Raw genomic sequence first — 55351 nt, 5'->3', positions numbered from 1 at the left:
GCACCAGCAGCACCGTCAGCGCGAAGGAGGCCGGTACCCCGGCGAAGCCCAGCGCCACCAGGGTGCTGGCCAGGTGGTCGCCCTTGAGGCTGTCATGCTCGAAGCACTCCACCGGCGCCAAGCGCAGCGCCACCAGCAGCCAGTAGAGGGCGGCGAGGGCCAGCAGCGCGCTGAACACCACCACCGGGAAGCTCAGGGCAATCTGGCGTAGGGTTTCCATGGGGCACCTCCCGGCATTACTTAGCCAACGAATGAGTCTCTTGCCCTCAGCGTAGACCATCGGGGCACCGGGATGGACCGCACCGCCCTGACGTGGGTCATGGACCGGTCAATCCGCCTCCACCTGCGACCCTCCCCACGTCAAGAGGCGCCCCGATGGGGCGCCCCTGTTGCTGGGTGCTGGTCATGCGGCCAGCGCCAGGCGCCGGCCCCGGGCCTCAGGTCTGGTCGGCGCCGGCCGCCCGGCGCTGCTCCGCGCCACCCCCAAGCACCTTGCGGCGCAGCCAGTCTGAGACGGCCGCGATCATGGCGTAGAAGCTCGGCACGAAGAAGCTGCCCAGCACCGCCACCGTGGCCATGCCCACCGCCACCGTGGTGCCGATGTGGTGGCTGCTGGTATCGCTGGCCCCGGTGGCCAGCGCCAGCGGCAGGGTGCCGAAGATGAACGCCAGCGAGGTCATCACGATGGGCCGGAAGCGCAGCTGGGCCGCGGTGATGGCCGCCTCGCGGATCGACTTGCCCTGCTCCTTGCGCTGCAGCTCGGCGAACTCGACGATCAGGATGGCGTTCTTGGCCGCCAGCCCCACCACCACCAACATGCCGATCTCCACATAGACGCTGGTATCGAGCCCGCGCAGCACGATGCCACCGATGCCGCCGAGGAAGGCGAACGGGGTCGCGGTGAGCACCGCCAGGGGCAGCGACCAGCTCTCGTACTGGGCCGCCAGGATCAGGAACACCATCAGCAGGCCGAAGACGATGGCCAGGGTCGCGGTGCTGCCCATCTGGGTCTCCTGGTAAGCGGTGCCGGTCCAGCCCATGCCCCAGTCGTCACCCAAGGTCTCCTGGACGACCTCCTCCATGGCGGCCACCGCCTGGCCGGAGCTGTAGCCCGGCGCCGGGCCACCCTGGAACTGGGCACCCAGGTAGACGCCGAAACGCGACACCACCGCCGGCTTGGCCTGGCGCTCGAGGGTCACGAACTCCGAGAGCGGGATCCGCTCGCCGTTGCCACCGCGCACGTAGACATTGTTAATGTCGTCCGGAGTCCGGCGGAACTCGTCCTCGTTCTGCAGGTAGACCTGGAAGTTGCGGTTCTGGTAGCTGAAGTAGTTGACGAAGCCGTTGCCGAAAGTGTTCGACAGGGTGGCGTTGAGGTCCTGCAGCGCCACGCCGTAGCTGAGCGCCTTCTGCTGGTCGATCTCGGCCCGGTAGCCCGGCACGTTGACGTTGAAGGTGGTGAACACCCGCTTCAGGGCCGGGTTCTGGTTGGCGGCCTGCATCACCTTCATCGAGGCCTGAAAGAGCTCCTGGGGGGTCGCGCCCTCGAAGGACTGCAGGTAGCCGGTGAAGCCGCCGGTGGTGGAGAGCCCCATGATCGGCGGCATGTTGAAGGCCATCGCAGAGCCGCCGGGCACCTGGGCGCCCAGCTGCATCACCTGCCCCACCAGCCCCTGGGCGGTGAGCTCGCGCTCCGCCCAGGGCTCCATGTTGATGAACATCACGCCGCGTGCGGTGTTCACCGCGCTGGAGAGGATGTCGTACCCGGCGACCGCCGCCACATAGCTGACCCCCGGGATCTCCTCGATGCGCTTGCTCAGCTTGCCCATGTAGTCCTGGGTGCGCGCCAGGGAGGCGGAGTCCGGCAGCTGCACGCTGGCCAGCACGATGCCCTGGTCGGTCTCGGGCACCAGGGTCGAGGGGGTGTTCTGGTAGAGCCACCAGGAGCCGCCGATCACCAGCGCGGTGAGCAACAGCGCCAGGCCCCAGAAGCGCACCAGTGCCTTGACCACCCACATGTAGACGGCCGTGATGGCGGCGAAGAGACGATCGAAGAGGCGCAGCGGGGTATAGACCGCCCGCATCAGCTTCGACTCGCCCATCGGCGCCTTGTGCTTGATGAAGATCGCCGACAGGGCCGGGGTGAAGGTCAGCGCCATCAGCGCCGAGAAGGCCACCGAGATCGCCACGGTCAGCGCGAACTGCTGGTAGATCTGGCCGGTGAAGCCGCCCAGGAAGGCCACCGGCACGAACACCGCGGCCATGATCAGCGAGGTGGCGATGACCGGGCCGCCCACCTCCTTCATGGCGCGGATGGTGGCCTGGGTGACGGTGATCTCCTCGTCCTCGCTGAGCACCCGCTCGACGTTCTCCACCACCAGGATGGCATCGTCCACCACGATGCCGATGGAGAGCACCAAGGCGAACAGCGTCAGCAGGTTGATGGAGAAGCCGAAGGCGAAGAAGCCGGCGAAGGTGGCCAGCACCGAGACCGGCACCACCGACATGGCGATCACCGTGAAGCGCCAGTTCTGCAGGAAGATGAAGAGGATCACGCCGACGATCAGGAAGGCCTCGATGAACACCTTGGTCACGGTGCTGACGGAGGCATCGATGAACAGGGTGGTGTCGTAGGGCACCACCTGCTCGAGCCCCGGCGGGAACCGCCCCTCCAGCTCGGCCATGGTCGCCTTGACCGCCTCGGCCGTCTCCAGGGCGTTGGCACCGGGCTGCTGGTTGATGATGATCGGCGACATGGCGGCGCTATTGAGGCGGGCATCCACGCCGTAGAAGGAGGCGCCGAGCTCGATGCGCGCCACGTCCTGCAGGCGCAGCGACGAGCCGTCCGGGTTGGTGCGCAGGAAGATCTCGCGGAAGTCGTCGACGTCGCTGAGCCGCCCGCCCGCGGTGATGGTGTAGCTGAAGGCGCGCGGTTCGCTCTGCGGGGTGGCCGCCAGGCTGCCCGCCGGCACCTCGGTGTTCTGGGCACGTATGGCCGCGGCCACCTCGGTGGGGGTCAGGTCGTACTGGGCCAGCTTGTCCGGGTCCATCCAGATGCGCATGGCGAACTCGCCGCCGCCCAGCACCTCAGCATTACCGACACCGGGCACCTGGCGCAACTCATCGAGGATGTTGAGGGTAGCGTAGTTCTGCATGAAGGTGCGGTCGTAGTCACCCTCCGGCGAGATCAGCGCCACCAGCATCAGGATCGAGCTGGAGCGCAGCTCCACCTTCACGCCCTGGGCCTGCACCGCCTCGGGCAGCTGCGACAGCGCCCCCTGCACGCGGTTGTTGACGTTGATGGTATTGATGTCGCCGTCGGTGCCGATGTTGAAGGCGATGTTCAGGCTCATGGTGCCGTTGTCGGCGCTGGTCGAAGTCATGTAGAGCATGTCCTCGACGCCGTTGATCGCCTCCGCCAGGGGCGCGGCCACCGTCTGGGCCACCGTCTCGGCATCGGCGCCCGGGAACTGGGCCTGCACCGAGACCGTGGGCGGCACCACGCTGGGGTACTGCTCGACCGGCAGCACCCGCATGCTCATCACCCCGACCAGCGTCAGGATGATCGCCAGCACCGTGGCGAAGATCGGCCGCCTGATGAAGAAGTTGGAGAAGCTCATGAGGCGTCGTCCTCGTTCGCCTCGCCATCCTGCTCACCGGCAGGCGGCGTGCCGGCCCCCTGCTGCATCGCCTCGGCGGCGTCCTGCTCGGCTTCGGCCTCGGCCTGCTCGACCGCCTCGACGATCTCACCGGCCTCGCCCTCGAAGGGCCGGGGGTCGATGGCGGTGCCCGGCTCGATGCCGGAGGGGTCGCCGACCACCACCCGCTCGCCGACCTCCAGGCCGCCGCGGATGATCTGCCAGGGACCGGCCACCTCGCCCAGTTCCACGGTGCGGGCCCGGGCCACGCTCTCCTCGTCGAGGACGAACACCTGGGGGCCCATCAGCCCCTGGCCGATGGCGATCTCGGGCACCGCCAGCACGTCATAGCGCTTGAGCCCTTCCAGGCTGACCCGCACGAACTGGCCGGGCAGCACGCGGCCCTCCGGGTTGGCGAAGGTGGCGCTGGCCTGGACGGTGCTGGTGGCCTCCTCCACCCGGGAGCCCAGGAAGTCGAGGCGCCCCTCCAGGGTCGGGCCCTCGGCACCGTCCGTGCCGGGCACGCGCAGCACGGCGGTGATCGCCTCGACGGACTGCTCGCCTACCTGGCGGCGCAGCTCGAAGGCGTCGCGCTGGGGCAGTTGGAAGCGCACCTCCAGCGGGTCCAGCGGGGTGATGGTGGCGAGCTCGGTGCCGCTGCTCACCAGATTGCCGACGTTGACCCGGCTGAGGCTGATCATCCCGGACACCGGCGCGGTGACCTCGGCATAGCCCAGGTCGATCCGCGCACTGGCGAGTGCCGCCTCAGCCTGGGCGACGCCGGCTTGGGCCACGCCCAGCTCTGCCCGCGCCTGGTCATACTGCTGGCGGCTCACCGAGTTCTGGCTGAGCAGCCGCTCGAAGCGGTCCGCATCGCGCTGGGCCCGGGCGAGCTCGGCGCGGGCACTCTGCAGGTCGGCCTCTCGCTGGTTGACCGCGGCCTGGTAGAGGTCCGGCTCGATGGTGTAGAGCTTCTGCCCCTGCTCCACCAGCTGTCCGGGCTCGAAGTGGCGCTGCTCGAGAAAGCCGGTGACGCGCGCCACCAGGGTGACCTCGTTGTCGCTGCGCAGCAGCGACGGATAGGACTTATCCAGGGGGATGTCCTGGCGGGCGATCTCCGTCACCTCCACCGGATGCGGCGGCCGCTCCTGGTTGCCGGCGGCCTGCTGGGGGGCGTCTTCCTGGCCACAGGCAGCCAGCAACAGGCCCGCGGCCAGGACGAGCAGGGTCGTCCGGCCGTGTCGTAAGAGCGTTTTCATGGTGTCGATCGTTCCCGTTGGCGTCGTCAGAGGTGAACGAATCTTACATCCATGCTTGTATGGATGTAAATATTAGGCCGCTACACATCATTCCCGGGGACGCGGCGGCTCACCGATCTCCATGGCCGCATCGGAGATATCGCCCTCTTCCGGGAGGGTGAAGGAGACGCTGCCGCCGTCCAGCCAGGCGTTGACCTCCTCCACGGCCGGCACATCCAGGGTCCCCGACTGCTGGCGCAGGCTAAGCAGGTTGATCACGTAGTCGTAGCGGGCGCTGGCATGGTCGGCGACCGCGTTGTAGAGGTTCTGTTCGGCGTTGAGCACGTCGACGATGTTGCGCGTGCCCACCTCGTAGCCGGCGCGGGTGGCATCCAGGGCGCTCTGGTTGGAGACGATGGCCTGGGCGCGGGCCTCCACGGTGGAGACGTTGTTGCTCACCTGGGTGAAGCGTGAGCGGACCTGCTGGACGGTATCGCGGCGCTGGGCCTCGAAGTCGTACTGGCTGGCCTCCAGCCGGTAGGTGTTCTGGCGGATGCTCGCCTGGGTACGGCCGCCGGTAAAGAGCGGCAGGCTGGCGCGCAGGCCGACCTGGCTGGCGGAGTTGTGCCCCTCCACGCCGTCGCGGTCGTCATCGGCATAGTTGTAGTTGGCGAAGGCGTTGACCGTCGGCAGGCGCTGGGCGCGGGCGATCTCGACGCTGCTGCGCGAGACCTCGACGCCGGCCTCGCTGGCCAGCACCAGGGGATTGTTGGCCATGGCCAGTTCCACCCAGTGGCTGCGATCGTCCGGGGTGGGCGGCTGGATGGGCACCTCCTCTCCCAGCGCATCGATGCTGGAGTAGCGCTGGCCGGTCAGGCGCTCCAGGACCTCGAAGCGCACCTGCAGGTCGCTCTCGGCGGCGATGCGCACCGCCCGGGCCTGGTCGAAGGCCGCCTTGGCCTCCTCCACCTCGGTGATGGCGATCAGCCCCACCTCGAACTGCTCGCGGGCCTGCTCCAGCTGGCGACCGATGGCCCGCTCCTGGGCGCGCCGCGCCTCCAGCACCTCGTAGGCGCGCAGGATCTCGAAGTAGGCCGAGGAGACGTCGATCAGCACCTGCTGCTCGGTGGCGGCCAGCTGGTAGGTCTGCTGGTCGATCTGGCGCTCGGCCTGCTCGACCTCGCGCGAGTTGCGGGCGTCGAAGAGCGCCTGGGTGGCTTCCAGCGTCAGGCCGGCGCTGTTGTAATTGTCGTCACTGCCTCCCGTGCCCCCTGCCGGAAAGCCACCTGTCTGGGATTCATACTGACGGTTGTGCGATACGTTGCCCGAAGCATTGACCTGGGGCAGCAGGTCACCGCGCTGCACGTCCCGCCCCGCCTCGACGCTGTCGGTCTGTGACCGGGCCGAGGCCAGCTCGGCATTGTTCTCCAGGGCGTCCCGGGTGATGGTCAAGAGGTCGGCCGCCTGCAGGGGAGCGGCGAAGGCCGACGCGATCAGTGCCGGCAGCAGGGCACGACGAAGGGTGCGGTGACGGGTCATCGGGTCATCCTCGGTTTCGGAACGGACAGCTTTACATACATTGTCGCATGTTTCGGTGCCGAATCCACTGCCGTGCCGCCGGGAAATGTGGATCCTTGCCGAAAGTCGCGGCAATTTCCGCTATGCTGCCATGCAGCATAGTCCACTGAGGGAGAACGCCCATGGACGCTCTGGAACTCGTCAGGGTGAGGGAGCTGGAGGTCGCCGTGCGCATCTGGCACCCCGAGGCACCACGCACCGTCATCGCCTGGCACGGCCTGGCCCGCCACGGCGGGGACTTCGCCGACTTCGCCCGCGTGCTGGGTCCCGGCTGGCGGGTCCTGGCCCCGGACACGCCAGGACGCGGCCTGTCGAGCTGGTCGCTCTATCCCGCCCACGACTACCTCTACGCCCACTACATGAAGGTAGCAGTGGCGGTGCTCGACCATTTCGGCCTCGAGCAGGTGCCCTGGGTGGGCACCTCCATGGGCGGGCTGATCGGCATGCTGATGGCCGCCGAGCCCGAGACGGCGTCGCGCATCGAGCGGCTGGTGCTCAACGACGTGGGTCCGGAACTCGACCCCGAGGGCCTGGCGAGCCTGGCCAGCTACTTCGGCGTGCCCCACCGCTTCTGTCGCTTCGGCGAGCTCGAGGCCGAGCTCAGGCGCCACTACACCGGCTTCGGCATCGAGAGCGACGACGCCTGGCGGCGCCTCGCCCTGGACAGTGCCCGGCGCCTGCCGGACGGCAGCTGGACCTACCACTACGATCCGCGCATCGGCGAACAATTCGTCCACGACACCCCCCGCGACACCTGGGCCGACTGGGCGGCGATCCGCTGCCTGCTGATGGTCGTGCGCGGCGCGGACTCGCCGCTGCTCAAGGCCGACAGCGTGACGCGCATGGCCGAGGCGCAGCCCGGCCTGGTCAGCCTCGAGGTGCCCGGCTGCGGGCACGCCCCGATGCTGGATCGGCAAAGCCAGGTCCGCCCCATCGCCGACTTCCTCGACCGGCCGCGCCGCCGCGTGCTGCCGGGCGCCGCCGGCGGCGCCCTGAACTGGTGGCAGCGCGGCCTGCGCTGGTTGAAGGGGGCCAGCGCAGGTTGAGCTAATGAAAAGGCACGCGGGCTGATACCATCGAACCCATGACGCAGCCGAGACGCCATCGCCCATGATCGAGCCGGGCCACATCGACCAGCAGGACGGCCGCCTGGCCATCGCCGGCGACTGGACCCTGGTGCATTACGCGCCTCTCAAGCGCCAGGTCGAGCGCCTGGCGCAGGAGCGTGAGCCGTCCCCGCGCGGGATCGATCTCGCGCGGCTCGCCGCGCTGGATACCGCCGGTGCCGTGCTGCTGATGGAGCTGGTCGGCGCCGGGGCGCTCGCCGCCATCGACGACTGGGCCCCCGACCTGCCGGCCACGCGCCGTGCCCTGCTGCGCACCCTGGGCGAGGCCATGGCGGGACACACGCCGCCCGAGCCGCGGCCGGTGCGGCCGGTGCGGAACTTCCTGGCCGAGACCGGTCAGCGAGTCGAGGGCCTCTGGCAGCAGCAGCGCCTGCTGCTCGGCTTTATCGGACTGACCCTCGCAACGCTGGCCGCCATCCTCTGGCGACCGAGCCGCTGGCGGCTCACCTCGGTGGTGGCCCAGGTCCACCAGACCGGCCTCAATGCCCTGCCGATCGTGGCCCTGCTGACCTTCCTGGTGGGCGCCGTGATCGCCTTCCTGGGCGCCACCGTGCTGCGCGACTTCGGCGCCACCATCTACACCGTCAACCTGGTCGCCTTCGCCTTCCTTCGCGAGTTCGGGGTGCTGCTCGCCGCCATCCTGCTCGCCGGGCGCACCGCCAGCGCCTTCACGGCACAGCTCGGCTCCATGAAGGCCAACGAGGAACTCGACGCCATCCGTACCCTGGGGCTCGACCCCATGGAACTGCTGGTACTGCCCCGCGTGCTGGCACTGATGCTGACCCTGCCGATCCTGGCCTTCGTGGGCATGCTCAGCGGCATTCTTGGTGGCGCCCTGGTCTGCCTGCTGGCGCTGGATATCTCGCTGGTCCAGTTCCTGGCGATCCTGCAACGCGACATCCCACTCAACCACTTCCTGGTGGGGCTCGCGAAGGCGCCGCTGTTCGCCTTCCTGGTCGCAGTGATCGGCTGCCTGGAGGGCTTCAAGGTCAGCGGCAGCGCCCAGTCGGTCGGCGAGCACACCACCTCCAGCGTGGTGCAGTCGATCTTCATGGTGATCCTGCTGGATGCCGTGGCGGCCCTCTTCCTGATGGAGATGGGCTGGTGAGCGCGGCACAGGCGTCGGTCAACGAAGCGCCCCTGATACGGGTCCGCGGGCTGGCCAACCGCTTTGGCCAGCATCGCGTCCACGAGGCTCTCGACCTCGACCTCTATCCGGGCGAGATCCTCGGCGTGGTCGGCGGCTCGGGCACCGGCAAGTCGGTCCTGCTGCGCAGCATCGTCGGCCTGCTGCGCCCCAGCGCCGGCAGCATCGAGGTGTTCGGCGAGGACCTCCAGCGCCTCTCGGCAGTCGAGCGCTCCCGGGTGGAGCGACGCTTCGGCGTGCTCTTCCAGCGCGGTGCGCTGTTTACCTCGCTGACCCTGGCGGAGAACGTTGCCCTGCCGCTGATCGAGCACATCGGACTCTCCCGCCGCGATGCCGAGGTCCTGGCCCAGGTCAAGCTGGCGCTCGCCGGGCTGCCCGTCGAAGCGGCCCGCCAGTATCCCGCCGAGCTCTCCGGTGGCATGATCAAGCGGGCGGCACTGGCGCGTGCCCTGGCGCTGGACCCTGAGGTGCTGTTCCTCGACGAGCCCACCGCCGGGCTGGACCCGATCGGCGCAGCGGCCTTCGACCGCCTGATCATGACCCTGCGCGATGCGCTGGGGTTGAGTATCTTCCTGGTTACCCACGACCTGGACACCCTCTATACCGCCTGCGACCGGGTCGCCGTGCTGTCGCAGCGACGGGTGCTGGTGGCCAACCGCCTCGACGTCGTCGCGTCCACCGACGACGACTGGATCCGCGACTACTTCCATGGGCCGCGGGGCCGCGCCGCCCATCGGGCGGCCCATGACGGAAAGGAGGCCTGACGATGGAACCGCGCGCCCACCATGTGCTGATCGGGCTGTTCACGGTGCTCACCCTGGGCGGGGCCCTGCTGTTCGCCCTGTGGCTCGGCAAATCCAGCGTCGACCGCGACTATGCGTGGTATGAGGTCGGCTTCGACCGTGCTGTCAGCGGCCTGGCCGAGGGCAATGCGGTCCAGTACAGCGGCATCGATGTAGGCAACGTCGTCGAGCTGCGCCTCGACCCCCGGGACCCACGCCAAGTGCGCGCGCTGATCCGTGTCTACAGTGACGTCCCGATCAAGCGGGACACCCGCGCCAGCCTGACGCTGGCTAACATCACCGGTACGATGAACATCCAGCTGCTCGGTGGCACCCCACAGAGCCCCCGACTGGAGGGTAGCCGCGAGGACCCGCCGCTGATTCAGGCCGAGCCCTCGCCGCTGAGCTCGCTGCTCTCCAGCAGCGAGGAGCTCTTCCTCCAGGTAGACACCTTGCTGTCCAACGCCAACCGACTGCTCTCCGAGGAGAACGCCGAGAGCCTGACCCGTATCCTGGGCAACCTCGAGGTCGTCTCCCGGACGCTGGTCGACCGGCGTGATGACATCGACCAGGCCATCACCCGTTTCGGGCAGGCCGGTGCCCAGGCCGAGGAAGGCCTGGCGAGCCTCGCCCGCCTCGGCGAGACCGCCCATGGGTTGCTCGACACCGAGGGCCGCGAGATTCTGGCCCGTGCCGACCGGTCCATGCAGTCGCTGGAGGCCACCACTGCTCGACTCGACCGTCTGACCGAGAATCATCAAGGCTCGCTGGCCCGGGGCCTGCAGGGCGTAGGCGAGCTCGACCCGGCCATGCGCGAACTTCACGCCACGCTGCGTGCCCTCAACCGGCTGGTGCGACGCCTCGAGGAGAACCCGGCCGATGCCCTGCTGGGCCGCGACCCGATCCAGGAGTTCACCCCATGAGCCTGCCCGCCATGTCACGCTTCGCCATGGCCCTGCTGATGGGCGTGCTGCTGGCGGGCTGCAGCCTGCTACCCGAGCAGGAACCGGTGCGCCTCTTCACGCTGCCCGAACCGTCGATATCGACGTCCCCCGAGGCCACCCGCGACCTCACCCTGCGGGTCGACACGCCCAGCGCCGGGTCGCCGCTGGATGGCGCAAGGCTGCTGGTCATGCCCTCCCCCGGGGAGTTCCAGGCTTACGCCGGGGCGCGCTGGCGCGACGATGCCCCGCGGCTGCTGCGCGACCACCTGATCGCGGCCTTCCGCCTCGACGGTCGCCTGGCCGCCGTGGTCGACGACGCCAGCCGGGCGCGCAGCGACGCCAGTCTGGTGAGCCACCTGGGGGCCTTCCACAGCCGCTACCGCAAGGGCACGCCCGAGGTGGTGCTGCGCCTCGAGGTCCAGCTGCTCGACGAGGCCAGCCGCGAGGTGCTGGCCAGCCGCCGCCTCGAGGCGGTGGTGGCAAGCGATGACGACAGCCTCGAGGCCGTGGTCGAGGCCTTCGCTCGCGCCGCCGACCGGCTCGCCGGCGAGCTGGTCGACTGGACGCTGGCGCGGATGGCCCGCGGCTCGCCCTGAGCGGTCAATGGACCTCAGGACGTCCGGTAGTCGCGAGGGTCGATCCGCCACGCCTTGAGGCGCGAGCGCAGGGTCGTCGGCCTGAGCTCCAGCAGCTCGGCGGCACCGCCCTGCCCCGACACCTTGCCCGCGCAGGCGCGCAGCGCCGCCTCCGCACTGACGCGCTGACGGCGAAGCAGCTCAGGCTCGGTGAGCAGAGATGTCTCAGCTTCCTCCTCCTCCGACGGGCGGGACCCTCCGCCCCCCTCTCCGTCATGCGTGACCGGCACCGCCGCCGCCTCCGTCGCCAGCAGGTCGTCGAAGACCAGCCGCTGGCCCTGAGCAACGATGACCTGGCGCTCGATCACGTTCTCCAGCTCGCGAATGTTGCCCGGCCAGGGATAGCGCTTGAGCACCTCCAGCTGGGCGGGTGGAAGACGCACACCGGGCTTGTTGAACTTCTGGCAGGCGCGCACCAGGAAGTGCCGCGCCAGCAGGGGCACGTCCTCGGTCCTTTCGCGCAGCGGCACCGAGACGATGGGAAAGACATTGAGTCGGAAGTAGAGGTCCTCGCGAAACGCCCCCGCCGCGACCATCTCGCGCAGCTCGCGGTTGGTGGCCGCGATCACCCGCACATCGACCTCGCGGGTGCGATTCTCGCCCACGCGCTCGAACTGCTGGTCCTGCAGTACCCGCAGCAGCTTGCTCTGCAGTTCCAGCGGGATCTCGCCCACCTCGTCAAGAAACAGCGTGCCGCCATCGGCCAGTTCGAAGCGCCCGGGGCGGTCGCTCACCGCGCCGGTGAAGGCGCCCTTCGCATGACCGAAGAACTCGCTCTCGAACAGGTCACGGGGAATCGCCGCACAGTTGACGCGGATCAGCGGACGATCGCCGCGCGTGCCGCCGGCATGGATGGCGCGGGCGATCAGCTCCTTGCCGGTGCCCGATTCACCGCTGATCAGCACGTTGGCATCGGTGGGCGCGACCAGCGCGATCTGCCGAACCAGGTGCGCCACGGCGGCACTCTCGCCGACGATCTCCCGGTGGTTGAGCTCCGCCTTGATCTCCTCCTGCAGGTACTGGTTCTCGAGCTCGAGCCGCCGCTTGAGCGACTCCACCTCGGCCAGCGCATCGCGCAGCTGCTGTTCGGCCCGCTTGCGTTCGCGGATATCGCGAAACAGCACCACCGCGCCCACCAGGCGCCCCATCTCGAAGATCGGCGTGCTGGTGTACTCCACCGGGATCGCCTCGCCGTTCTTGTGCCAGAACACCTCGTCGTCGACCCGGTGTACCTGGCCATCGCTGAACGAAGCATGAATCGGGCACTGCTGTACCGGAAAGTGGCTGCCGTCGGCCTGGGTGTGGTGAAAGAGCTGGTGGGCACCGTGGCCGACCATGTCCTCGCTGCTCCAGCCGAGGATGCGCTCGGCGGCGGGGTTGACGAAGGTGGTACGCCCCTCGGCGTCCAGGCCGTAGATACCCTCGCCCGCCGCGCCGAGGATCAGCTGGTTCTGGCGCTCGATACGCTCGAAGACCTGCTCGACCCGCTCCCACCCCACCTGGCCGCGGCGGTGCTGGCGGTGAAGCTCGGCCCGGGCGCGCCGCTGCTCCGCCTTCTGGCGGTCGACCAGGGTCAGCAGCAGTCCCGCGTCGAGGACCCGGGCCTGTACCTCCACATGGCGCGGCTGGCGCTTGAGGTCGAGGATCACCAGGTCATCCGACCAGGCCGTCGAGCGGGTCAGCGCCTCGTCGGTGAAGCAGACCCACAGCGGCAAGGAGGCCCCCAGGAAGTGGCTGAAGGGGCGCTCGACCAGCTCGCCGGCCACGCCTCCCAGCAGGCGGCAGGCGGCCTCGTTGGCCGAGACCAGCCGGTCGGCCAGGGGGTCGATCACCACCAGCGCCTGGGGCGCCCGGGCAACGACCTGTTGGGACAGCGGCAGTGCGGCGACGGCGGTATTGGGCATGCGGCGCTCCTCGGCAGGCGATGCCCCTTCACATACAAGTGCCGGGCCAATGACGAAGAATCGTCATTCTTTCAACGAGATCTCGTGATTGGCGAGATCTCGTCACGAGCGGCCCGGACAAGCGCAGCCTCTGCCGAACACTGCAAGCCACTGGCTTGAAATATTTTTTTTCATCACGCCGCGTGATGGCACGCGCTTCGCAGTCTTCTGGGGGAACACATGAGCCGCGCCAGGCGTGCACCAGCCTGGCGCATGCGTCTCCTTCCACTGCACGAGCGACGTGACATGACCATGAACAACGATCACAACAGTCTGGGTAACCCCTTCGACCACCGCCAATCGCTGATCCATGGACGGCACTGCGACTGCCAGGCGTGCACCGATGAGGCACGGGCAACCTCCCCTTCGCACCATCACGCCGATTCGCCGCAAGCGGCATCCGCCGAGCCGCGGCCCACGCCGCAGGACCAGGAGGCGATGCTGGACCGCGTGGTGGAGAGCGCACTGGTGCGCGGCATGTTCGGCCACAGCGACATGCACCGCCGCCAGTTCATGAAACTGGTGGGTGGCGGCACCGCCGCCGCGGCCCTGGCCAGCCTCTTCCCCCTGGATGCCGTCAAGGCCGCCGTCAAGGAAAGCATGGGGCCGCTGGAGAAGACGCAGCTCAATGTCGGCTTCGTGCCCATCACCTGCGCCACGCCGATCATCATGGCCCACCCCATGGGCTTCTATGAGCGCTATGGCCTGGACGTCTCGGTGATCAAGACCGCCGGCTGGGCGGTGGCCCGCGACAAGTCGCTCAACCGCGAGTATGACGCCGCCCACATGCTGACCCCGATGCCGCTGGCCATGAGCCTGGGCGCCGGCTCCAGCCCCGAGCCCTTCATCATGCCGGCGGTGGAGAACATCAACGGCCAGGCGATCGTGCTGCACAACGATCACAAGGACAAGCGCGACCCCCAGCAGTGGAAGGGCTTCATCTTCGGCGTGCCCTTCGAGTACTCGATGCACAACTTCCTGCTGCGCTACTACGTCGCCGAGCACGGCCTCGACCCCGATCAGGACATCCAGATCCGTGTCATCCCGCCCCCCGAGATGGTCGCCAACCTGCGCGCCGGCAACATCGACGGCTTCCTCTCGCCGGATCCCTTCAACCAGCGGGCCGTCTACGAGCGCATCGGCTTCATCCACCTGCTGACCAAGGAGATCTGGGAGGGACACCCCTGCTGTGCCTTCGCCACCAGCGCCCAGTTCGCACGGGAGAATCCCAATACCTATGGGGCCCTGCTGCGCGCCATCATCGATGCCACCCAATATTCCTCGAACCCCGAGAACCGCTCGGAGATCGCCGAAGCCATCGCCCCGACCAACTACCTCAACCAGCCGGTTACGGTCATCGAACAGGTCCTGACCGGCACCTATGCCGACGGCCTGGGCGGAGTGCAGCGAGTGCCCGACCGCATCGACTTCGACCCCTTCCCCTGGCACTCCATGGCGGTATGGATCCTGACCCAGATGAAGCGCTGGGGCTACATAGAGGAGCACGTCGATTACCAGCAGGTCGCCCGGGAGGTCTATCTCGCCAGCGAGGCCCGCGAGGTGATGCGCGAACTCGGTTACGAGGCGCCGGAGGAGAACTCGCGCAACTACCAGATCATGGGCAAGACCTTCGACTACACCCAGCCCGAAGCCTACATCGAGAGCTTCGCTATCCGGAGGGGCTGACATGGATCGCACGACGACCGAGTGGAACTTCAGCCTCAACGTGCGCGCCAGCGTGCTGGCCGTAGTCCTCCTGGCCATCGGCCTGGGGCTCTGGGAGGGCCTCAACCAGGTGCCGACCCTGGGCGGCGGCGGGGCCGAGCTGAGCGAGTACGAGAAGCTCATGGCCGGCGCCGACGAGACCGCCAAGGTACCGCCGCCCTCGGAGATCCTGGTGCGTGCCTGGGAGGAGCTTTCCAATCCCTTCTATGACGCCGGTCCCAATGACAAGGGCATCGGCATCCAGTTGGGCTACTCCCTGTATCGCGTGCTCACCGGCTACCTGCTGGCCGCGGCGATCGCCATTCCCCTGGGGTTCCTGATCGGCATGTCGCCACTGATGTACAAGGCGCTGAATCCCTATATCCAGGTGCTGCGTCCGATCTCGCCACTGGCCTGGATGCCATTGGCGCTGTTCATCATCCAGGACTCCGAGGCCTCGGCGATCTTCGTGATCTTCATCTGCTCGATCTGGCCGATGCTGCTCAATACCGCCTTCGGGGTGGCCGGGGTCAGGGAGGACTGGGTCAATGTGGCCCGTACCCATGAGCTGTCACCGATGAAGACCGCCTTCAAGGTCATCCTGCCAGCGGCGGCACCCACCATCCTCACCGGCATGCGCATCTCCATCGGCATCGCCTGGCTGGTGATCGTCGCTGCCGAGATGCTAGTGGGCGGCACCGGCATCGGCTACTACGTCTGGAACGAGTGGAACAACCTGGACCTGACCAGCGTGATCTTCTCGATCCTGATGATCGGTGTCGTAGGAATGCTGCTGGACATGTCGCTGTCGGCCGTCGCCCGCCTGGTCACCTATGAAGAATAATCCCTTGAGGAGTCAGTCATGAATCACGCCTTCGTGGAAGTCCAGCAGGCCGCCAAGCGCTTTCCCGGCGCCAAGGGTGAGCCCGACCTGACGGTGTTCGAGAACGTCAGCTTCCAGCTGAAAAAGGGCGAATTCGTCTGCATCATCGGCCACTCCGGCTGTGGCAAGTCGACCATCATGAATTCCCTGGCCGGGCTCGATCGCTTCAGCGACGGCGCCATGGTCATGGAGGGCAAGGAGATCGACGGGCCTGGCCTGGAGCGCGGCGTGGTCTTCCAGAACTACAGCCTGCTGCCCTGGCTCTCGGCCCTGGAGAACGTGCGCTTCGGTGTACGCGCCCGCTGGAAGGACTGGGACCAAGCCAGGGTCACCGAGCACAGTCTCGAATACCTGGAGATGGTCGGGCTCAAGGACGTGGTGGATCGCAAGCCCGCCCAGCTCTCCGGGGGCATGCGCCAGCGAGTCAGCATCGCCCGGGCCTTCGCCACCAAGCCCAAGCTGTTGCTGCTCGACGAACCCTTCGGCGCCCTGGACGCCCTCACCCGCGGGGTCATCCAGGACGAGCTGATCAAGATCTGGACCCGGGATCGCCAGACGGTGTTCATGATCACCCACGACGTGGACGAGGCGATCCTGCTCGCCGATCGCATCTTCCTGATGACCAATGGCCCGGAAGCCCGCGTGGCCGAGGCAGTGGAAATCGACTTGCCACGACCACGCCACCGCGCCGAGATCGTCAAGCACCCCCATTTCTACAAGATCCGCAACTACCTGGTGGACTTTCTGGTCACCCGCTCGGCCGAAATGGACCCCGCCGATCTGGACCGCAAGGGGCTGCATTACCCCCGAGCGGTCAATCCCGCCAGCGAAGACGCCACCGCCCCTGCCACCGCGTCTACCAAGGACGCCACCGACGACAAGCTCGTCAGCTTCACCCCCAAGGAGACTCGTCATGGATAAGCTCGAAATGCGCCACACCCTGCTCGCCGCCAAGGCCCGCAAGCAGATGAACTGGGAACAGATCGGCAAGGCCGTGGGCATGTCGCCGGTGTGGGTCGCCTCCGCCTGCTACGGCATGAACAGCGCCAGCGACGATGTCGCCCACAAGATCGCCGACGTGCTCGGCGTCGACAAGGAGGTCGCCGACGCCCTGACGACCTTTCCCACCAAGGCATGGGACGAGGCGATTCCCCAGGACCCCTTCATCTATCGCCTCTACGAGGTGGTCGGCGTGTATGGCGAGACCCTCAAGGACGTGGTCCAGGAGAAGTTCGGCGACGGCATCATGAGCGCCATCGACTTCACCATGGAGGTCGACAAGATCGAGGACCCCAAGGGCGACCGCGTGCTGCTGACGCTCAGCGGCAAGTTCCTGCCCTACAAGGCCTGGTAGCCTTCGAGCCTCGCTACCACGCGTTCGACCGCGCCGCGATAGCCACCGCCAAACAGCAGCAGGTGGTTGAGCAGCGGGTAGAGCTGAAAGAGCGTCTCGCGCCTCGGCCACTCGGCCGGGGCGCGTCCGTTCCAGTAGGCCTCGAGGAAAGCCTCGCCTGGCGCGCCGAACAGCGTCAGCATGGCCAGGTCCACCTCCGGGTAGTGGCGATAGACCGCCGGGTCGATGATCGCCGGTCCCTGCGGGGTGAAGAGCACGTTGCCGGACCACAGATCGCCATGCACCAGGCTGGCCGGGGCATCCGGCAGCCAGGTCTCCAGCCCATGGGCGATCGCCTCGATACGCTGGCGCAGCCGGCCATCCATCAGGCCTCGCGCCTGACAGGCATCAACCAGGGGCAGCAGACGGCGATCACGCTGGAAGGCGCGGCCGTCGGGCAGCGGGGCATTGGGCTGAGGCGTGCGCCCGCAGGCATTGTCCCGCGGCCAGCCATGGGTCTCGCCGGTCAGCGCATGGAGCCGGCGCAGTCCCTCGCCGAGACTCGCCCCGTCACCGGGGGCGCGCCCCGACGCCAATGCCTCCATCACCAGCCAGCCCCCCGCCTCGGACAGCACCTCGGGCACGACCAACCCGCTGCCGGCCTCACGCAACGCCCGCAGGCCATCGGCCTCGCCGGCCATCCGCTCGGGATCGTCATGCTTGACCACCACCTCGCCCTGGTCGGTCGCCAGGCGATAGACCGCGGCGATATCGCCGCCCCCCAGGGGCTGCGGCTCGCCCCGCGGCGTCAGCCCGGCATCCGACAGCAGGGCGGCGAGGGTCTTGTCGATCGGCATGGGCAAGGCTCCTGTACTCGATGCCATGAGGGTCGCCAGTCCAGCCGGTAGTGTCAAAACGGTGAAGAAAAAGGGCCGCCCGGGGGCGGCCAGAAGGGGCATTCAAGCAATGAGCAGGGTGACAGACCCCGATCGGGTAACCGGAATCACTCGGGCATCAGCACGCTGTCGATCACGTGGATGACGCCATTGCTGGCCTCGATGTCGGCCTGGACGACGGTGGCATCATTGATCATCACGCTGCCGTCCATGGTGGTGATGGTGATGTCCTGGCCCTGCACGGTGGTGGCGCTGTCGGCGGCCATGGCGTCCTCGGCCATGATCTTGCCGGGAACCACGTGGTAGGTGAGGATCGCCTGCAACTGCTCCTTGTTCTCCGGCTCGAGCAGGGATTCCACGGTGCCTTCCGGCAGCGCGCCGAAGGCCTCGTCGGTCGGGGCGAAGACCGTGAAGGGGCCCTCGCCCTTGAGGGTCTCGACCAGGCCGGCCGCCTCGACTGCGGCCACCAGGGTCTCGAACTGGCCCGCACCCGCCGCGGTGTCGACGATGTCCTTCTTCATGCCATGGTTATCGGCCTGGACGCTACCGGCGAGCATCAGGCCCAGTATGCCGGCGCCGATGAACTGGGAAACGGGAGTGGTGAAGGTCTTCATGGGGCACTCTTCCTCTTGGGCTGACCCCGGACGCGGCGCGGCCGGTGGGTTGCATGGCTTCAGGTCGATGGCCGTCTTCGACCTCAACCTATCCGGAATCTAGTCTTTGTATAGGTATTGGACAAGTATTATTTTTCCCATCATCCCCGCGACAAGTGCCGGCCTCCTCTTCCCGAGAGTCGGGTGACAACGGGGCTGACGTCATCGACGCGATATGGCACAACGGAAAAAGGTTCATGCAGAGAGGAGTCGCAACCATGTACAAGTTGGCCTTCTTCGTGCCCGTGGCGGACGCCGAGGCCGTCAAGGAAGCGGTCTTCGCCACCGGCGCCGGGCGCATCGGCGACTACGAGGCGTGCTGCTTCCAGACCCGGGGCACCGGACAGTTCCGCCCGCTGGCAGGCGCCGACCCGCACATCGGCCGGATCGGCGACCTGGAGCAGGTAGAAGAGCTCAAGGTGGAACTGGTCTGCGAGGATTCGCTGATCCGCGAGGCGCTGGCCGCCCTGAAGACGGCCCATCCCTACGAGGAGCCGGCCTTCGACGTCTGGCGGCTGGAGGGCCTTTGAGCGTCGGCCGATGCCAGGCGTCACCTCGGCCCCGTCACGCCCAACCACTGGAGACGCCTTGCCGCCCGGCCTATGATGCGGGGTTCGAGACACCATTTTTCGAGGAGGAGTCCCCATGCCCATCGCCATGATCACCGGTGCCACTTCCGGCTTCGGCCGCGCCGCCGCCCGGCGCTTCGCCGCAGATGGCTGGTCGCTGATTCTCACCGGGCGGCGCAGCGAGCGCCTGGAGGCACTCGAGCAGGAGCTCGAGGGCAAGGTCGAGGTGCTGACCCTCACACTGGACGTGCGGGATGCCGAGGCGGTGGCCCGGGCGGTGGAGGCACTGCCCGCCGGGTTTCGCGAGGTCACCTGCCTGGTCAACAATGCGGGCCTGGCACTGGCGCCCAAGCCGGCGCAGGAGGTGGACCTCGCCGACTGGCATACCATGATCGACACTAACGTCACCGGGCTGGTCAACGTCACCCATGCCATGCTGCCGCGGCTGATCGCCACCGGCGCCGGGGCAAGCATCATCAACATCGGCTCGGTGGCCGGCAGCTGGCCCTACCCCGGAGGCCACGTCTACGGCGCCACCAAGGCCTTCGTCGAGCAGTTCGGCTACAACCTGCGCTGCGACCTCAAGGGCACCGGCGTCAGGGTCACCGACATCTCGCCGGGAATGGCCGAGACCGAGTTCACCCTGGTGCGCACCAAGGGCGACCAGGCCGCCTCGGATGCCCTCTACAGCGGCACCACGCCACTGCAGGCCGAGGACATCGCCGAACAGATCTTCCACGTGGCGACGCTGCCGGAGCACATCAACATCAACCGGCTGGAGGTGATGCCGACGCGCCAGACATGGTCGCCCTTCACCATCGACCGGGACTGAGCGTTCAGGCACTGCCCCCGTCAGGCACTACCAAAGTAGCGCTCGCGATCCTCGGCGGTGATGTCGCTGACATGCAGCGGGAAGGCGGCCTCCCGCCGGTCGTCGTAGAAGTGGCGCAGCGTGCGCTCGATGGTGGGGAAGGCGAGCGCGTCCCAGGGGATCTCGTGCTCCTCGAACAGCGCCACCTCGAGGCTCTCGGGCCCCGCCTCGAAGTCGCCTGCGAGATCGGCGCGGAAGATCATGTAGACCTGGTCGATGTGCGGCAGGTTGATCAGGGTATAGAGACCGTGGATCTCGACCTCGGCACAGGCCTCTTCGCGGGTCTCGCGGGCGGCCGCCTCGACAGTGGTCTCGGCGTTCTCCATGTAGCCCGCCGGCAGGGTCCAGTAGCCCTTGCGCGGAGGAATGGCGCGGCGGCACAGCAGCACCCGGCTGCCGCTCACCGGCAGGGTGCCGGCGACGATGCGCGGGTTCTGGTAGTGGATGGTGCCGCATTCGTCGCAGAAGTAGCGCGGCCGGTCGTCCCCGTCGGGAATCGCGAAGCGCACGGTATGGCCACAGTGACTGCAGAAGTTCATGGCGCTCCCTGGCAGGCTGGCGGGCGGCATGACGGCCACCCGGTCAGGGCTTGACGCCGCTCACGGCGGCCGAGTAGAAGGAATCAAACCCGATGGAAACCCCATGTTAGAGAACCTTCGCGAACGCCTGCAAGCACACCGGCCACTCCGGGTCGGCCTGCGCCTGCCCGAGGCCGCGGTGCTGCTGCCCATCGTCGACCGCCCCGAGCCGACCCTGCTGTTCACCCGCCGCGCCGACCATCTCAACACCCACAGCGGCCAGGTGGCCTTCCCCGGCGGCAAGCGTGAACCGCACGACGCCGACCTGCTGGCCACTGCGCTGCGCGAGTCCCTGGAGGAGATCGCCCTGCCGCCGGAGCGCGTGGAGCTGCTCGGCCGGCTGTCGGACGTGGTCTCGCTGCATGGCCTGCGCGTCACTCCCTGGGTAGGACTGATCCCGCCCGACCTCCCGCTCACGCCCGACCTGAACGAGCTCGATGCCATCTTCGAGGTGCCGCTCTCGCACTTCCTCGAGGACCAGCGCACCCACACCGACGTGATCCGGGTGGACGGCCGCGACTACTACGTGCCCAGCTACCGCGCCGATGGCCAGGTGATCTGGGGACTCTCCGCGATGATGCTGGTGGAACTGCTCGCCGAGGGCTTCGCCATGCCGATCAACCTCTTCGAGCGGCCGCCGGGCGAACTCCTCTTCCGCCCCGAGCGCCGGGTCTCCAGCCCATGACGACGGCCACCCACCTCTCCACCACCGTCCTGCCCCGCGAACGGCTGGCCAGGCTGGTCGACGCCCTGGTGGCCCAGGGTTGGTTCGTCGGCGAGGCCTTCATCCCCGCCGAGCTGTGCGCCGAGCTCTACCAGGAAGTGACCACCATGGCCGACCACGAGGCCCTCGAGGACGCCGGCATCGGGCGCGGCCAGGCCCACGCCCTGCGCCGGGACATCCGCGGCGATGCCATCCGCTGGCTGGACCGCGAGAGCCGGGCCCGGCGCCGCTACCTGGAGGCCATGGGCGAGCTGCAGCAGGAGCTCAACCGGGCGCTGTTCCTGGGCCTCTTCGAATACGAGGCGCACTTCGCCCACTATCCACCCGGCGCCTTCTACCGGCGACATCTCGACAGCTTCCGCGGACGTGCCAACCGGGTGGTCTCCACGGTGGGTTACCTCAATCCCGACTGGCCGGCCGATGCCGGCGGCGAGATGGTGATCTTCGACGCCATTGATCCCGAGCGCGAGCTGGCCCGGGTACGCCCCGAGGCCGGCACCTTCGCCTGCTTCCTCTCCGATAGCGTGCCCCACGAGGTGCTGCCCACCCGCCGGCCGCGGGCCAGCATCGCCGGCTGGTTCCGGCGCAACGCCTCCCTGGGCGGCCTGGTGGACCCCGCACGCTGATGACGGAGGAGGCGGCGATGGGCGAGCTACGGCAACTGCGGGCACGCGTCGCCGAGCTGGAAGCACGCAACGTGGCCCTCGAGGCCGACAAGACCCACTATCGCTGGCTCGCCGACAGCACCACCGACCTGATCTCCCGCCACGCCCGGGACGGCACCTTCCTCTACGCCTCCCAGGCGGCCCGGGACCTGCTCGGCTACGAACCCGAAGCGCTGATCGGCGTCTGTGCCTACGACCTCTTCCATCCCGCGGACCTCAGTGACCTGCTCAACAAGTCGCCGCGGGTCTACTACCACGACGGCTTCTACCAGCAGACCTACCGCTTCCGGGCCAGGGATGGCCACTATGTCTGGTTCGAGACCACCAGCCGCACCCGCCGCGACCCGGCCACCGGCGAGCTGATCGACATCCTCTGTGTCTCCCGGGACGTGAGTCGGCGCATCCACGTCGAGGCCCACCGCGAGCGCCTGGCTCGGGTCGTGGAATCGACCACCGACTATGTGCTGTTCGTCGATGGCCACGAATGCATTTTCTATTCCAACGAGGCCGCTCGCCGGCTGCTCTCGCGTCCGTCACGACGCTTTCGGGAGGACAGCGCGGCACCCCTTGATCAGGCCTACACGCCGGACGCCCTGGCGGTGCTGCGCGAGGTCGTGCTGCCCGCCGTGACGCGCTACGGCTCCTGGAGCGGCGAGCTCGAGATGCGCGGCCCGCACGGGGCCGTGCCGGTGCTCAGCGTGGTGATGGCCCACTCGGCGCCCGGTGCCGAGCCCGACCATCTCTCGCTGCTCAACCGCGACATCGGCCTACGCAAGGCCGCCGAGGCCCATCAGCGCCGCCATCAGGAGCAGATCGCCCACGCCAACCGCCTGGCCACCACCGGTGAGCTCGCCTCCAACATCGCCCACGAGCTGAACCAGCCGCTGGGCACCATCGCCAACTACGCCAGCGGCGCCCTGCTCAAGCTCGACGCCGGCCAGCCGGCCGAGGCGTTGCGCCTGCCGCTGGAGCGAATCCAGGAGCAGGTGACGCGTCTCGGGGAAAGGCTGCGCCATATCCGTGGCTTCGTCCGCAAGGGGCAGACGCGCCCCCGGCCGGTGGCGCTGCGCGAGGTGGTCGACGCCGCCTGCCGGCTCTGCGAGTGGCAGTACCAGCAGGCCGGCGTGGCGCTGGAGCATGAGTTGCAGGGCGCCCTGCCGCGGGTACTCGTAGACCCGGTGGCCCTGGAGCAGGTGCTGGTCAACCTGCTGCTCAACGCCCTGGAGGCGAGCCGCCGCCGACCCGACGCCGACCAGGTGACAATCGATGCCCGGCGCACGGGCCCGCGGGAGGTCGTCCTCACGGTCAGCGACCACGGCCCCGGGGTGCCGGCAGCCGCCCGCGAGTTGGTCTTCGCCCCCTTCCACTCGGGCCGTCCCGAGGGGCTGGGGATGGGCCTGGCCATCAGCCTCTCGCTGATGGAGGCCATGGGTGGAGACCTGCGACTACTGCCCGATGACGGCGCCGGTGGAGCCACCTTTGCCGCCACCTTGCTGGCCGATGCCCCCTCCCCCACTCCCCCGAGTCCCGCGTGACCAAGCCGCCGAGCTCCTTCGGCAGCGCCGCCTCCCGCGCGAAGTTGACGGACGCGATCACCTCGACCACCCCGGCACACCGCACGATCATGGCCGGGCGTCGGTCGATCAGGCCGTTGAACACCCGTCGAGCCTCGTCATAGCCCTCCTGTGCCGGCAGGACGAGTCGTCCCCGCAAGCAGTCCCGGAAGTGCTGGATGGTGCTGTCATTGATGGTCATGCTCATGGACGGTGCCATCTTCTTGAGGATGGCTTCCTTACGCTCTGCGGGGTAACGCACGTCGATCACCTCTCAATCCGTTTAGGTGACAACTACGTTGACGGAGAGGGTGTGGCCCACCGCTCACGACTTGCCTACGCCTACGCAAAGCCAGGAAGTTTGATTAGGCTGATCTATGTGAGAGCGCGTATCCGCACCCTGCGTTCCCGTCGCTGTCAGGCGGTGCAGGGGCAGCTGCCGGGGACGACGGCACCAGGCGTCACGCCCCCCATGGCGGTAGCGTGGTTGAGTGACGAGGCAACGGCGGCCGGGTGCACCACAAGAGGCCAGGCTGTCTTGCGACAACCTGGCAATAATTGAAAAGGAAGGAAGGAAAAGAAGGAGTGTTCAGAGGGTATTGCCGTCCTCAAAGCCCTCGTAGGTACCGTTCAGGCTGCCGTCAGCGTTGAACTTCGTTACCACTCCATCCACGACCAGCACGTCGAGGCAGCGCAGCCGCCCTTCGTCGCGGCCATCCCAGGACACGCAGATGCTGTCGTTATCTGTGATCCCGTAATAGCCTGTGGCGCTCCAGTCGCCGCCGATCTGCTCGCCCTGGAGGTCGTTGTCCTCACCGTAGTGAATTGCCATCTTTCTGTCCCCGGATGGGGATAACCAGGTTCCTGTCTTGCCAACGAATTGTTCGGCAATTTCGTCCGCGGTGAGCTGCTGGGCACCATTGTCGAGCACCTCCTTTATCGCGGTTCCCGCAGCCAAACTGGATGAAGCGCTTGCCAGCAATATGCTAGCCAGTGTCATGATCAGAGACATCTTGATGTTCATGGACATTCTCCTCCGGTTGGTTACGAAAAATCCTGCGCCAAGAGACAAGGAGACCGTTCGGGACCACCTCGAGCCAGGACACAAGTTAATGATGGCGCGGATTAGAGCGTGCCGCTTTAAGAACGCATGAATTTTGCTGTTTTTTCCATGATTTTTCATGACGGAAGTCGGTGTCAGCCATGATCTATCGCTTCGAAAGGTTCGAGTTCGATCCGGAGGCGGCCCGGTTGCTCGATTCCGGCCAACCCGTCGCGCTTGAGCCGCAGGTCTTGCACCTGCTGCAGTACCTTGTCGAGAATCGGGACCGCATCGTCACCAAGGACGAACTGATCGACGAGATCTGGCAGGGACGCGTCGTTTCCGATGCGGCGCTCAACACGCGCATCCGTGCGGTCCGCAGGGCGCTGGGCGACGATCGCGCTCAGCAGAAGTTCCTGCGGACCTATCCCAAGCGGGGCTTCCAGTTTGTGGCCGAGACCGACTGTCTCGAAGGGGGCGAAGAAGGTGACGCCCGGGTCAGGGCATTTCATGCGAAGCCCCGCCTCCGTGTCTGGGTCTTGGCGGGGCCGGTTATTGTGCTCCTCGTTCTGGGGGTGTTGGGTGCCGTATGGTGGCAGGCTGAAAGCTCAGTTACCGAGCCTTCGCTTCCTGCCAAACCCTCTATCGTCGTCCTGCCATTCGACAATCTCTCCGGTGATCCCGACCAGGAATATTTTGCCGACGCCTTCACGGAAGACCTGATCACGGACCTGTCACGTATCCGAGGTGCCTTCGTCATCGCGCGTCGCACCTCATTCACTTTCAAGGGAAACGCGGTCGACGTGAAGGACGTGGCAGCCGACCTGGGGGTCCGCTATGTCCTCGAAGGGAGCGTCCGCCAATCCGGCGACCAGGTTCGCATCAATGCACAGCTGATCGATGGCCAGACCCGTCGTCACGTCTGGTCGGACCGGTACGACCGTTCCTTGACGGATGTGTTCTCGGTTCTGGACAACGTAACCGGGCAGATCGCCGCGGCGCTGAAGGCCGAGCTGCGTGAGGCGGATAGCGAGAGGCAACGGCCGATGGCAAGCCTCGATGCCTGGGACTACGCGCTGCGTGGCAATGTGCTGTTGTTCAACCCCGATAGCGCGGAAGATTTTCAGGACGCCAAGGCGCTACTGGACAAGGCGGTGGAACTCGACCCCGGCATCGCATCGGCATGGAGTGGGCTGGCATTCGTCCATTTCGCGGCGAGCACGCGCCCCATCCCCGGCGTCTCGGTGGCGAACTCGAAAGACCTGTCCCTCGACGCGGCACAGCGGGCCGTATCGCTCGATCCGAAGGACGCCGAAGGGCACTGGATGGTAGGGGTGGGCTATGCCCGGAACGGACAGCCAGAGCGGGGTCTGGCTTCATGTCATACCGCAATGGAACTTAATCCCAACAACGATTGTGCGTATGTGTGTGCCGGCCTGACCAACATGGCGCTGGGAAAGCCGGGCGAAGGCGTGCCGCACTTTCGACAAGCCCTGCGCCTGAATCCAAGGTTCCGGCCGTCTTCGAAATATACCTACATGGGGTTCGCGTATTTGCACGACGAACAGGATGCCAAGGCTATCACCGCACTGAACCGCGCGATCGCCGGTTCACCCAATGACCCGACGGCGAACTTCGCCTTGGCCGCCGCCCTGGCCTTGAACGGCCGCGAGGAAGAGGCGCGTGCCGCGCTCGAGCACTCCATGGCCCTGGCGTATAGCGACCGAACCACGATCGAGACGCTGCGCGCCAGCCACTCCTGGATGGGCCCGGGATTTAAGCGCGTCCTCGAAGGCCTGCGTCTCGCCGGCATGCCTGAGCAGTAATCCGGCGATGCTGGCTTCCTGGACATTCTCAGACCCAGGATGAAGCCAATTCTTCGAACATGCGCCGCCTCTTCCACGCCATGCATGGCCCTCCACGCTATTCGGTCCTGACGATAAAGGGCGCTCCTTCGGGCCCCACTTGGAAGACGACGAAGCGGAGCCATTCCGAGTCGCTCTCATTGCGCATGACCATCACCTTCTCGGGCAACTCCTCGATCACGTCGCCCGGCCCACCGGTGCGGACGTCTCCGTCGACTTTCATGGCCCCCGAGCCTTCCAGGATGTAAACGACCACATGGCCCGTATGGTAGTGCACCGGTGAGGTAAAACCCGGTGGATACTCGACGTGACTCACGATGACTTCGTTTCCATCCTCGATCGCGAGGGGGGATTTGAGAATTTCCGTAAGTTTTGGTGCCTCGTCGGCAAAGGCAGTGCCGAGAGCCGATACAGCGGTCAACGCCCCAGCGGCAAGAAGAGGGGCGATTCTGGATGTGGTAATCATGACGAAGCCCTCCTGATGGGTAACATGCAGAACACTCGCGGTTGCTGCATGGTGAAGTTTAGGTAGCGGGCGTGATGAGAACGGGGTTGAGTGGCGTGATAGGATCGTGAACATTGTCGGGAAGTGCTGACCGACAGCGGTGGTCACATGATCGAATTGAATGTCAGGCTGTTCGGTGGCTTCGAGGTGCGCAGGAGCGCCGGGCCCATCATTGTGTTTTCGACGAGGAAAGCACGAGCGTTGCTCGCGTTTCTCGCGCGGCACCCGGGACAACCGCAAGGGCGCGAAGGGCTGGCCGCCATGTTCTGGCCCGACAGCGCCGAGTCCGAGGCGCGCCGCAACCTGCGTCAGGCGCTCAAGTTGGTGCGTCGGGCGCTCGCGGACCGGGGCGACGCGATCATTGTCAGCCAGGGCGAAGCACTGCTGCTGGAGCCCAGTGCCGTTGAGGTCGACGTCGATCTGTTCGAGCGGCTGCATGAGGCCGGCACACCTGACGCAATCGAACGTGCCGCGGCACTGTACCGGGGCGACTTCCTCGAGGGGGTGAACCTCGCCGACGGCCCCTTTGCCGACTGGTCCCTGATCGAGCGGATGCGGTTGCACGAACACGCGCTCGACGTCTTCTCGAGGCTTCTCGCCGATCGACTGGAGACGGGCAGAACCGAGTCCGCCATCGATATGGCGCTTCGCCTGCTGGCGCTCGACCCGCTTCAGGAGCATGTTCACCGGCAGCTGATCCGACTCTATCTCGAACAGGGCCGCCGCGGCTCAGCGCGCGAGCAGTACCACGTCTGCCGCGCCGTGTTAGAACGCGAACTGGGGAGCCCGCCGGAAGCCGAGACGGAACGGCTGTATCAGGAGATCCGCCGCTGCCGGGTCGAACTGCCTGCGTCCGCCTCCGAACCCTCTACTCAATCGGCGTCGTCGCCGCCTTCGCCGGCCGTGGATTACCTCCTGACGCGACCGGCGGTGGCCGTGCTGCCGTTCGTCAATCTCGGCCGCGATCCGTCACAAACCTACTTTGCGGACGGGCTGAGTGAGGACATCATCACGGCGCTCGCCTGCTGGCGCTGTTTCCCGCTGATCGCCAGCAGCTCAACCTTCTGCTATCGCGAACGCGGCGATGGCCTACACGACATCGCCGCTGAACTCGGCACGCATTACCTGGTCGATGGCTCGGTGCGCCGCTCGGGCACGAAGCTGCGGATCAGCGCTCACCTGGTTGAAGTGGCAACCGCGCGCTACCTCTGGGCGGAGCGCTTCGATCTGGATCTGCACGATATCCTGGTGGTGCAGGCTGAGGCGGCAGAGAAGATCGTGGCGGCGGTCGCGCCGGAACTCCAACAGGCCGAACTGCGTCGGATCATGACCAAGCGGACGGAAGAGTGGAGCGCCTGGGACTATTTCCTTCGGGGCTGGTCGCTCCTGAACCACTTCACCACCGACGACAATGCGCGGGCGCGGTCCGACTTCGAGCAGGCGCTGCGGCTGGATCCCGCCTATAGTGACGCCTTCATGGGGCTCGCCAGTGGCTATCTTCGCGATCTCTTCCATGACGAAGCGGCCGCTTCACGAGAGGAGGCGCTCGCGCGGGGTCTCACGGCGGCACGCGAGGCGGTGAGTCTCGATCCCAACTCCTCGGCGGCACACCACGCACTCGGCACGGCGTACACCTGGGTAGAGGACTACGAGGCGGCAATCGACGAGACCGAGCTCGCCATCGAGCTGAACCCGAGCAACGCCTTCGCTCGCATGGCCCTCGGCAACCGCCTGGATTTGATTGGCCAGACGGCAGAGGGGATCGCGCAGATGCGGCATGCGCTTCGGCTCAATCCCCGTGATCCCCGTAGGTTCAACTTCATGCGATTTCTGGCCCGCGCCCATATCGCTCTCGGCGAATACGAAACCGCCTTGCGCTGGGCGCGCAAGGCGGTGCAACTCCGCCCGGAACAGCCGGACCTGCATTTCCGACTTGCCATCTGCCTCGCGCACCTCGATCGCACCGAAGAGGCGCGCGCCGCACTTCACGCATCCGAGCGCCTGCGGCCCGGCTTCCTAGAGAGCCGCAAGCGCTGGCAGCCATATGCCGATGCCGACCGCAACGAGCATTTCTTCGCTGGCCTGCGCCGCCATGGGCTGTTCGGCCAAGCCAACTCTGCCCCATAGCGGATCCCCCCCCCGGGACCCCAGAGTGGCCTCGCCGTCGTCGGTGGCGACGTTGCCGTCGGCATAGCGAACCTGCGCCTCGGCGGGATTGCCCACGGCGAGGACATCTTCACCTGTGCAAGATTCCGGGTATGCCTCGCAGGCATGGGGGTTGTTCACCACGACCCACCACAGCGTGTAGACATGTCCCGGCTCAAGGCCAGTCGTCTCGAAGTGGACGGAGCTGTCCCCGCCCCCTCCCCTCTCGCTCAACCGGGGGCGATATTGCGATTGACGCGGAAGCGGTTGTCCGGATCCCAGCGGCGCTTGATCTCGGCGAGCCGCCGGCGGGGCGGGAATTCACGATCTGTACCGCACCTGGCGGGGGTCTCGCGGACACCCCACCGACACGAGGAGGGCCCTGCGATGACGGACTGGGGATACAAGCAGTTCTGCCCGGTGGCCATGGCCTCGGAAGTACTGAGCACCCGCTGGACCATCCTGGTCATCCGTGCGCTCTTGAGTGGCAGCCACCGCTTCAATGACCTGCGCCGGGGGCTGCCCCATATCTCGCCGGCCCTGCTGTCGAAGCGGCTGCGCGAGTTGGAAGAGCTGGGAGTGGTGAGCCGCCAGCGCGATCCCGAGACCGGCTACCCGTTTTACCGGCTGACCGAGGCCGGCGAGGAACTACGACCGGTGATCATGGCGATGGGCTGCTGGGGACAGCGCTGGCTGGAAGCACAGCTCTCCATGAAGAACCTCGACCCGTCGCTGCTGATGTGGGACATGCGACGCAACCTCGATCCCGAGCCCCTGCCGCCCCAGCGGGTCACGATTCAGATTCTGTACCACGATGTGACGCCAGGCCGGGCCAAGTGGTGGCTGATCATCGACAAGTCGGGCGAAGATGGCATCGTCGATCTGTGCAGGAAGGATCCCGGTCACGATGTCGATCTCTACGTGGTCAGCGACCTGCGCACCATGACCACTATCTGGATGGGCCTGATGACCGTGGCGGAGGCACTCGCCAGTGGCAAGCTCCGGCTGACCGGGGCACGCCAACTGCAGGCCAGCATGCAGCGCTGGCTGGGACTGAGCGTCTTTGCCGGCGAACCCAAACCGGTCAGCGCCTGAGCACCACTGTGCTCAGCGCGACCCCGACGGGGGAGTCATTGGCGGAGGAGTAAAAGGGGTACGTCCCGATTACGCGCGCCTGCATCCGCCTCGACCTGCGCGGCAGCGGCGAGTCCGACGGCTTGCTGCTCGACGAATACCTGCCCCAGGAGCTCGACGACGCCGTGGAGGCCATCGACTGGCTGGCGGCGCAGCCCTGGTACAGCGGCGAGGTGGGCATGATGGGCATCTCCTGGGGCGGCTTCAACGCGCTGCAGGTGGCCGAGCTGAGCCCCTTCGAGCCGCCGGAGCGTGCCCCCATGCCGGAGATGACCACGCTGAGCGTCGCGCCCTTCCGTCGCCAGGTGGAGCGCGACCTGACCAGCGGCATGTCGGTCTACCGCATCGCCTCCACCGGCGGCGACTGGTCGACGCGGCTGGAATGCCGCACCCAGCTCACCGCCACCGCGGAGCGCTTCCGCATCCGCGGCACGCTCAAGGCCTACGAGGGCAACGCGCTGTTCGCCCGCCGCGACTGGGACGAGGAGGTGATCCGCGAGCGGCTGTAAGCGCCATCAGGCGTCAGGGTGACGGCTCGAGTCCGTAGCGCGCCACCGCCGCCTCGAGGATCAGGCGCAGCAGCTCGTGGTAGGGGTAGCCGGCCCATTCGGCCATCAGCGCCAGCTTGCCGTCCCAATACCAGGTGGGGTTGGTGTTAACGTCGAGCAGCCGTGGCTGGCCATCCTCGCCCTCGCGGAAATCGATACGCGCGTAATCGCGCAGGCCCAGCCGGCGGAACAGCCTCACCGACTGATCGACCAGCTGGCTCCACTTGACGTCGTCGATCTCGGCGCGACGGAAGCGCAGCTTCTCCCAGTAGGGCGAGTCGGGGTCGGCCTTGGAGCCGTAGGTGAGAATCGGCGGCAGGCCGGGGTCGAGGGCGCCGTAATCGTTCTGAAGCGGCGGCAGCACCGTGAAACCCGGCGACGGATTGCCGATCAGTCCGACCGTATACTCGGCCCCGGTGAGGAAGTCCTGGATCAGCGCATCAGCCACCGCGGGCTGTCCGGCCGGCCTCCGCCTCCTGGGCGTCGTGCACCACGCAGTCGCGGGTAATGCCGAAGCTCCCGCCACTGCTGTTGGGCTTGATCAGGCAGGGATAGATGCTCGGCAACACCACCGGGTCGGCGGCAAGCTCCACGTAGGTCTCGTTGGGCACGGCGATGCCCTGCCCCGCCGCCAGCGCCCGAACCAGCGCCTTGTCGGTGGTCAGGCTGATACTCATGGGGTCGGCGCCGGTATAGGGGATGCCCAGGATCTCCAGCAGTGCCGGAATATCGCGCTCCAGCTCCCAGTCGTTACGAAAGCCGGTGTCGCAGAAGTTCAACACCAGGTCCGGCGGTAGGGCGCGCAGATCGTCGATCAGGGCGGCATGGTCGTCGAGGTAGCTGAAGCGATAGTCGGGGAGCTGGCCCAGCGCCTCACGCAGGCGCTCGACCGCCTCGAGCTCCTCGTGGCCGAAGCGGCCGTCGACGGCATAGGCATACGGCAGGCGGGGATCACCGAGCAGCACGGCCACGTTCAGGTGTCGCATGGCCTCCCTCCCCCTGGTGTCGGCGCTTGGCCACTACTCTCAGTATAAGGGCTCTTTCGCCAGGGCCGGCTACACCCGACTGCTAGACTGAAGTCGAAGCCGCGACGGGAGCGCGTCATGACACGGCTCAACGTGACCCGCAAGCTGATCGAGTCCCATCTGGTGTCAGGCAGGATGGAGCCGGGCGAGGAGATCGGGCTTGCCATCGACCAGACGCTGACCCAGGACGCCACCGGCACCCTGGTGATGCTGGAGTTCGAGGCCATGCGGGTCGGCCGCGTGCACACCGAGCTCTCGGCCCAGTACGTCGACCACAATCTTTTGCAGGAGGACTTCAAGAACCCCGACGACCACCTCTTCCTGCAGAGCGCCTGCCGCAAGTTCGGCGCCTGGTTCAGCCCGGCCGGCAACGGCGTCAGCCATCCGGTCCACCAGGAACGCTTCGGCATACCCGGCAAGACCCTGGTCGGCTCGGACAGCCACACCCCGGCCGCCGGGGCGTTGGGCATGTTCGCCACCGGCGCCGGCGGCCTGGAGGTGGCCCTGGCCATGGCCGACAAGCCGCTCTACCTGCACATGCCCAGGGTGGTGGGGGTGGAGTTGACCGGCGAGTTGCCCGACTGGGTCAGCGCCAAGGACGTGGTGCTGGAGCTGCTGCGCCGCTTCGACGTCAAGGGCGGCGTCGGCAAGGTCTTCGAGTACTACGGCCCCGGCCTCGCTGCCCTCTCCGCCATGGATCGCCACGTGATCGCCAACATGGGCACCGAGATGGGAGCGACGACCTCGGTGTTTCCCTCCGACGGCGAGGTGAAGCGTTTCCTGGTGCGTCAGGAGCGCGGCGACGACTGGCGGGAGCTGCTCGCCGATGATGGCGCCGACTACGATGAGCGTGTCGAACTGGACCTCTCCACCCTCGAGCCGCTGATCGCCCTGCCGAGCAGCCCCGGCAAGGTCAAGCCGGTGCGCGAGGTGGCCGGCGAGGAGATCTACCAGGCCTACGTGGGCTCCTCGGCCAATCCGGGCTTTCGCGACTTCGCCGTGCCGGCGATGATGGTCGAGGACCGCCGGATAGCGCCGGGCGTCTCCTTCGACGTCAACCCCACGTCGCGCCAGATCCTCGAGAACCTTGCCAGTCACGGCTACCTGTCGCGGCTGATCCGCGCCGGTGCCCGCCTGCACCAGGCCGGCTGCAACGGCTGCATCGGTATGGGCCAGGCACCGGCCACGGACCGCAACAGCCTGCGCACCGTGCCGCGTAACTTCCCGGGCCGCTCCGGCACCCCCGAGGACCGGGTCTTCCTGTGCAGCCCGGAAACCGCCACCGCCTCCGCCCTGACCGGCCGGATCACCGATCCTCGCGAGCTGGACATGGCGTACCCACGGGTCGAGGAGCCCGAGCCGCTGGCGATCAACCGCGAGATGCTGGTTCCCCCCGCTGAGGACGGCGACCTGGTGGCGCTGATCAAGGGGCCCAACATCAAGTCGCTGCCCGAGTTCGAGCCCATACCCGCCCGCTTCTCCGGCCCGGTGCTGCTGAAGCTGGGCGACGACGTCTCCACCGACGAGATCATGCCCGCCGGGGCCGAGGTGCTGCCCCTGCGCAGCAACATCCCGGCCATCGCCGAGTACGTGTTCCGGGCCGTCGACCCCGGCTTCAGCCAACGCGCCAGGGCGCTCGACGGCGACGGCTTCTTCCTCGTCGCCGGCCGCAACTACGGCCAGGGCTCGAGCCGCGAGCACGCCGCCATTGCCCCCCGCTACCTGGGGCTGCGCGCGGTCTGCGCGATCTCCTACGGCCGCATCCACTGGCAGAACCTGGCCAACTTCGGCGTCGTGCCGCTGACCTTCGCCGACCCCGACGACCTGGAGCGCATCGACCAGGAGGACGAACTGACCCTGGACGACCCGGTCAGCGCCCTCGACAGCGGCGATCAGGTCACGCTGCACAACCGCACCAAGGCGGAGCACTACACCCTGCACCACGGCCTGTCCGAGCGCCAGATCGCCATGATCCGCAGCGGCAGCCTGATCCAACTGGTGCGCGAGGAGGCGTAACCGCTGGCCACCTACACTGACCCTTAGGAAGGCGCCGCTTCCCGGAGGCCCCGATGCAGCCGCTAGCCAATGCCATGGCCCTGATCGGCAACACGCCGAAGGTGCGCGTCGCCACCCTGGACACCGGCCCCTGCGAGCCCTACCTGAAGCTGGAGAGCATGAACCCCACCGGCTCCATCAAGGACCGCATCGGGCTGTCGATGATCGAGGCCGCCGAGACCCGCAAGCGGCTGGTCATCGAGGCGGTCGAGGACCTGATCGCCGACCTGGATCAGGCCCTAGGGGGCGACGGCGAGGGACAGGTCGATTGAGTCGGTTGGCGGGGTAAGGATAGCTACCTGATAGTTGACCAGTGTGGCAACGTGAGATTACCGCTATTACCGAGGCTTGCGCGAACGCCAATAGCGAGCAATAGTGGGCTTTACGCTCACCCCGTGAACCAGAATCGACAAGGCCACCACCACCAGGATCAGGTGTATCAACTCCAGTGCGACGTCTTCTGGCAGCCCATGTTGGATGGCGTACATCAAGTAGTACAGCGAGCCAATACCGCGAACGCCAAACCAGCCCATGAGATGACGCATACGCATGGGCGCCCTGCTGCCCAGCACGCCAAGATGCACGCTGACGGGGCGGGCGACAAAAAACACAAAGGCCGCAAACCCCACGGCCCGCCAACTCCACGAATCCCAGAAGAGCGAGCCACCGATCAATAACACCAGCACGATTTCTGCCAGCCGTTCGAGGTGCTCGTTGAATTCCAGAGAGCTTTCGCTCACGTGCACGTGTGCCATTGCTTGTGGCTCCCCCTCCGGGCGTGCCTCGACAGGTGCCGAATACCCTTGTTCAAGGCCGGCCAACTTCAATTCGGTATGGCGCAGAGCCACCGCTGCACTAAACACGGCCAGGAAGCCCCAGGCATCCACTAACAAGCTGATTCCGTAGGCAAGCGCGATCAGCCCCATGCCGAGGAAGCTTTCCAGAAAGACCGTGCCCACAAAGCGGGTGCGTATCTTGTTGACCAGCCAACCGACACCAACGCCCGCCAAGATACCAATGCCGATGCCTGCACCACTTGCCCAGAGCACATCCACCGCCAGCCACCGCCAACCGGCGTCGCCGAGATCGTGCAGGCCCAGCAAGCCCAGGCCGAGCATCACGAACGGGAAGGCGCTGCCGTCGTTCATGCCGGCCTCGCAGGTCAATGCAAAACGTAATTCGTCAGGATCATCGGCGTGACGAACCTGAACCTCTGTCGCCAGTACGGGATCGGTCGGCGCGACCACGGCACCCAGCAATACGGCGGCCCCAAGGGGCAAAGCGAGCCAGTAGTAACCAAACAGCGTCACTAACCCCACGGTAAACGTCATCGAAACCACCGCCAGTTGCAGGGGAGTTCGCCATCGCTTCAGAGTCACCGGCGCCGGCATTTTTACGCCGGCACAGTACAATGAGATGAGCACGGCAACTTCGGTCAAAAACTCCAACAACGCCGACTCTTCCAGCGGATTGAAATGAAACAACTCAAAGCCCATGGGACCCACAACGAATCCGATAAGGAGATACACGATAGCGGAGGTTGCGGGCACGCTTTTGAGATAGGAGTAGGTAAAGCCCACTACCAGCAGCAGCGCACCGATCAAGATAAACCAGGTAGCGGTTGTCATAGATGACTCATCAAGTGTTTACTCATTCGCCCAGCCGCACGCGACCCGAGTCAAGTCTTCAGCGTTTCCATTTGAGCTGGAACTCTATCTCCTCCTCATCATCTGAGCGTTCGTGTTCGACAGTGAATTCGGCTCGGACGGGCACAGAGATGCGCTCGCCCGAAATCTGTATCTCGAAACGCTCCCCCTTCTCGATGGCATCTGCCAGGCGCCGTAGCTTGGCCACGAAGTCGGCCTTCGGGTACCCCTTTTCCACGTCCCGCTCTGCCTTGGACCCCATATCTCCTCTCCTCGATGACCCGATGATCGACAGCGCCCGATGCACTACCGGGCCCGAATTCAGTCTAGCAGGTAAGTCTCCCCTTCCCCCGACGGCGGAAGGCGGCCTCGAGGCCCCCGGAGTGACCCACATCGCCTGTAAGGCGGGGGGCCGTTTCTCGACAGTCCCTCATGAGCGACGGGTACCAGGAGACAAACCATGAAGCGTACAGGTTGGTGGCTGGCAACTGCCCTGATGATCGGCCTGGCCTGGTCCATGGGGGTTGCTGCCGAGGGGCGCATCTTCACCCGCGATGGCCTGGCCATCGGCGGCACGGACCCGGTGGCCTACTTCACCCAGGGCGAGCCGGTGCAGGGTTCGCCCGACTATCAACTGGAGTGGCGCGATGCCACCTGGCAGTTCGTGTCGTCCGAACATCGCGACCGCTTCCGGGCGGACCCCGAGGGCTATGCGCCCCAGTACGGCGGCTGGTGCGCCTGGGCGGCAGCACGCGGTGAGGCCGCCACGACCATTCCCGAGGCGTGGAAGATCGTCGACGGCAAGCTCTACCTGAACTTCAATCGGTGGTACCAGTGGCGCTGGGAGGCCGACATTCCCGGCAATATCGAGGCGGCCGATGAGCACTGGCCGGATATCTTCGAGCGGTGATCCCCGACAAGCCGAGCCGCTGCGCCGGAGGCCGCGCCCGGCGTGGAGCGGGTGCGAGGATGGCGTGCATTTTTCCATTGAGCTCAGCGCCCGATCTCGGTCAGGATGGAGCAAGGAACAGCTGCCAAGGATGGATGAGCAACGGCATACCGTTGGAGGAGCCATATGCAACCGCTGAGCTATTACTACTACAACGTGCTGGAAGGCCTGGAAAAACCGAGCGACGTGCCGTCGGACCATCTGCAGGAGGGCTACGACATCCTGTATCGGCACGGCGGGCGCATCGAGATCGACCTGATGCGCAGGGCCGAGGATGGCAATGCTCAGGGCGCGCCCTTCCACTGGTACGAGGATCTCGATGACGAGCAGCGGGCGAAACTGCACAAGGCCCTGGATGGCGGTGACCCGGCGAAGATCCTCAAGATCATGCAGCGCAACGGCTATGCCGGCGTGCTCTACCACCATGCCTGGGAACACTTCCGGGAGGCCGACTCGGCGTGATCGCCGCCAATGCCGGTGAATGCCCGGGTGCCGCCACCCGGTAGCGACACAGGGCCCGCGCGCGTTCGCGGGCCCTTCGCGTTGGCTCAGGGCTTGGCCATCAGGTCCGCTCGCCAGGCGCGCCAGAAGGTCACGCCCTGCAGCACGGCCAACACTGCCTCGTAGAGCGCCGGGAGCCACAACAGCCCCGAGGCAAACAGGAAGAACAGCGCAAAGACTCCCCGGAACAGGATCGACAGCAGCGCCACCAGGCGGTTGTGCAGCGGCGCGAGGGCCGCCGGCAGGTAGAGCAGTCCCAGCGCCAGCATGGCCAGGCCGGCATAGCGGGGCCAGGTGAGGGGAGCGGCCAGGTCGGCGCGGATGATCCCGAGGAAGCTCTCGGGCCACCACCACAGCCACAGGCCGAGCAGCACGTTGAGGACGATGCCGGCGAGCATCACCCGCCGAAAGGTCCGGAAAGTATCCTGTGAGGTCTGCATGTCGGTACTCCCTGGCCAGAGGCGTCGGCGCTGGAAGGGCCAGCGTCAGAAGGTCAATAGATAGTCGAGCAGGGCCGCCCGCTCCTCCGCGGTCAGCCCGGTGCCGTAGTCATGGCCCTGATTGCCGTTGCCGGGCAGGCGGGTGTCGAAGCAGAAGCCCTCGTCCAGGGACTCCCCCGGGGTGCAGGCGGGGGCCACGAAGCCCCCCTGGTCGCCGTCCAGCACGTCCAGGCCGCGCACGAAGGCCGCGGGACGCTCCTCCGGGGGCAGCAGCAGGTCGTGCAGGGTCGGCACCGAGCCGTTGTGCAGGTAGGGGGCGCGCAGCCAGAGCCCGTCGAGGGGCTGGCTGGCGTAGCCGTCGGTCTTGCGGAAGTGGCGGAAGCGGTAGCGCTCATCACTGGCGAACAGGGTGAGCTGGTCGCGGCGCAGCGTCTCGGTATAGCTGTCCAGGCGCGCCGGGTCGACGCCGAGAGCCTCGTTAGGCACCACCTCGCCGAGCCGCTCGCCCTCGAAGACGTAGCGCTCGCCCTCCTGGTAGCCGTGGCAGTCGGCGCAGTGGCGCAGGTAGAGCGCCTTGCCGGCTGCCACGCGCTCGGCCTCGGGGGCGTGGGGGCTCGGCGGCGGCGCGAGGTCGAGCAGCCAGTCGGCCACCCGCTCAATGGCCGCGTGGTCGACACTCGCCTCGGTGACCCCGGCGCCCAGGGCGGCGCTCAGGTTGCGCTCCTGCAGCGAGGCGTTGTTGCCGTCCCAGTGAAGGTCCATGCCCTGGCGGGGACGCTGCAGGAAGATCGACGGAAAGTCCGCGGTGCCGATCCGCTCGCCCTCCGTCAGGTCGGCGAGGGTCTGGTCGAACTGGATCAGCTTGTAGGGATTGAAGGTATCGACCCGCCCCGGCCCCCAGGCCGGCTGCGCCGCCAGCAGCGGGGCGAGCCGCGCGCGCGTCGCCAGCAGCCCCTCGCGCACCCGGGGCAGCACCGCGTGCCGCCACACCAGGCGCTCGACCCAGCCCAGTTCCTGGCCCTGCTCCTCCATGGCATCGAGCACGCTGTCTGGCGCCAGGCGCGGGTCGTCGGCGATCTCCAGCAGGAAGGCGATGAAGCCGTTCAGGTCCAGGTTGTTGGACGGCATGCCCGAGACCAGCCGTGGCTGCGCCTCGGGGAACTTGCGCACCGTGCCGGTGTGGCATACCGCACAGTTGAACCAACCCAACTCCACGCCGCGCACCTCGCGGGTGCCCACGCCGATGGGCAGGTCGCCCGCGGCCAGGCTATCCCCCGGGGCGTAGAGGAAGCCGAAGGCCGCGTAGCCCTGCTCGCCCAGCGCCTCGGGGAAGAGCTCGGGCAGCACCCGCCACAGCCGCACTGGCAGGCCGCTTTGCGGCTCGCTGCCGATGGAGCCGTGGCGGAAGTGCGCCTCGGGGTCGGCGTAATGACGCACCGACTCCCCGCTGTAGCGCCACAGGGTAGGCGCGCCGATCGCCAGGACCAGCACGCCGGCCAGCACCACGGCCAGCGCCAGCAGGGTCAGCGGCAGGCGCCGCCGGCGACGGCTGCGGGATGCGTCCTGCACGGCGGTGACGGGGGGCTCCTGGCGTCTCATGGCGACCTCACGGGGTGTGCGACGTCGACACCGGCGGCAACTGCAGCTCGGGCCGGGTCTCGTAGATGGCCATCAGGGACTCGAGCATGCGCTCGTGGTCGCCGCCGAAGCGCTCGAGCTCGTAGCAGCCCAGGGGATTCTTGGGTGCGTTGAGCAGGCACTTGTTGCAGAAGGTGCAGGGGTTCTCCGGCGCGTCGTGGCCCGCCTGCCACTGGCGGGGCAGGTCGGGGTTGGCGATCAGCGCCCGGGCACTGGAGACCGCATCGCAGGCGCCGGACTCGATGGCCTCGCGCACCAGGGAGGCACGCTGGTAGCCGCCGGTGCTGATCACCGGGATGGTCACCGCCGCACGGATGGCGCGCGCCTCGTCCAGGCCGATGCCCTCCACCTCGCGGCCGCGCCGGTGGCGGAACCACAGCCAGCGGAAGATCCCGCGCAACGCCGGGTAGCGAAACAGCAGGTAGTTGCGAAAGGTGTCGACCCCGGAGGAGAGCATGGCGTCGTAGGTGCTGGCGATGGTCTCGAAGGGGAAGTCCCCCGGCGGGTTCAGGGGGTGGGGGAAGAGGCTGCCCAGCGAGACGTGCAGGGCGTCGGCGCCGGCGGTCTCCGCCCAGCGGCACACCTGGACGGTCTCCGCCAGGCCGTTGCCCTTGCCCTCCCAAGGCAGCACGTCGTTGTGGTCCACGGCGCTGATCTTCACCTGCAGGTGGAAGTCCGGCCCTACCCGGTCGCGGATCGCCTCGATCACCTCCAGCAGGAAGCGTGCCCGGTTCATCAGCGAGCCGCCGTAGCGGTCGCGCCGGTCGTTGATCGCCGAGCTCAAAAACTGGGTGAAGAGGTAGCCGTTGGCGGCGTGCAGTTCCACGCCGTCGAGTCCTGCCTCCCGGGCGCGCCAGGCGCCGCGGGCGAAGGCCTCGACGGTGCGCTCGACCTCATGGCCACTCATCGCGCGGCACAGGAAGCCGTGCAGCGACTCCTTGTGACCGGTGGCGCTGGGCGCCCGCCGATGCTGGTTGTGCACCCCGGGCAGATCCATCTGCCGGCCGGAGTGGCTGAGCTGCAGGATGTACTTGCAGTCGAAGCGGTGCACCGCCTCGCCGAGGCGCTGCCAGAGGGGGATGAAGTCGTCGCGGTGGATGGTGGCGTAGCCGGCGACGATGCGTCCCTCCATCTGCACCGGCACGAAGGAGGAGAGGATGGCCCCCACCCCGCCGCGGGCGAAGCGGCACTCCCAGTTGATGCGGGTCTGGGTCAGGCTGCCGTCCTCGTTGTCGAAGCGCCCGGAGACGTTCGAACGCAGCAGGCGGTTCTTGATCTGGATGTTGCGCCACTTCAGCGGCGTGAAGATGACGTCCTCGCTCATGCGCCTCGCCCTCCGTGCCGCACCGCCATGGCCTGCTCCCAGACCGCCGTCAGCAGCGCCAGGAAGAAGCCCTGGGCCGGGCAGCGCGCCCAGCTCTCGCCCATGAAGGCCAGCTCGCGATCACCGCTCCCCCGGGCGGCATCCGCCAGGCGCAGCACCACCAGGTCGTCGGGTTCCAGCCGGCGCGGCGCGCAGGGCGTCGACAGCGGCATCCGTACCCGCCGCAGCAGCGTCTCCGGCGGGCGGAGGCAGCGGCCCAGCACCGCCTCCCGGGTGAGCCCCGGTGCCAGAGACGAGGCGGCCAGCTCGCGCATCGCCGCCAGCGACGCCACCAGGTTGTGCACGGCGATGGCGGTGGCGTGCAGGGCCAGCGGCTCGTTTCCGGCGCGCTCGGCGAGCAGCCGCCGGGCACGGCGCAGGCGCCCGGTGACCCGTTGGCCCAGGGCGCGCAGGGCGTTCACCCGGGGATAGGCGTCGAGCAGCCGGGCGGCGGCGTAGCTCGCCGCATCGGCGCGGTAATCGTCGCGGAACAGCCGCCCCAGCAGCCCCTGGGCGGCGGGTCCCAGCGACTCGGCCTCGGCCTGGCCGGCCACCGCCTCCACCAGGGTCTTGAAGGCCGGGTCCCGACCCCAAGCCGATGCCTCGGCGCGCTCGTCGAGGCGCCGACCCAGCTCGGCGTGGCGCGACGCGCGTCCCTCCGTCTCACGGGCCAGCAAGGCGGGCAGCGGCTCACCGTCGAATTCGAAGGCCTGGCGCAGGCGGGCCAGGCGCCATCGATTGATCAGCCCGCCGGTGGGCGCCAGATGGCGGTCGAGGCGCGGCTCGGCATCCAGCCGGCGGATCTCCCTGGCGTCGCTCACCTCCAGCAGGTTGACGAGACCGGGAATGCTCAGGCGCCTGGCCATGGTACCTCCCTCTCCGTGCGTGCTAGCCGCGCGACCCTGGCCACGAGACCTATTGACGAGACCTATTTACGAGACCAGGGGAAGAAGACGTTGCGCACCCCTTCCATCCGCGGCGCCAGCTCCGGGAAATGGCGGGCGATGACGGTGCGCAGGCTGTTGTCGTCGATCCAGGCCATGCCCGCCCGGGTATAGACCTCGGGGGTGTAGTCGTCGGTGAAGAAGCGATCGCTCTTGAGGCGCCGCGAGGCCATCAGGATGAAGATGCGAAAGGCGGTGTCGCTGAAGGCGAAGCCGGGCGGCGGGGTCTCGGCGAGGCAGCCGGTAAGCAGGTCGACCTGCTCCACGTCGCCGTAGACCTCCTCCAGCTCGCGCTGCCACTTGGGGTCGTCGGTGAGCTCGGCAAAGCTCGCCGGTGCCGGCATGTCGATCAGCCGGCGGAAGCGACAGTAGCGCGGCACCCCGCGCTCGCGGTCGCGCAGCACATCGATGGTGGCCAGGTCGATGGTGCGTTCGTGGGGGGCCTGCTTGGCATGCTGCTGCAGGTGGCGCGGGAAGTTGTGCAGCACCAGCGCCCCGGGGTGGCTGGTGGCCAGCGAATAGAGCGCGTCGGCCAACGGCACCTCGTCGTAGAGCGCCTGGGTGCGCGAGCCGGCCACCTCGGTCAGGCCGCAGGCCTTGAGCGGGCCATCGTCGGTCTGGCGACGGAAGTCGAAGTCGTCGGGCACCAGCGGGTGCATGCGGTAGACGGCGCTGAACTCTTCGGTGATGGCGTAGGGCGCGGCGTGGTGATCCACCGGCGAGCCGACGATGCCGCTGAACAGTTCGCTGTCGCTGACCCGGCCGCGGCTGCGGTAGAAGTGCTCGTCGAGGATGCCCCACCAGTTGGCACGCATGCCCAGGCGCAGCTCCGGGGTATCGAGCAGGGCCGGCGTCCACTCCACGGTGTGGATCTTGGCGATCAGGGCGGCATTGATCAGCCGTGCCTTCTGGAACAGCCATTCGCCGTCGCGGTCCGGATACTCGATTCGCAGCCGGTCGACGATGGCGTTGTGCTCCCGGGCGAAGAGGGTGTGCATCAGCGACAGCCCCACCCACCAGTTGCCGTTGACCCCCGCCAGCTCGATGCCGTGCTCGTCGCGGGGCAGGTGGCCGTCGGGGCGCAGGTAGAGCTTGCCGTCGGGCAGCAGCTCGCCGCTCTCTGGGTCGCTGCGCACCAGGCGCTGGCGCTTGAGGCTGCTGCCGTAGATCTGCGAGCCGTCCCACCACTGGGTCTCGGTGTTGAGGAAGGTCTCCGGATAGCCCTCGTCGGCGGTGCCGCGGGTCGAGTCGCGGCGCGAGCGAAGCACCGTCATGCGCTCCCAGGGCCAGTCATCGTCCTCGTCGAGGGGGATCTCGTGGGGTGTCGCCTCGGCGTCGTTGCTGCCATGGCTGAACCAGTCGTGGACCATGAACTGCAGCCAGGCAGGCACCAGGACGTTCAGGGTGGTGGCCGGCGTGAAGCTCTCGCGGGTCATCAGCCGGCGGCTCACCACCCGCGGGCTCGGCGTCATCAGCGCCTCGCCGGTCTCGGCGAAGGTCTCGGCGATGGGCACGTTGCGCCCGAAGCGGGTATGCGCCTTGCCCATGCAGGGGGCCGCCAGGTCGTTGTAGCTGCCGTCGGCGGTGCGGCAGCCGCGCACGTCGAAGTCGCCCTTGTCGGGGTCCGGCGGGCGCTCGCGTTCGGTGTCGTGGAGGTTATGCCAGCGCAGGTTGCCGCGCAGGGCGACGAGGTTGAGGACGGCAACCGGGAAGGGAAACCTGTACCACTGGCGGCGTCGATTGATGCGCCGGAAGAGGCGACCGAGCAGGCCGCTGCCGCGTTGTCCGAACATGGGAATCCTCCCCGGTAGACGTCGTCGCTGAGATCAGGACGCGGGCATTGCCCCTTGCCGGTTTTCGCCTCATCGAGGCATGAGTTACCTCAACCCCCCAGGCTGAACGTGACCCTACTGCAAGTGACAACTAACCTTTAGCACAGGGTTTCTCCCCCCTCAATGAAGGTCGCGCCCCGTCTCACGGGGCCCAAGGAGGATGCTTGGCTGAGGGTCGCTACGCGACAGGATTCCGCCTCATGGTACTGCTGGGCGTGGTGGCCAACCTGGTCCTGGCGGTACCCGCGGTCTTCGCCCCCAATGCGGTGATCTCACTGGTGGGCGCGGCGCCGGTAGCCGAGACGGTGTGGCCCGCCTTCGCCGGCTGGCTGCTGATCCTGCTCAGCCTGTTCTACCTGCCGGCGGCCGTCGATCCCGACCGCTACCGGGTCATCGCCATGCTGACGGTGCTGGCCCGCTTCGCCGGCGTCACGTTCTTCACGCTGCTGTATCCACAACTCCTGCTGCTCGCCCTGTTCGACCTGTTCTTCGGCGTCACCCAGGGCATGCTGCTGCTGGCGCTCGGCCGACGCTGAGCGGTGTCTTCGACTCTTTCGGGAGGAAGCGGTCATGGCTCGCAAGGATCACGCCCACCCCAAGTCCCGTCGCTGGCTCACCTGGCTGGCCCTGCTGCTGGTGCTTGGCGCCGCGGTGGCGGCGGCCGGCTGGTACAAGCTGTTCCGCGAGGAGCCCCAGCACTTCGACAGCGTCGAGGCCTACTACCGCTACGGCTCCATCGGCACCGAGCCGGAGGAGGGCCTGCCCTACTGGGTCTGGCGCGTGCTCCCGGACGTCTTCCCGCAGCATCTGCCGGGCGATGGGGAGGACGCTGGCTACGCCGCCCTAGGCGCGGTCTGGGAAGAAGGCGAACCCACGCCGGTGGGATTCTCGCTGAAGACCATCGGCTTCCCGCGCGTCGGCATCAACTGCGCGGCCTGCCATACCGCCACCTACCGCACGGCAGCGGACGGCGAGCGCCGCATCGTGCCCGCCGGCCCCCACCAGACCTTCGACCCCCAGGCCTACCTACGCTTCCTGGGCGACGCCGCCGCCGACCCGGACTTCACCGCCGACACCCTGCTGGCGGCCATTCGGGAGGAGACCGAACTTTCCTGGCTCGACCGCCTGCTCTACCGTTTCCTGATCATCCCGCGCACCCGCGACGGGCTGCTCGAGCAGGCCGAGCGCTTCAGCTGGACCGAGGACCGGCCACGCTGGGGACCGGGGCGCATCGATCCCTTCAACCCGGTGAAGTTCCACCCCGACCTGCTCGCCCTGGACCCCGCCGAGGACGACACCATCGGCAACTCCGACATCATGCCGCTGTGGGCCCTGGACGAGCAGGAGGGCTACGCCCTGCACTGGGACGGGCTCAACGACTTCATCACCGAAGTCGTGCTCAGCGGCGCCATCGGCGACGGCGCCCGCCCCGACTCCCTGCCGGTGGAGGCGCTGGGCGAACTGGAGGCCTACCTGCGCGACCTGGCGCCGCCGCCCTACCCCTTCGACACCCGGGACGACCAGATGGCCTCGCGGGGCGAGGTGCTCTTCGAGGAGACCTGCGCGAGCTGCCACGGCCCCGAAGGGGCACGCACTGGCACGGTAATCCCGCAGTCGGAGGTGGGCACCGATCGCCACCGCCTGGCGATGTGGACCGCCGAGGCCGCCGAGCGCTACAACGCCTATGCCGAGGAGTACCCCTGGGACTTCGACGCCTTCGTCAAGACCGACGGCTACGTGGCCAAGCCGCTGACCGGCATCTGGCTACGTGCGCCCTACCTGCACAACGGCTCGGTGCCCACGGTGGAGGACCTGCTGCGTCCCGCCGGGGAGCGCCCCGAGGTATTCCACCGCGGCTATGACGTCTATCACCCCGAGCGCCTGGGCTTCATCCACGAGGGCGAGGCAGCCGAGCGGCATGGCTTCCGCTACGATACCCGCCAGCCCGGCAACAGCAATGTCGGCCACGAGTACGGCACCGAGTTGCCGGCAGAGGATCGTGATGCGCTGGTCGAGTACCTCAAGACCCTCTAGCCGGATGCGGGCAGGCAGGCTGAGGCATGGCGGCGGAAGTCGAATACGGTTCCGGGGGCGCCACCTTTGCCGCTACACTGCGGGCAGCATCCACTCTGGCCACCCGACGTCGGCCACACCCCGAGGCCCCCGTGACCGAGCCCCCCTCCTCCTGCATCGCCATCGTCGACGACGACCAGGCCCTGCGCGACTCGCTGGCCTGGCTGCTCGATTCCGTGGGCCTGACATCCTGTGCCTATGCCGATGGCGAGGCCTTCCTGTCCGCTGACCCCGTGGGCTTCGATGCCCTGCTGCTGGATGTGCGCATGCCAGGCCTCTCAGGCCTGCAGGTGCAGCAGCGCCTCAACGAGCTCGAGCATGCGCCACCGGTGATCTTCATGACCGGCCACGGCGATGTGCCCATGGCGGTCTCGGCGCTGAAGGCCGGCGCCTTCGACTTCATCGAGAAGCCCTTCAACCCCCAGCAGCTGATCGACACCGTCCAGCAGGCACTCGCCGAGCACCGGCGCCGCCGGGAGGCCCGGCAGCGCCTGGCCGGGCTGCAGGCACGTTACGCCGCCCTGCGCCCCAAGGAGCAGCGGATCCTGGTCCATGTGGCCGAGGGGATGACTAGCCGACAGATCGCCGAGCACCTGGGCATCAGCGCCAAGACGGTGGAAGTCTATCGGCTGCGTGCCATGAAGGCCCTGGGGGCCGCCAACCTCGCCGAACTGGTGCGGCTGTGCGTGGCCCTGGGACTGGTGGAGACGCTGCCCGATGGGGCCTCCCCTGCCTGATCATTGTCCGTTCCGTGCGCCTGGCAGTGCCCTCCGGACCCTCTAGGTTTTCCTAGGTTCTGTCTGGAAAGTCGGCACGTAAGCATCGATCTATGCAGGCCAGGCATACCATCGCTTTGAAGCTGCTGGCCAACTTGTCGTAGCGGGTGCAGACGCGACGCAGCTCTTTGATCCAGCCGAAACAGCGCTCGATGATGTTTCGTTCTCGATAGCGGGGTTTGTCGAAGCCCCTTGGGGCGCCAGGTCGTGGCTTTCGCTTCATCTTGCGCCGAGCAATGATCGGCTTCATGTGGTGCCGGTCGCAGTAGCGTCGAAGCGGATCGCTGTCATAGCCCTTGTCCGCCACGATGTGGCGACAGCGCTTACGTGGTCTGCCCCTGCTTCCAGGCAGATGAACATGTTCCATGGCGGGGATGAAGTGGCGTGTATCCGAGTCCTGCCCGGGCGAGAGCGTGAAGGTCAACGGCCAACCATGCCGATCACAGACCATGTGGATCTTGGTCGTCAGACCGCCTCGGCTGCGGCCCAAGGCATGGTCTACGGGCTCTTGGTATCCCCCTTTTTGCCGCCCCCAGAGGCGGCACGGGTGGCGCGGATCGATGTCGAATCGATCATCCAGGTGTCCAGGTCCATCAGACCATCCTCGCGCAAGCGGAGTTGGAGGCGCGCCAGAATAGCCTCGAAGGTGCCGTCATCGCGCCACTGACGAAAGCGGTCATAGACTGTCTTCCACGGGCCGTAGCGTTCTGGCAGATCGCGCCACTTGGCGCCCGAGCAGAGGATCCAGAAAATACTGTTCAGCACCTGGCGATCATCGCGGCTGGGGCGCCCCGTTCTCTGCGGCGGCGACACGATGTCCTCAATAAGGGCCCAGCCGTTGTCGGAGATCTCGTAGCGTCCTGCCATGGCTCACCTATGCTGCTGCGGCATCGACGACATTAGCAGATTCGACTTTTCGGACAAAACCTAGTTTCTGCACACCCTACGCCGCTAATGTCGGGTGTGCTCGGGGTGCCACATAGCCCAAGGACTGATGTGGTCGCTCTTCGTTGTAGTACCGGATCCAGCGGCTGATCAGCGCTCGGGCCTGCCCCAGCGACTCGAACCGATGCTGCCAGATGCATTCTTCCTTCAAGGATCGGAAGAAGCGCTCGACGAGCCCGTTTTGCTCTGGGGTGTAGGGCGTCGTGAACTCCTGGCAGAGACCGTAGGCCTTCACCGTTGTCGTGTAGTTACGGCTGCTGAAGACGGGGCTGTTGTCTGAGCGCAGGGCCAGCGGTTGATGAATACGGCCCAGTACGCCGAACCGATGCACCAGGGCTTCTTCCAGTGCCGCTTCAGCGGTCTTGCTGCTGCCGTTGTCCGATAATCGCCAGCCGAGGATCTCCCTTGTGCAGCAGTCGATGATCACCGCCAGGCTGGCCCGCCGATCCTTGCCGCACCACACATGCGTCAGATCGGTGGCCCAGCGCTCATCCGGCCGTGACGCGCTACAGGGTCGGTGATCATAAAAAATCCAGCATGCATTTTTTAAAGTTTTATGTTCCGTAGACTTCCTCACCAACATCGAATGTATTAACGATGAAAACGGCCATCAGACTACTATTAACCTGGCGGACAAATAGCTTCTCCTATTTGTTCGTCGCCCCACCAAATCAGGCGCAAGTGCGCGAACTTTCTGGCTTTGGCGGGGCTCGCATTGACCGAATGGCCAATGTCGACGCATCCCTGCATCGATCTATCATCCCCCCCCCGGGTTAATAAGACACCGATGACATATTGTCTACGCGCTTATTAAAAGGCTGGATATCAATCCTTTGCCAGATTCCAGCTTTGTAGAACGGATCATTGCAGTTGAAGACTCGAACCTCTTCAAGGCTATCAGCCTCAACCAGAAAGAAACTGCCTTTCATGGTTTCGTGATCACTCTCATCGACGAGCGGGCCCGATATCAGCACCTGAATAGGATTACCTTCCAGGTAAGCTTTATGAGCGTCAAGGCTTTCCAGCCTCTTGCTCAAGTGAGTAGGCTTATCTTGACAGTAAACGATATAAAGCATTAATTTATTCCTGATCGAATATTCTACTTAGAAAAACCTTACCTGGTTACCAAAAAAGTGACTGCCATTTTGTTTTGATTCTCTTTATCCGCAGATGACGCAGATTTAAAATTGATAACGGAATGTCCGAGTTACTTCTCTGAAATGAATTTAACCATTGCCGCCATATCTCGATCGGCGTATCCATGCTCCGATGCGCTGACCAGTTGGCTGTGCGTCACTTCAGACTGGAGCATGCCAACTCCATGCTTTTCAGCCAATGCCAGCGCTAAGCCCATATCTTTTTGGCCAGGGCCACCGTAAAACTCACAGGATCATTACATTCGTCCAGATACAGGTTTTTCCGGTATCTCAAACTGGGTGCCGCCGCCGCAGAGCTCTCAATAACCCGAAACGCGTCTTCCGCTTTGATGCCTGCGGATGACGCAAGCGCCATCGACTCTGCCAGACACTGGTTAATGCCATGAATCAGCATATTGACCGACAGCTTCATCACACAACCGGCACCGGGATTATTCAAAGGAATCACATCACCGCTCAATGGCTCAAACACCGGTGAAAGCGCCGCGACTTCATCGCTCGTCGCGCCCGCCATGATGAGCAACGTGCCTTCAGTGGCTGCCTGATTCGTACCGGATACCGGGGCATCGATGACTCTGTGTCCTGCCGCTTTCTCGCGCAGGGTTTCTAAATGATCCGGACTGATCGTGCCCATTTCAATAAAAATTCACCGATGATTTCCATCGGTTTCATCCAGCTTGGCAAACAGCCCATCTTCACCAAAATGAACGGTGTCTGATGCCTGATCATCGGCCAGCATCGTGATGACCACATCGCACTGCGATGGCAGTTGGCAAGGCGCATCAACATATGCTGTGTTGTACTGCTGCGCAAACGAGTGAGACCTTTTCATGGCTACGGTTCCAAACGACCAGCTCGTGATTGCTTGCCGCCAGGTTAGCGGCCATCGGCCACCCCATTCGTCCAAGTCCTGAAAATCCATTTCTCATCTAAAATATTCCTCATGTAGACATTGCCAGCATTTTTTGCAGGGATACAAAAATCAGGGCACTCAATAGCTTTAGTGCATCTCTCTTCCACCGGAAACATTCAATGTACTACCGGTGATAAAGCTTGCTTCATCAGAAGCCAGAAACGCCACCGCGTTTGCAATATCAGAGGGTTGAGCTACGCGTCCCAGAGGGGTCTGCTTGATAAACTTCTCGTACAACTCTTCTTCGTATGATCGATTATTCAATTCAGCCGTTCCTGAAACACTCTGCTTGATCAGATCCGTCTCGACAGCTCCTGGGCATACGGCGTTTACTGTAATATTCGATTCACCCAACTCAAGTGCAATTGACTGTGTAAAGCCAATCACACCAAATTTCGTTGTGCAATAAGGGCTTGTATATGCTTCCCCAGTTTTTCCCGCCATGGACGAAATATTCACGATGCGCCCATATTTCTGGTCTAACATCCTTTTAACGGCGGCTTGCGTAGAAAGAAATACGCCTTTAAGGTTCAATGACATAAGAAAATCCCATTTTTCAACTGGGTAGTCCTGAATTGAGCCCTTAATGTCCGTGCCTGCATTATTGACAAGTATATCGATTCTACCGAATTCGTTGACGGCTTCGGCTATCATATTTTCTGATTCTTCCACTGAAGTAACGTCCGCCCTGATGCAAATAGCCTCGCCGCCTATTTCCCTGATGAGCCGTAAGGTCTCGTCCGCACCAGTCATGTCGATATCAGCAATGGCAACTTTGGCGCCTTCTTCTGCGAGCTTTATACAGATCCCTCGACCTATTCCGCTACCACCACCAGTGACGACTCCCGTTTTATTTTTCAATCTCATAATTCTTCTCCTGAAATTTGTGTTGATCCGGCTGTCTAGATTTCATAGCTCAACTTGGCTGTTGGTTGAGCCGGGCCAAGTCTTCGCGGCTATCTAAAATCCTATATTGACTCTTAGTCTTGGCCGCGCGCGATTTTGAAGCAGTGTTCGGCTGACGCGTAGGCCACTGTCAGTGCCTCTTCAACCGGACGGGCACGATGGGTATTGGAAATAATTTCGACTCCCCATGGTCCGTCAAATCCAATCTGGTCGATAGCACGGATAAAGCCGGGTACGTCAGCATCTCCTTCACCACAGAGCTCACGATTGTTGATGGTGTCCTCGAAGAGTGATCCGATGACCTTCGCCCTGGCATCAGCAAGCTCTACTGCAAAAAGGGACTTTCCGGGAACAATGTCTGCCATAACGGCGTAGTCCATGCCGGACCTGTAAACATGCCAGATGTCGAGCAGAAGCCCCCCATTGGGGTGGTCAACATCGCTTACCAGACTGACAATGCTTTCCACGGTCGGAAAGTAGGAATATGGGGCGCTCTCGATAGCGACCCGGGCACCGTGAGCGGCTGCCTGTTCACACAACTGTGCCCAGCTCTCTCGCATGCCTTCCGGTTCGACGGGATCTCCCAGAATTCCGGGTCCAACCTTTATATGGCGCGCATTGAGTGGCTCCACAGCTGCCAACAGGTCGGCACGAACTCGATCGGAGTCTGTGCGGCGTTTGCCAACTGTCCACCAGTCCAACAGATACTCAAGCTCAACATGCTTAATGCCGTTGTCGTCCAGCATTCGATGAAGGTCTTGGTAGCCAATGGTTTCGCGGGCCTGCACCAGATCTGCGTGCAAAAGCCCAAAACCGCGCCAACCTGCTTTGCCGGCGGTCTCGATGCGCCTTCTAAGATCAACCGGACTTGGGGTTTTGCCGCCTCGTGCATCGGCGTTCCCCCCCGCTGTCCAGCAAGAGGCGATAAGATCAGGAACGGTGGGTCTATCTGTGTTCATATATTTGATCCTCAGACCGTTGTGAATCCGCCGTCGACCAGCAGCTGAATCCCGGTTATGAAAGAGGCGTCGTCCGAAGCGAGGAAGGCGATAGCCGAGGCCACTTCACTGGCGAGACCGGCGCGACCCATGGGTGTTTTGTCGATCAGACCCTGGGTAATGCCGGCGTCCTGGGCTTCCGTCATGGGCGTCCAGATGAAGCCAGGATGCACCGAATTCACCCGTACACCGCGACCCGCGTAGGTTGCCGCAGCATTCTTGGTGATCATGGTCACGGCGCCTTTTGAGGCTTGATACGCTGCCACTCCCGGGGTCCCGATAATGCCCCACATCGAAGAGACGTTCACAATGGAGCCCGTGCTTCGTTCGATCATTGAGGGGAGTACCGCCTGCATGCCAAAGAAAACACTGTTTTGATTGAGCATGATCACGCGATCCCAATCCGCCCTGGATGTATCTGCCAAGTCGGCATATGAGCCCACTCCCCCTGCGTTGTTCACCAGGACATCCACGGGGCCGGCATCAGCCACCACACGCTCAACATTCTCCTGCCATTGCTGCGGCGAGGTGACATCACAGGCGATCCACTGAATCCCCTCGGTCTCTTCAGTGGGTTCGGCGATGTCAAAGGCGAAGACACTGGCGCCCTCTGTGGCAAGGCGTCGCGCGGTCGCCAGCCCGATCCCCTGAGCAGCGCCGGTAACTATGCAGACATGCTCCTTAAGTCGTTCGTTGGTCACGGTGATGCCTCCTTATTTTTAGTTGTGATCGGTCAGCTCAGTTTCATTCCGTGCCAAAGACATGCAAACGTTTGCATTTTTTTGGCCAAACAGAGGCCCTTTCCCAATCGCCTGACGGCTATTTCCAGCAGGCAGACAGATCTATGGGCTTTTCCGCAGAAACCCAACGCAAGGCAACCCTGCGGGCAACAGACCTTCAATGAAAGTTTAATAAAACCATCATGTGATGTTTATCAAATCATTTGACCGAAAGCTATCACCTCAATTTGGCGACGTCAACCCTGCTTTTGAAGCAAAAATCTGAAGTGGTCCCCGAAATTCGGACCAGGCGCTAAGCTCTGTTCAGACCGACCAGGAGAGCCTGATCATGAGCAAGGTACGTCGGCACTACAGCAGTGAGTTCAAGGCCAAGGTGGCCCTCGCCGCCCTCAAGGGCGACCAGACGACTTCGGAGTTGGCCGCCCGCTTCGAGGTGCACCCGTCCATGGTGAGCCAGTGGAAGCGCGAGTTGCTGGACAACGCCGCTAATCTCTTCGACGGCAAGAGCGGCAAGGCGGCCCAGAAGAGCCAGGAGGAGATCGACACCCTCTATCGCGAGATCGGTAAGCTGACGGTGGAACGCGATTTTTTAGCTCGCAGGCTCGATCGTTGAGCCGGGCACAACGCCTGGCCATGGTCGAGCCGCCATCCCCTGCCACCCCAAGTCTGCGTCGGCAGTGCCAACTGCTCGGCATCAGCCGTTCGTCGCTGTACTACCAGCGCCGCGAGCTGCTGCCCGAGGATCTGGCGCTGATGCGCCTGATCGACGAGCAGTACCTGCGGACGCCCATCTACGATTCGCGCCGGATGACGGTCCATCTCAACCGCCTTGGCCACCGGGTCAACCGCAAGCGGGTCCCTCGTCTGATGCGCCAGATGGGGCTGCACGCCGTCTACCCGCGGCCCCGCACCAGCCTGCCGGGCAAGTGACACCGGATCTATCCCTACCGGTTGCGTGGGCTGACCATCGACCGGCCGAACCAGGACTGGGCGACCGACATCAGCTATCTCCCGCTGGCCCGCGGGTTCATGTACCTGGTGGCCGTAATGGACTGGCACAGCCGCCGTGTGCTGTCCTGGCGGGTCTCCAATACTCTGGACACGGACTTCTGCGTCGACGCCCTGGAGGAGGCGCTGGCGCGCCATGGACCACCCGAGATCTTCAACACCGACCAAGGTTGCCAGTTCACCAGCGAGGCCTTCACCCGCGTACTGGAAGCCCATGGCGTGGCGATCAGCATGGACGGCAAGGGCTGCTACCAGGACAACATCTTCGTGGAGCGGCTGTGGCGCAGCGTGAAGTACGAGTGCGTGTACCTGGCGGCGTTCGAGTACGGCGCTCATCTGAAGCGAGCGTTGAGGGACTACTTCGCGTGGTACAACCGGGAGCGACACCCCACCAAGGACTGGACGATGCGACACCCGATGAGGTGTACTTCCCGCAACCACTGACCCAGGCGGCCTGACGTCTATGACCTATCGGATCAGAGCTTAGATGACCTGTCAGGTGGTCCGAAGGATGGGGACCACTTCAATCACCAGAAAGCCCGGAACTCATTGCCATCGAATGATGGTTTTCCTATCATTCCTATAGCAATCGGATCGAAAGGAAAAAAAGTGACGAGCACACGTGCAAAGAAAGCAACGCTGAAAGATGTGGCCAAGACCGCGGGGGTGAGCATCGCAACGGTCGATCGCGTCATGAACAACAGGGCAAAGGTGAGGCCGGAAACCAAGAGATTGATCTTAGATACTTATCAGAAGCTTTTATCAACATCGGCGATGGAATTAAAGGGGCAACCTTCGACGTCCGTAAGGGCTCTCCGTTTTGATTTTGTCTTGGAATCAAGCAAACCCTTTGTCGACTCCATAATAGCTTCGGTAAGGCATAACGCGCCCTTATTCAAGGACTTTGACATCAGCCTCCACACCCATGAGGTGCCTGTCCCTTTTGTCCTTGAGGAGTTCACACGGCGACTTGATATGGCCTCTAAAGGATCGGATGGCATTGTGCTGGTTTGCAGAGAAGACCCCGCAATCACCGCTTGCGTGAACGCCTTGTCAAAACGGGGAGTTCCTGTGGTCTGCCTGACAACGGATATCGCTGATGCTGTACGACTGGGATATGTTGGAATCAATCACGTCAGCGCGGGAAAAACGGCTGGCAGCTTACTGGGCCAGTTTATCGGGTCTCAGTCAGGAGAGCTTATCTTACTGCTAACTGGCTCATTTCGTTGCCAATACGAGCGGGAGCTTGGCTTCAGAAGCATCATTAGGGAAGCCTATCCAAACCTCAGCGTTCGAGAAGTCTATGCCAGCCAAGAAACCAACGACGACTGCTTTGCAAATCTAACCCACGCGTTCAAAACAACCGCGAATAAACCGCTTGGTATCTATAATACCGGAGGAGGAACGCGGGGAGTTGCTAACGCCATTACGTCAATGGGATGGGACCACAAAGTACTCTTTGTTGGGCATGAACTCAACGATACCTCTTTGGAGCTAATGACAACAAACCGCATGACTGCAGTCATAGGTCAAGACACCAAATCAGAGGTCGCCATTGCTATCAACGCACTTCTACACCATCACAAAATCACCAGCACTCCACCCTCGTTCACTCCGACAGCTCCATTGGTTTTCCTGAAAGAAAACATTGGCCCGCTGATATCCGATAGCTTTCCCATGTTCTACGGAAAACCATGAGATATACCGCGCACCGGATCAAAAACTGCGAACCGGAACCGGAACTGAAGTGGTCCCCGAAATTCGGACCAGGCGCTAAGCTCTGATCAGACCGACCAGGAGAGCCTGATCATGAGCAAGGTACGTCGGCACTACAGCAGTGAGTTCAAGGCCAAGGTGGCCCTCGCCGCCCTCAAGGGCGACCAGACGACTTCGGAGTTGGCCGCCCGCTTCGAGGTGCACCCGTCCATGGTGAGCCAGTGGAAGCGTGAGTTGCTGGACAACGCCTAGACTGAAGGTGGAGAACGCGGCCGCAACGACCGCCGCGCCGAGACCTGTGCAGGGGAGATCACGACATGAACAGGACCGCCGTCCGGACCCTCCAGCGGTTTCTCGCGGACAATGACCGCTACCGGGGCAAGATCGACGGTATTCGCGGACCGAAGACCCGCGGCGCCGTGGATGCCGCCCTCCAGACCCATGCCGACCGGCTCCCGGACGGTGCCGCCCGCTGGAGCGACCGACGGCGCGCCATCGCCTGCCTGCAGCTCGCCTGTCGCGAGAAGCGTATCGAGGTCGGGCCCATCGACGGCCTGTGGGGCCCCCAGACCGAGTATGCGGCGGACGTCCTGGCCACGCTCCAGGAGACCGGCAGCAAGCCCGCCCCCTGGCGCGACCAGCAGCCGCTGGACGCGAATCCCAACGGCTGGTACCGGGAGGCCGAGCTCGAACAGGCGCTGGGCTCGCCGACCCGCAAGCCGCCGATGGTGGTCGTGCCCTGCCCCTGGACGCTGGCGCTGGCCTGGGACCTCAACACCTGCCCAAGTGGCATTGGCTGCCACGAGCAGGTCGCCGACAGCCTGGCCCGCATCCTGGACCGGGTGCATGACCACTACGGCCCGCAACGCCTCAAGGAGCTGGGCCTGCACCGTTATGGCGGTTGCTACAACAAGCGGCGCAAGCGTGGCGGCACCCGCTGGTCGACCCATGCCTGGGGCCTGGCCATCGACTGGGACCCGGCCCATAACAAGCTCAAGTGGGGGCGCGACCGGGCACGCCTGGCCC

Annotated in this window: 55 protein-coding genes and 3 pseudogenes (2 of these 58 cut by a window edge); 29 read left to right on the top strand and 29 right to left on the bottom strand. The window is 65.5% G+C overall.

Going from position 1 to position 55351, the window contains the following annotated elements; translation table 11 throughout:
• The 4 genes from M8009_RS09850 to M8009_RS09835 form a co-directional block, all read right to left on the bottom strand.
• Nucleotides 1-220 carry the 5' portion of a hypothetical protein gene (locus M8009_RS09850; RefSeq protein WP_250060668.1) on the bottom strand. Its footprint begins 476 nt before the window's first position, so the window shows 220 of its 696 coding nt (coding positions 1-220); it begins with the start codon at nt 218-220; the stop codon falls past the left edge of the window.
• Nucleotides 221-437: 217 nt separating this feature from the next.
• A complete protein-coding gene (locus tag M8009_RS09845; RefSeq protein WP_250060667.1) occupies nt 438-3620 on the bottom strand; it encodes an efflux RND transporter permease subunit in 3183 nt (1060 codons plus the stop codon).
• Nucleotides 3617-4897, bottom strand: coding sequence for an efflux RND transporter periplasmic adaptor subunit (locus M8009_RS09840; protein ID WP_250060666.1), 1281 nt, complete (start codon nt 4895-4897; stop codon nt 3617-3619). The genes M8009_RS09845 and M8009_RS09840 overlap by 4 nt, the downstream gene beginning before the upstream one ends.
• Before the next feature lie 87 nt (nt 4898-4984).
• A complete protein-coding gene (locus tag M8009_RS09835) occupies nt 4985-6415 on the bottom strand; it encodes a TolC family outer membrane protein (protein ID WP_250060665.1) in 1431 nt (476 codons plus the stop codon).
• A 161-nt stretch (nt 6416-6576) separates the two neighbouring features.
• Between M8009_RS09835 and M8009_RS09830 the strand changes: the two genes are divergently transcribed.
• From M8009_RS09830 to M8009_RS09810, 5 genes are all read left to right on the top strand, one after another.
• Nucleotides 6577-7500 carry an alpha/beta fold hydrolase gene (locus M8009_RS09830; protein ID WP_250060664.1) on the top strand — a complete coding sequence of 308 codons (924 nt, stop codon included), beginning with the start codon at nt 6577-6579 and terminating at the stop codon, nt 7498-7500.
• Nucleotides 7501-7564: 64 nt separating this feature from the next.
• Nucleotides 7565-8689 carry an ABC transporter permease gene (locus M8009_RS09825; RefSeq protein WP_250060663.1) on the top strand — a complete coding sequence of 375 codons (1125 nt, stop codon included), beginning with the start codon at nt 7565-7567 and terminating at the stop codon, nt 8687-8689.
• Nucleotides 8686-9492 (top strand): ABC transporter ATP-binding protein, encoded by an 807-nt coding sequence (locus M8009_RS09820; RefSeq protein WP_430886905.1) that lies wholly within the window; start codon nt 8686-8688, stop codon nt 9490-9492. Before M8009_RS09825 ends, M8009_RS09820 begins: the two co-directional genes overlap by 4 nt.
• A gap of 2 nt (nt 9493-9494) precedes the next feature.
• Nucleotides 9495-10433, top strand: coding sequence for an MlaD family protein (locus M8009_RS09815; protein WP_250060662.1), 939 nt, complete (start codon nt 9495-9497; stop codon nt 10431-10433).
• Nucleotides 10430-11050 (top strand): ABC-type transport auxiliary lipoprotein family protein, encoded by a 621-nt coding sequence (locus M8009_RS09810; protein ID WP_250060661.1) that lies wholly within the window; start codon nt 10430-10432, stop codon nt 11048-11050. Before M8009_RS09815 ends, M8009_RS09810 begins: the two co-directional genes overlap by 4 nt.
• 14 nt (nt 11051-11064) lie before the next feature.
• Here M8009_RS09810 and M8009_RS09805 read toward each other — a convergent pair whose 3' ends face one another.
• Nucleotides 11065-12993 (bottom strand): sigma 54-interacting transcriptional regulator, encoded by a 1929-nt coding sequence (locus M8009_RS09805; RefSeq protein WP_250060660.1) that lies wholly within the window; start codon nt 12991-12993, stop codon nt 11065-11067.
• A 285-nt stretch (nt 12994-13278) separates the two neighbouring features.
• Here M8009_RS09805 and M8009_RS09800 point away from each other — a divergent pair, with 285 nt between their 5' ends.
• Genes M8009_RS09800 through cynS form a run of 4 tightly spaced genes read left to right on the top strand, consistent with a single transcriptional unit; the run spans nt 13279 to nt 16973 of the window.
• Nucleotides 13279-14718, top strand: coding sequence for a CmpA/NrtA family ABC transporter substrate-binding protein (locus tag M8009_RS09800; protein ID WP_250060659.1), 1440 nt, complete (start codon nt 13279-13281; stop codon nt 14716-14718).
• A gap of 1 nt (nt 14719) precedes the next feature.
• Nucleotides 14720-15580, top strand: a complete 861-nt coding sequence (ntrB, locus tag M8009_RS09795) for a nitrate ABC transporter permease (protein WP_250060658.1) — start codon at nt 14720-14722, stop codon at nt 15578-15580.
• Between the two features lie 18 nt (nt 15581-15598).
• The gene (locus M8009_RS09790) at nt 15599-16540 is read left to right on the top strand and encodes an ABC transporter ATP-binding protein (protein WP_250060657.1); all 942 of its coding nucleotides are present in this window, start codon (nt 15599-15601) and stop codon (nt 16538-16540) included.
• The gene (gene cynS / locus M8009_RS09785) at nt 16533-16973 is read left to right on the top strand and encodes a cyanase (protein ID WP_250060656.1); all 441 of its coding nucleotides are present in this window, start codon (nt 16533-16535) and stop codon (nt 16971-16973) included. Before M8009_RS09790 ends, cynS begins: the two co-directional genes overlap by 8 nt.
• On the opposite strand, the gene M8009_RS09780 is transcribed toward cynS, so the two are convergent.
• Together M8009_RS09780 and M8009_RS09775 are read right to left on the bottom strand one after the other, a co-directional pair.
• Nucleotides 16958-17803: a fructosamine kinase family protein gene (locus tag M8009_RS09780; RefSeq protein WP_250061160.1), complete on the bottom strand. Its 846-nt coding sequence runs from the start codon at nt 17801-17803 to the stop codon at nt 16958-16960. The genes cynS and M8009_RS09780 overlap by 16 nt on opposite strands.
• Nucleotides 17804-17955: 152 nt before the next feature.
• Entirely contained in the window at nt 17956-18462 is a 507-nt protein-coding gene (locus M8009_RS09775) for a fasciclin domain-containing protein (RefSeq protein ID WP_250060655.1), read from the bottom strand.
• A gap of 257 nt (nt 18463-18719) precedes the next feature.
• Between M8009_RS09775 and M8009_RS09770 the strand changes: the two genes are divergently transcribed.
• Nucleotides 18720-19031: a YqfO family protein gene (locus M8009_RS09770; protein WP_250060654.1), complete on the top strand. Its 312-nt coding sequence runs from the start codon at nt 18720-18722 to the stop codon at nt 19029-19031.
• 115 nt (nt 19032-19146) lie between these two features.
• Nucleotides 19147-19902 carry an SDR family NAD(P)-dependent oxidoreductase gene (locus tag M8009_RS09765; protein ID WP_250060653.1) on the top strand — a complete coding sequence of 252 codons (756 nt, stop codon included), beginning with the start codon at nt 19147-19149 and terminating at the stop codon, nt 19900-19902.
• Nucleotides 19903-19922: 20 nt separating this feature from the next.
• Here M8009_RS09765 and M8009_RS09760 read toward each other — a convergent pair whose 3' ends face one another.
• Nucleotides 19923-20480 carry an NUDIX hydrolase gene (locus tag M8009_RS09760; protein WP_250060652.1) on the bottom strand — a complete coding sequence of 186 codons (558 nt, stop codon included), beginning with the start codon at nt 20478-20480 and terminating at the stop codon, nt 19923-19925.
• A 103-nt stretch (nt 20481-20583) separates the two neighbouring features.
• Here M8009_RS09760 and M8009_RS09755 point away from each other — a divergent pair, with 103 nt between their 5' ends.
• Genes M8009_RS09755 through M8009_RS09745 form a run of 3 tightly spaced genes read left to right on the top strand, consistent with a single transcriptional unit; the run spans nt 20584 to nt 23443 of the window.
• A complete protein-coding gene (locus tag M8009_RS09755; RefSeq protein ID WP_250060651.1) occupies nt 20584-21204 on the top strand; it encodes a CoA pyrophosphatase in 621 nt (206 codons plus the stop codon).
• Entirely contained in the window at nt 21201-21869 is a 669-nt protein-coding gene (locus M8009_RS09750; protein WP_250060650.1) for a 2OG-Fe(II) oxygenase, read from the top strand. Before M8009_RS09755 ends, M8009_RS09750 begins: the two co-directional genes overlap by 4 nt.
• Nucleotides 21870-21886: 17 nt before the next feature.
• Nucleotides 21887-23443, top strand: coding sequence for a PAS domain-containing sensor histidine kinase (locus M8009_RS09745; protein WP_250060649.1), 1557 nt, complete (start codon nt 21887-21889; stop codon nt 23441-23443).
• A 607-nt stretch (nt 23444-24050) separates the two neighbouring features.
• Here the strand turns inward: M8009_RS09745 and M8009_RS09740 are convergent.
• Nucleotides 24051-24485, bottom strand: coding sequence for a hypothetical protein (locus M8009_RS09740; RefSeq protein ID WP_250060648.1), 435 nt, complete (start codon nt 24483-24485; stop codon nt 24051-24053).
• Between the two features lie 179 nt (nt 24486-24664).
• Here M8009_RS09740 and M8009_RS09735 point away from each other — a divergent pair, with 179 nt between their 5' ends.
• Nucleotides 24665-26329 (top strand): winged helix-turn-helix domain-containing tetratricopeptide repeat protein, encoded by a 1665-nt coding sequence (locus M8009_RS09735; RefSeq protein ID WP_250060647.1) that lies wholly within the window; start codon nt 24665-24667, stop codon nt 26327-26329.
• Nucleotides 26330-26426: 97 nt separating this feature from the next.
• On the opposite strand, the gene M8009_RS09730 is transcribed toward M8009_RS09735, so the two are convergent.
• Nucleotides 26427-26834, bottom strand: coding sequence for a cupin domain-containing protein (locus M8009_RS09730; RefSeq protein ID WP_250060646.1), 408 nt, complete (start codon nt 26832-26834; stop codon nt 26427-26429).
• A gap of 147 nt (nt 26835-26981) precedes the next feature.
• On the opposite strand from M8009_RS09730, the gene M8009_RS09725 reads away from it, so the two are divergent.
• A complete protein-coding gene (locus M8009_RS09725; protein WP_250060645.1) occupies nt 26982-29000 on the top strand; it encodes an AfsR/SARP family transcriptional regulator in 2019 nt (672 codons plus the stop codon).
• 248 nt (nt 29001-29248) lie between these two features.
• On the opposite strand, the gene M8009_RS19325 is transcribed toward M8009_RS09725, so the two are convergent.
• The gene (locus M8009_RS19325) at nt 29249-29446 is read right to left on the bottom strand and encodes a BBE domain-containing protein (RefSeq protein ID WP_430886904.1); all 198 of its coding nucleotides are present in this window, start codon (nt 29444-29446) and stop codon (nt 29249-29251) included.
• Here M8009_RS19325 and M8009_RS09720 point away from each other — a divergent pair.
• The gene (locus M8009_RS09720; protein WP_250060644.1) at nt 29406-30113 is read left to right on the top strand and encodes a winged helix-turn-helix transcriptional regulator; all 708 of its coding nucleotides are present in this window, start codon (nt 29406-29408) and stop codon (nt 30111-30113) included. The genes M8009_RS19325 and M8009_RS09720 overlap by 41 nt on opposite strands.
• A gap of 77 nt (nt 30114-30190) precedes the next feature.
• Nucleotides 30191-30661 (top strand): annotated as a pseudogene (locus tag M8009_RS19230) (alpha/beta fold hydrolase); the annotation flags it as partial.
• A gap of 13 nt (nt 30662-30674) precedes the next feature.
• Here M8009_RS19230 and M8009_RS09710 read toward each other — a convergent pair.
• Nucleotides 30675-31148, bottom strand: coding sequence for a D-alanine--D-alanine ligase family protein (locus tag M8009_RS09710; protein ID WP_250060643.1), 474 nt, complete (start codon nt 31146-31148; stop codon nt 30675-30677).
• Nucleotides 31141-31686: a D-alanine--D-alanine ligase family protein gene (locus M8009_RS09705; RefSeq protein ID WP_250060642.1), complete on the bottom strand. Its 546-nt coding sequence runs from the start codon at nt 31684-31686 to the stop codon at nt 31141-31143. Before M8009_RS09705 ends, M8009_RS09710 begins: the two co-directional genes overlap by 8 nt.
• Nucleotides 31687-31803: 117 nt before the next feature.
• Between M8009_RS09705 and M8009_RS09700 the strand changes: the two genes are divergently transcribed.
• Both M8009_RS09700 and M8009_RS09695 read left to right on the top strand, forming a co-directional pair.
• Nucleotides 31804-33741, top strand: a complete 1938-nt coding sequence (locus tag M8009_RS09700) for an aconitate hydratase (RefSeq protein ID WP_250060641.1) — start codon at nt 31804-31806, stop codon at nt 33739-33741.
• Between the two features lie 53 nt (nt 33742-33794).
• Nucleotides 33795-34052, top strand: coding sequence for a pyridoxal-phosphate dependent enzyme (locus M8009_RS09695; RefSeq protein ID WP_250060640.1), 258 nt, complete (start codon nt 33795-33797; stop codon nt 34050-34052).
• A 66-nt stretch (nt 34053-34118) separates the two neighbouring features.
• Here M8009_RS09695 and M8009_RS09690 read toward each other — a convergent pair whose 3' ends face one another.
• Nucleotides 34119-35408: a cation:proton antiporter gene (locus tag M8009_RS09690; protein ID WP_250060639.1), complete on the bottom strand. Its 1290-nt coding sequence runs from the start codon at nt 35406-35408 to the stop codon at nt 34119-34121.
• A gap of 58 nt (nt 35409-35466) precedes the next feature.
• Nucleotides 35467-35688, bottom strand: a complete 222-nt coding sequence (locus M8009_RS09685; protein ID WP_250060638.1) for an amphi-Trp domain-containing protein — start codon at nt 35686-35688, stop codon at nt 35467-35469.
• A gap of 198 nt (nt 35689-35886) precedes the next feature.
• Between M8009_RS09685 and M8009_RS09680 the strand changes: the two genes are divergently transcribed.
• A complete protein-coding gene (locus M8009_RS09680) occupies nt 35887-36336 on the top strand; it encodes a YHS domain-containing (seleno)protein (protein ID WP_250060637.1) in 450 nt (149 codons plus the stop codon).
• A gap of 165 nt (nt 36337-36501) precedes the next feature.
• Entirely contained in the window at nt 36502-36837 is a 336-nt protein-coding gene (locus M8009_RS09675) for a hypothetical protein (RefSeq protein ID WP_250060636.1), read from the top strand.
• Nucleotides 36838-36923: 86 nt separating this feature from the next.
• Here the strand turns inward: M8009_RS09675 and M8009_RS09670 are convergent, their stop codons facing one another.
• The 5 genes from M8009_RS09670 to M8009_RS09650 form a co-directional block, all read right to left on the bottom strand.
• Nucleotides 36924-37316, bottom strand: coding sequence for a hypothetical protein (locus tag M8009_RS09670; protein WP_250060635.1), 393 nt, complete (start codon nt 37314-37316; stop codon nt 36924-36926).
• 45 nt (nt 37317-37361) lie between these two features.
• A complete protein-coding gene (locus M8009_RS09665) occupies nt 37362-38915 on the bottom strand; it encodes a c-type cytochrome (protein WP_250060634.1) in 1554 nt (517 codons plus the stop codon).
• Between the two features lie 7 nt (nt 38916-38922).
• Nucleotides 38923-40278 carry an NADH:flavin oxidoreductase gene (locus M8009_RS09660; RefSeq protein ID WP_250060633.1) on the bottom strand — a complete coding sequence of 452 codons (1356 nt, stop codon included), beginning with the start codon at nt 40276-40278 and terminating at the stop codon, nt 38923-38925.
• On the bottom strand, nt 40275-41183 hold the full coding sequence (locus tag M8009_RS09655) for a hypothetical protein (RefSeq protein ID WP_250061194.1): 909 nt from the start codon (nt 41181-41183) through the stop codon (nt 40275-40277). Before M8009_RS09655 ends, M8009_RS09660 begins: the two co-directional genes overlap by 4 nt.
• A 62-nt stretch (nt 41184-41245) precedes the next feature.
• A complete protein-coding gene (locus tag M8009_RS09650; protein ID WP_250060632.1) occupies nt 41246-43054 on the bottom strand; it encodes a peroxidase family protein in 1809 nt (602 codons plus the stop codon).
• Between the two features lie 239 nt (nt 43055-43293).
• Here M8009_RS09650 and M8009_RS09645 point away from each other — a divergent pair, with 239 nt between their 5' ends.
• The 3 genes from M8009_RS09645 (at nt 43294) to M8009_RS09635 (ending at nt 45903) form a co-directional block, all read left to right on the top strand.
• Entirely contained in the window at nt 43294-43629 is a 336-nt protein-coding gene (locus M8009_RS09645; protein ID WP_250060631.1) for a hypothetical protein, read from the top strand.
• A gap of 34 nt (nt 43630-43663) precedes the next feature.
• Nucleotides 43664-45127, top strand: a complete 1464-nt coding sequence (locus M8009_RS09640) for a c-type cytochrome (RefSeq protein ID WP_250060630.1) — start codon at nt 43664-43666, stop codon at nt 45125-45127.
• Nucleotides 45128-45258: 131 nt separating this feature from the next.
• Nucleotides 45259-45903, top strand: coding sequence for a response regulator transcription factor (locus tag M8009_RS09635; protein WP_250060629.1), 645 nt, complete (start codon nt 45259-45261; stop codon nt 45901-45903).
• Nucleotides 45904-45955: 52 nt separating this feature from the next.
• Here M8009_RS09635 and M8009_RS09630 read toward each other — a convergent pair.
• The 9 genes and pseudogenes from M8009_RS09630 to M8009_RS09595 form a co-directional block, all read right to left on the bottom strand.
• Nucleotides 45956-46809 (bottom strand): IS5 family transposase gene (locus M8009_RS09630; protein ID WP_250060628.1). Its coding sequence is split into 2 segments (ribosomal slippage): nt 45956-46455 and nt 46455-46809, totalling 855 coding nucleotides; the frame shifts between segments, so codons are not numbered across the junction.
• A gap of 76 nt (nt 46810-46885) precedes the next feature.
• A complete protein-coding gene (locus M8009_RS09625; protein WP_250060627.1) occupies nt 46886-47470 on the bottom strand; it encodes an IS3 family transposase in 585 nt (194 codons plus the stop codon).
• Nucleotides 47471-47660: 190 nt separating this feature from the next.
• Complete coding sequence (locus M8009_RS09620; protein WP_250060626.1) at nt 47661-47963, bottom strand: YciI family protein; 303 nt, start codon at nt 47961-47963, stop codon at nt 47661-47663.
• A 131-nt stretch (nt 47964-48094) separates the two neighbouring features.
• Nucleotides 48095-48678, bottom strand: a pseudogene (locus M8009_RS09615) (NAD(P)-dependent oxidoreductase).
• Nucleotides 48679-48690: 12 nt separating this feature from the next.
• On the bottom strand, nt 48691-48876 hold the full coding sequence (locus tag M8009_RS09610) for an NAD(P)-binding domain-containing protein (RefSeq protein ID WP_430886903.1): 186 nt from the start codon (nt 48874-48876) through the stop codon (nt 48691-48693).
• Nucleotides 48827-48931: a hypothetical protein gene (locus tag M8009_RS19320; protein WP_430886908.1), complete on the bottom strand. Its 105-nt coding sequence runs from the start codon at nt 48929-48931 to the stop codon at nt 48827-48829. Before M8009_RS19320 ends, M8009_RS09610 begins: the two co-directional genes overlap by 50 nt.
• 113 nt (nt 48932-49044) lie before the next feature.
• Complete coding sequence (locus M8009_RS09605; protein WP_250060623.1) at nt 49045-49824, bottom strand: SDR family NAD(P)-dependent oxidoreductase; 780 nt, start codon at nt 49822-49824, stop codon at nt 49045-49047.
• Between the two features lie 113 nt (nt 49825-49937).
• Complete coding sequence (locus M8009_RS09600) at nt 49938-50822, bottom strand: sugar phosphate isomerase/epimerase family protein (RefSeq protein ID WP_250060622.1); 885 nt, start codon at nt 50820-50822, stop codon at nt 49938-49940.
• An 11-nt stretch (nt 50823-50833) separates the two neighbouring features.
• Nucleotides 50834-51562, bottom strand: a complete 729-nt coding sequence (locus M8009_RS09595; protein WP_250060621.1) for an SDR family NAD(P)-dependent oxidoreductase — start codon at nt 51560-51562, stop codon at nt 50834-50836.
• A gap of 367 nt (nt 51563-51929) precedes the next feature.
• Here M8009_RS09595 and M8009_RS09590 point away from each other — a divergent pair.
• The 4 genes and pseudogenes from M8009_RS09590 to M8009_RS09575 all read left to right on the top strand — a co-directional run.
• A pseudogene (locus M8009_RS09590) lies at nt 51930-53067 on the top strand (IS3 family transposase).
• Nucleotides 53068-53218: 151 nt separating this feature from the next.
• Nucleotides 53219-54307 carry a LacI family DNA-binding transcriptional regulator gene (locus M8009_RS09585; RefSeq protein WP_250060620.1) on the top strand — a complete coding sequence of 363 codons (1089 nt, stop codon included), beginning with the start codon at nt 53219-53221 and terminating at the stop codon, nt 54305-54307.
• Nucleotides 54308-54418: 111 nt separating this feature from the next.
• Entirely contained in the window at nt 54419-54577 is a 159-nt protein-coding gene (locus tag M8009_RS09580; RefSeq protein ID WP_250060619.1) for a transposase, read from the top strand.
• A 65-nt stretch (nt 54578-54642) separates the two neighbouring features.
• On the top strand, nt 54643-55351 hold the 5' portion of the coding sequence (locus M8009_RS09575; protein ID WP_250060618.1) for a M15 family metallopeptidase. It continues 107 nt past the right edge of the window; the window shows 709 of its 816 coding nt (coding positions 1-709); it begins with the start codon at nt 54643-54645; its stop codon lies beyond the right edge, outside the window.

It is taken from the genome of Halomonas gemina (genome assembly GCF_023554995.1).
GTDB lineage: Bacteria > Pseudomonadota > Gammaproteobacteria > Pseudomonadales > Halomonadaceae > Halomonas > Halomonas gemina.
This window is presented reverse-complemented; position numbering and strand designations above follow the sequence as displayed.

Bases quoted from the DNA above. Each gene is read 5' to 3' on its own strand.
- M8009_RS09845 (WP_250060667.1), bottom strand. From the start codon at position 3,620: ATGAGCTTCTCCAACTTCTTCATCAGGCGGCCGATCTTCGCCACGGTG.
- M8009_RS09840 (WP_250060666.1), bottom strand. From the start codon at position 4,897: ATGAAAACGCTCTTACGACACGGCCGGACGACCCTGCTCGTCCTGGCC.
- M8009_RS09835 (WP_250060665.1), bottom strand. From the start codon at position 6,415: ATGACCCGTCACCGCACCCTTCGTCGTGCCCTGCTGCCGGCACTGATC.
- M8009_RS09830 (WP_250060664.1), top strand. From the start codon at position 6,577: ATGGACGCTCTGGAACTCGTCAGGGTGAGGGAGCTGGAGGTCGCCGTG.
- M8009_RS09825 (WP_250060663.1), top strand. From the start codon at position 7,565: ATGATCGAGCCGGGCCACATCGACCAGCAGGACGGCCGCCTGGCCATC.
- M8009_RS09815 (WP_250060662.1), top strand. From the start codon at position 9,495: ATGGAACCGCGCGCCCACCATGTGCTGATCGGGCTGTTCACGGTGCTC.
- M8009_RS09810 (WP_250060661.1), top strand. From the start codon at position 10,430: ATGAGCCTGCCCGCCATGTCACGCTTCGCCATGGCCCTGCTGATGGGC.
- M8009_RS09805 (WP_250060660.1), bottom strand. From the start codon at position 12,993: ATGCCCAATACCGCCGTCGCCGCACTGCCGCTGTCCCAACAGGTCGTT.
- M8009_RS09800 (WP_250060659.1), top strand. From the start codon at position 13,279: ATGACCATGAACAACGATCACAACAGTCTGGGTAACCCCTTCGACCAC.
- ntrB (WP_250060658.1), top strand. From the start codon at position 14,720: ATGGATCGCACGACGACCGAGTGGAACTTCAGCCTCAACGTGCGCGCC.
- M8009_RS09790 (WP_250060657.1), top strand. From the start codon at position 15,599: ATGAATCACGCCTTCGTGGAAGTCCAGCAGGCCGCCAAGCGCTTTCCC.
- cynS (WP_250060656.1), top strand. From the start codon at position 16,533: ATGGATAAGCTCGAAATGCGCCACACCCTGCTCGCCGCCAAGGCCCGC.
- M8009_RS09775 (WP_250060655.1), bottom strand. From the start codon at position 18,462: ATGAAGACCTTCACCACTCCCGTTTCCCAGTTCATCGGCGCCGGCATA.
- M8009_RS09770 (WP_250060654.1), top strand. From the start codon at position 18,720: ATGTACAAGTTGGCCTTCTTCGTGCCCGTGGCGGACGCCGAGGCCGTC.
- M8009_RS09765 (WP_250060653.1), top strand. From the start codon at position 19,147: ATGCCCATCGCCATGATCACCGGTGCCACTTCCGGCTTCGGCCGCGCC.
- M8009_RS09760 (WP_250060652.1), bottom strand. From the start codon at position 20,480: ATGAACTTCTGCAGTCACTGTGGCCATACCGTGCGCTTCGCGATTCCC.
- M8009_RS09755 (WP_250060651.1), top strand. From the start codon at position 20,584: ATGTTAGAGAACCTTCGCGAACGCCTGCAAGCACACCGGCCACTCCGG.
- M8009_RS09750 (WP_250060650.1), top strand. From the start codon at position 21,201: ATGACGACGGCCACCCACCTCTCCACCACCGTCCTGCCCCGCGAACGG.
- M8009_RS09745 (WP_250060649.1), top strand. From the start codon at position 21,887: ATGGGCGAGCTACGGCAACTGCGGGCACGCGTCGCCGAGCTGGAAGCA.
- M8009_RS09740 (WP_250060648.1), bottom strand. From the start codon at position 24,485: ATGAACATCAAGATGTCTCTGATCATGACACTGGCTAGCATATTGCTG.
- M8009_RS09735 (WP_250060647.1), top strand. From the start codon at position 24,665: ATGATCTATCGCTTCGAAAGGTTCGAGTTCGATCCGGAGGCGGCCCGG.
- M8009_RS09730 (WP_250060646.1), bottom strand. From the start codon at position 26,834: ATGATTACCACATCCAGAATCGCCCCTCTTCTTGCCGCTGGGGCGTTG.
- M8009_RS09725 (WP_250060645.1), top strand. From the start codon at position 26,982: ATGATCGAATTGAATGTCAGGCTGTTCGGTGGCTTCGAGGTGCGCAGG.
- M8009_RS09720 (WP_250060644.1), top strand. From the start codon at position 29,406: ATGACGGACTGGGGATACAAGCAGTTCTGCCCGGTGGCCATGGCCTCG.
- M8009_RS19325 (WP_430886904.1), bottom strand. From the start codon at position 29,446: ATGGCCACCGGGCAGAACTGCTTGTATCCCCAGTCCGTCATCGCAGGG.
- M8009_RS09705 (WP_250060642.1), bottom strand. From the start codon at position 31,686: ATGCGACACCTGAACGTGGCCGTGCTGCTCGGTGATCCCCGCCTGCCG.
- M8009_RS09700 (WP_250060641.1), top strand. From the start codon at position 31,804: ATGACACGGCTCAACGTGACCCGCAAGCTGATCGAGTCCCATCTGGTG.
- M8009_RS09695 (WP_250060640.1), top strand. From the start codon at position 33,795: ATGCAGCCGCTAGCCAATGCCATGGCCCTGATCGGCAACACGCCGAAG.
- M8009_RS09690 (WP_250060639.1), bottom strand. From the start codon at position 35,408: ATGACAACCGCTACCTGGTTTATCTTGATCGGTGCGCTGCTGCTGGTA.
- M8009_RS09685 (WP_250060638.1), bottom strand. From the start codon at position 35,688: ATGGGGTCCAAGGCAGAGCGGGACGTGGAAAAGGGGTACCCGAAGGCC.
- M8009_RS09680 (WP_250060637.1), top strand. From the start codon at position 35,887: ATGAAGCGTACAGGTTGGTGGCTGGCAACTGCCCTGATGATCGGCCTG.
- M8009_RS09675 (WP_250060636.1), top strand. From the start codon at position 36,502: ATGCAACCGCTGAGCTATTACTACTACAACGTGCTGGAAGGCCTGGAA.
- M8009_RS09670 (WP_250060635.1), bottom strand. From the start codon at position 37,316: ATGCAGACCTCACAGGATACTTTCCGGACCTTTCGGCGGGTGATGCTC.
- M8009_RS09665 (WP_250060634.1), bottom strand. From the start codon at position 38,915: ATGAGACGCCAGGAGCCCCCCGTCACCGCCGTGCAGGACGCATCCCGC.
- M8009_RS09660 (WP_250060633.1), bottom strand. From the start codon at position 40,278: ATGAGCGAGGACGTCATCTTCACGCCGCTGAAGTGGCGCAACATCCAG.
- M8009_RS09655 (WP_250061194.1), bottom strand. From the start codon at position 41,183: ATGGCCAGGCGCCTGAGCATTCCCGGTCTCGTCAACCTGCTGGAGGTG.
- M8009_RS09650 (WP_250060632.1), bottom strand. From the start codon at position 43,054: ATGTTCGGACAACGCGGCAGCGGCCTGCTCGGTCGCCTCTTCCGGCGC.
- M8009_RS09645 (WP_250060631.1), top strand. From the start codon at position 43,294: ATGGTACTGCTGGGCGTGGTGGCCAACCTGGTCCTGGCGGTACCCGCG.
- M8009_RS09640 (WP_250060630.1), top strand. From the start codon at position 43,664: ATGGCTCGCAAGGATCACGCCCACCCCAAGTCCCGTCGCTGGCTCACC.
- M8009_RS09625 (WP_250060627.1), bottom strand. From the start codon at position 47,470: ATGTTGGTGAGGAAGTCTACGGAACATAAAACTTTAAAAAATGCATGC.
- M8009_RS09620 (WP_250060626.1), bottom strand. From the start codon at position 47,963: ATGCTTTATATCGTTTACTGTCAAGATAAGCCTACTCACTTGAGCAAG.
- M8009_RS09610 (WP_430886903.1), bottom strand. From the start codon at position 48,876: ATGAAAAGGTCTCACTCGTTTGCGCAGCAGTACAACACAGCATATGTT.
- M8009_RS19320 (WP_430886908.1), bottom strand. From the start codon at position 48,931: ATGGCCGCTAACCTGGCGGCAAGCAATCACGAGCTGGTCGTTTGGAAC.
- M8009_RS09605 (WP_250060623.1), bottom strand. From the start codon at position 49,824: ATGAGATTGAAAAATAAAACGGGAGTCGTCACTGGTGGTGGTAGCGGA.
- M8009_RS09600 (WP_250060622.1), bottom strand. From the start codon at position 50,822: ATGAACACAGATAGACCCACCGTTCCTGATCTTATCGCCTCTTGCTGG.
- M8009_RS09580 (WP_250060619.1), top strand. From the start codon at position 54,419: ATGAGCAAGGTACGTCGGCACTACAGCAGTGAGTTCAAGGCCAAGGTG.